Origin of the sequence: Amycolatopsis acidicola, from assembly GCF_007713735.2 — a bacterium.
Classification (GTDB): Bacteria; Actinomycetota; Actinomycetes; order Mycobacteriales; family Pseudonocardiaceae; genus Amycolatopsis_E; species Amycolatopsis_E acidicola.
The window spans coordinates 1-57281 of record NZ_VMNW02000054.1 but is presented as its reverse complement, the minus strand read 5'-3'; the positions used below and the strand labels follow the sequence as shown (position 1 = coordinate 57281).

Genomic DNA, 57281 nt, shown 5'->3' with positions numbered 1-57281 from the left:
CCGGAACGGAAGCGGCAACCGGTCGACGAGTTGCTCCATGAGGAGCTATGGCAGCTGAACCCGGAAGAGAACGAACCGCGAACCCAAGCGGGATACTGAGGAGGACACAATGGCCGCAAATGAACTCAACGGCAATCCCACGGCGCAGAGCTACGCCTCCGCCAACATCCACACGCCGGCGCAGCCGGCTTCGCTGACAAGCCGCCTTGGCTCGGGGTTGACCTCGGCCGGGATGTACGAGGGCATGATGTACGGCGCCCTGGACACGTTCGCCACCGGCGAGGTGAGCGCGTTCATGAACTACGTGGATCAGAAATCCGGCTCGCTGTCCGATGTCGCGAAAGTGGCCGGGGCGACGTACTCGGCGGCGGACGCGACCAGTGCGTTCGATCTCCTCACCGCGGGGTTCAAGCTCGCGGATCAGGTGATCGGGCTGGGGAAGAAGGCAGTCACCTCGCTGCAGTCCAGTGATTCGTCCTCCAGCAGCACGGACTCTACCTCCGGTAGCACCACGGATTCGTCCGGCAGCACGAACTCATCCGGTACCACCACCCAGTCCGACACGACCACCGCGCAGACCGAAGCCTGAGGAGACCGGCCATGGTAGTTCCCTACAACCTGTTCACCATGGAGACGCTGGACGGGATGATCGCGGCCGAGCAGGCCAACGTTCCCAAGCTCGCCGCGGCAGCCAAGATGTGGACCGACGTGCGCCAGTGGATCGGCGATGCCCAGGTCCAGGTCAAGTCCCGGATCGGCGAGCTCTCTCCACAGTGGAAGGACGACAAAGGCCATCTGTTCGAGGTGAAGGCCCAGGGCCTCGTGAACGACTTGAAGACCTGGGGCGAACGGCTCGACGCCGCGCAGATCCCGCAGCACCTGACGTCTCTGGCAAGCTCGATCGTCGACGCCGGCGCGAAGGTGGCCGAGGCTAGCGGCGCGTACTACGCCGCGCTGGGCAACCCGCTGACCGCCCCCAGCGCACTGGGCTTTTGGCAGGCGGCCGCGACGCGGATGACCGTGCTCGGCGGGCAGTACGACCAGACGATGCTCCGGGTGGCCACCGGCGTCGGGATCGAGGACCCCAGCCAGGTGCTGGCCGACTATCTGCCGCAGGCCTCCTCGGAGGGCAACTCGCCGCAGGACATCATCAAAGCGGCGACCGCGGGCGTCGGCGCGGCGTCGGCGGGGATGGATACGCTGTCTGCCTTGCAGGACCTCGGTTCCTCGCTGGACACGAGCGGGACGGACGCCAGCGGGATCGACACGAGCGGGCTCGGCACGACTGTCGGCGCGAGCGGGTCGGCGAACCTGGGTGGCTCGACGGGACTGACACTAGCAGGCCTCGCCCCGGCGACGTCGTCGATTCCCACTGTCTCCGCTGGGTTCTCTGCCGGGGCCATTCCGTCGGTCGGCACGCCGCCGGTGGCGAGTGGGTCGATGGGCTTCGTCGCCGGCGCCGCCGGGACGGCAGGCCTGATGTCGGTGGCGAAACCGGTCGCCGGCAAGCGGGCGCCCAGCCTCGCGAGTGAGCCGGAAGCGGGCTGGGCCGAGAACGCCGCGACGAAGTCGGGCACCGGCACGGTTTCGCCGATGATGCCGCACACCGGTGGTTCCTCCGGCACGCTCCAGCCGAGCTCCGCGGACGAGCCCGGTAGCCGGTCGAACGGTGTGCGGAAGTCGACGAGTGCCAACGGTGTTCCGTCCCGGCTGCGGGGCCGGGCGGGCACCGGCGAGCCCGCCGGCGACTTCACGCTCGCGCGGCGCAGGGGTGAGGACGACACGACCTCCGGTTCGGTCCAGCTCCTCGACGAGGACCTCTGGCGCCTCATCAACTGATCGCACAACGAAAACCGCGCCCGCCGGAATCCTGGCGGGCGCGGTTTTCGTTGTGCCGCTTCAGCTCTTCACGGTCTGGCTCTTGGCGGTGTCCGGGTCGAGGCCCGGGCCTTCCGGAAGCCGGGAGACCAGCGTCGCGGGCAGCTGTACGGCGTTCGTCGTCGAATAGCCGAACGTCTTCAGCACGTCTGGTGACGACAGCGAGTACCGCCGCCCCATGTCGGTGACGAGCACATACGTGCCGCTGGGGGACTGGGACGACGGCATCGACTCGACCACCGCGGCCGAACCCGGCGGCACGTACACGCGGTCCGCCAGTGGGGTGCCCTCCGCCGTGCGGCGGGACGTCACGGTCGCCGCGTCGGGCAGGGTGGGCCCGACGACCAGCCTCGGCGAGGACTTGCCGGGATCGAACGTCGCGCACACCGTCGCCTCGCCGTCGGTCAGCCGCGCGATCGCCGGCCGGGCAGGCGGGGCCGAGTTCTCAGCCGCCGCAACGGGTTCGAGCTGTTTCGCGGCGGCCGCCTGCGCGGGCGCGAGCGACATCGCCTTCGGCACGCCACCCGGATAAGCCGCCGACATCAGCTGGGAACTCGCCAGCTGCACGTCGTACTGCAGCTCGGTGATCGGCCGCAACGCGTCGTGCTCGGCGACGTAGTACTGCTGCCCGCCGCCGGAGGCCTGGACCATCAGCAGCATCCCGGTGAGGATGTCGGCCCGTCCCGGCACCGCGGTGGACGGTTCGCCCGCCTGCTCGATCGAAAGCGGCCCGATCGGCGCGCCCTCCGGCAGCACGTTCAACCAAGCCTGGTCGACCCGCGCCCACGGTTCGGTGGCCAGCGTGAGCCCGGTGCCGACCGTGTCGTAGTCGTCGATCCGGTGCCGGTAGCCGTGCCAGATCAGGTAGCGGTCCCCTGTGGACACCAGCTGGACGAGCAAACCCTGGTCTCCCAGACCCGAACCCCCCGACGGGTCGGTTCCGGCGAGCAGCACCGACTGCTCGATCTGGCTGCCGGACACGTCCGACGCCGGGGCGGAGCAGAGCGACCACGCGCCGGTCAGCAGCCGTTTCGTGTCGGGCAGCGAATCCGGGGCGTCCTCGATGCCGATCCGCGGCCCGCGAGGGACCCCGGCGAGCGAGTTGCCCGACACGACCTCCGTGGAAGCGTGCTGGCCCAGTAACAACAGCGCGGACGCGTAGTTCGCCACCGGGTACAGCTTGTCGTTCAGGTACACGTACCTCGTGCCGGTCTCCTTCTCCACGATCACCTCGGAGGCCGACTTCCAAGAGCTGTTGCCGCCCGGCACGATCATCCCGTACACCCCTACGCCCGCGAGCGACACGATGGCCAGCGCGATGCTCGCGAACGCCGCGCCCGACGGACGGCGGAACGGTGGCTGCTCCGGGTCGGTCTCCCTCGTCACCAGCGCGGAAATCGCGCGCTGCACAAGGAACTGGTACGCCTGCAGTTGGTCGCGTTTGGACGCCATCTCAGCCTCCCAGCCCGCGCACGTACGCGTAGAGCCCGAGCACCCAGCACGCCATCGGCACGACAGCGGCGAGCACGAGGATTTCGGAGTACTCGGCGAACCGGCCGAGATACGGGTTGGCAGCGCGGGTGCTGAGCAGGATCCCCGCCGCGATCACCCCGGCCGCGACGGCAGGCAGGAGCACGCCGGTGGCGGCCAGCGGCATGGTGAACGGGCCCGCGACCAGACAACCGAGCCCGAAGACTCCGATGAGCAGCAACGGAATCCGTTGCCGTGGCACCGGATACAGCCTTGCCCGCAGCAGGAAACCGACGGTCAGCACCGCGAGCAGGACCATCGAGCCCATTCCGCCGTCGGCGGTCAGCAGGGCTTCACCGGCGATCACCGCGACGGCCGCGCCGCCGAGCATCCCGGTGAGCAGGCCGTCCGCCCGCGCCACGGCCGCGTGCACGCGCACGAGGGACGGCTGCGGATCGTCCCGCACGAGATCCGCCGTCGTGCGGGGCAGTACCGGCATCGGCACCTTGCCCAGCCGCAACGCCAGTGGCGCGAACATCGTCGACAGCAGCAGCAAACCGGCCGCCAGCACCCCGGCGGCCTGATGCGCCGCGAGGTCCCAGAGCAGTGAAACCAAGCCGCCGATGAGGGTGAACAGGCCCAGTGCGGCGGCGCCCGCGAACACCGCCTGCGCGACGGCCACGCCCAAATAGCCGACGAGCGCGGCCAGCAGCAGCGCGGCTCCCGCGAGCAGCACGTGGCCCGGGGTCAGGTCGGTCACGGCGTGGCTGCCGGCCGGGATCAGCACCCCGGCGGCGAAGGCGAACGGCAACGCGGTCGCCGCCAGGACGGCTCCCGCGTCGGCGTCCGCGGCGGGCCTGGCGAGGATCACGCCCGCCACCAGCAACGCGACGGCCGTCGCGAGCGCGCACAAACCAGGCCCTGTCCAAGGTGGCCCCGCCCGCATCACCGCGACCAGGCCGAGTAGGACCACGAACGCGCCCACGGCCAGTCCTGCCCGGCGCGTGTGGCGCGGCCCCCAGGCCTTCCCGGTCCGGCCCGAACCGGTGGCGATCGCGTCGGCCAGGTCGTCGTACTCCGGCTCCGGCCAGTTCGTCCGCGCCGAGGTCAGGTGCAGAATTTCCCCGTCACGCACGCGGTATGCGCCGAGTGTCCGGTTCAGATCGAACGCGGTGCCGTCGTCGCGCCGCAGCAGCCAGCCGCCCCCGGCGACGCCTTTGTCCGCCATGCCCTCGCCCGCGCGGGCCAGCACGCCCGGCAGGAGCTCGGCCACGGACGCGTGGTCGGGCAGCGCCATGTCGATTCGCCGTCGTGGAGTGGCTATCGTGATCCTGATGAGCCCCGCAGTCTGCATGCGAGCAGCTTCGCCCTGGGCGGCCACCGAAGGGCGGGAGAGGCAGGAACCTGCCGCGGACCATCAGGATTCCATCGGCTGTGCGGGACAATGACGGTATGAGCATCGAGGCCGGGCGGCTGACGCCCCTCGCGGAGGGGCCGGTCGCCCATGTCTACGCGGGGGCCGGGGTCGCGGTCAAGGTGTTCCCCACCGGATTCGGCCGGGACACCGCGGCCGCGCTGGAACGCGAGCGGAAAGCGCTGGAGACGGTGCGCGCCGAGCGGGCGATCCTGTTCGCCGACGAGGTGCTCGAGTTCGCCGGCGGCGGGGCGGGCCTGCGGATGGAGCTGTGCCGCGGTTCGCTGGCGGGGCTGCTCGCTTCCGGCAAGCCCCTCGGCGTGCGGGAGACGCTCGCGATCGGGCAGACGGTGGCGAAAGCGCTGGCCACGGGACATCGGCTCGGTGTCGTGCACGGCGGGGTCACGCCGCACAACGTGCTGTTCCGCGTCTCCGGGGAGCTCGTGCTGTCCGATTTCGGGCTGGCGCTACGCCGCGGGTTCCCCCGCGACCCGATGTACGCGGTGGAATACGCGGCACCGGAAGCCCTGCGGGACGACGTGCTTTCCCCGGCAACGGATCTGTACGGCCTCGGCGCGGTGCTGTATGCGGCGTTGACGGGCGCGCCTCCGTTCCCGCGCCAGATCGGGCAGCAGCCGGGCGAGCGGATCCTGCAGGTACTGCGGGAACCGGTGCCCCCGCTGCAGGTTCCCGGCGTCCCGCTGGAACTCTCCGAAATGGTCGGCCGACTGCTGGCGAAGGACCCGGCGGACCGGCCCCGTGACGCGGCGAGCCTCGCCGACGCCTTCCGCAAGCTGTATCGCACCAGCGACCGGCGGCAGATCGAGTTCGACGACTTCGCCCGGCCCGGCGCCCCGCCCGTGCCTCCCGCTCCGCGCCAGGCGCCGCCCTCGGCTCCCGTTTCCTCGTCTCCCGGCCGCACGCTCGTCCACAGCATCGGGCCCGGCGAACCGTCCACAATGGAGAAAAAGCGCTTCCGCTGGCGCCCGCTCGCATTGGCGGTGCTCGGCGCCGCGGTCATCGGGCTGACCGTGGTGCCGATAGTGCTCAACTCCGGGAAACAGGCACAGCAGCAGAACGCCGCACCGGTCGTGCGGTCCGCGACCCCGCTCCCGGAGTCGACTTCCGCGAGCCCGCCGCCCGATGTGGGGCTCGTGCTCGACACGCCGGCGGACCTCGGCGACAAAGTGCAGTTGAACTGGAGCGCCAAGGGAGACCTGGATTTCGCGGTGGTCGTCGCCGGTGAGCGCATCCCGACGACGACACAGGTGGCGGGCAGGCAGCATTCCCTGACCGTCCCGGTCGACCAGGCCCGCAAGTACTGCTTCCAGATCCGGGCCACGGACGGGACACACATCTACACCACGGCCCCGGTCGCCATCCGCGGCGGCCAGTGCTCGCTTTAGCGTTTCCGCAGCAGGGTTCTCGACTCCAGAGCCGCCCGCAGGCGGTCGCGCCACGGCCGCCTCGCCAGCGCCCGGCGGATTGCGCGCACTTGCGCCCACGCGTGCGGGGCCGCCCCGTCCGGAGCCGGATGCCTTGCCCACAGCGAAAAATCGAGTACTCCGGCCAGCCCGTACATCGGCTCCTCCAGCGGTACGCCGAGCTTTGCCCCCGCCGTCGCCGCCAAGTCGCGTGGGGTCATACCGACCCGGTACGGCACCCGGTGCGCGATCAGCAGATCACGCACCTCCGCCCACGCCCCGAGGACGCCCGCCGCTCCCGCCCGCTTCCGGCGGCGCCGGGTCCGCACTGCTTTCGCCAGTGGTACACCGAAAATCCAGCACACCACCAGTGCTCCCGCTCCGATGAGGACAGCCCAGCCCATGCCCGTTCCCGCGCTGGTGGCCTGGTCCTGCGTGGTGTCCGGCGGGAGGTCCGGCTGCGGTTGCAGCTGGTTTTCCGGCGGCAGCTGGGAACGCGCCTGCGCCGCCGCCTTCGATATACCGGTCTGGGGGAGCTGGGTCTGCTGGGCAGAAGCGGTCGGATCGAGTGGCACCCAGCCCACCCCGGCGACGGCGACCTCGGGCCAGGCCTGCACGTCGCGGTTGCGCACCACGTGGTACCCGTCGGAAGTCTCGGTGGCACCGCGATAGCCGACCACCAGCCGCGCCGGGATGCCGATGATCCGCGCGAGCGCCACGTACGCCGCGGCGAACTGTTCGCTCGTCCCGACCTTGGTCTGGGTCAGGAACTGCCGCAGCTGCGGCCAGCCGTCGCCGGTCGGGAGGTTGTCGCCGGTGGCCACCCGGTAGTTCTCGGTCAGGAACCGCTCCAGCTGCAATGCCGCCTGCAGGCTCGGCTGCATTCCGTGCACGGCCGTCTGGGCGAGCTGGCCGATGTCGTCGGGGACCACGCCGAGGCCGCCGAGCCCGCCCACGGCCTGGGGGTCGAGCTGCGCCGACGACAGATCACCGGCGTCCACTTCGGACCAGCTCAAGGTGTAGTTCCTGGCGTTCGAGTCCGAGAGCAGGGCTCCCGATCCGGTGTCCACCAGCGGTTCGGTGCCGGTCACGCTCACCGGGTTCTGCTGGCTCGGCAGCCAGGGACCGGTCAGGCCGGTGATCCGCACGTCGGCGGTGTCCACCTTGCCGCCAGTGGTCCCGTCCAGCCGCACGCCCAGCCGCCGGAGATCCGTGTCGGTGGACCAGTTCGCGCCGTCGAAGGTGTCCAGGACGAGCAGCCGCCACCGGTCGACCGTCGCGTCGGTGCGGTAGCGGAACACCTCCTGGCCGGGGGCGGCCAGCCGGGCGGCGATCTCGTGCAGCGGATTGCTGAGCCCGTTCTCCGGCGGGGCCGCGGCATGGCTGTCCGCCAGCCGGTACGGCTCGCGGCCCACCGGATCGAGCGTGCCGATCACGGCCACTCCGGCCACGATCGCCACCACGGTCGGCACGACCAGCAGCACGCTCATCCCCGACAACCGCGGCCGTCCCGGCCGCGCGACGTTCAGCACCAGACCGGCCGGGGCGAGGAACGCGAGCGCGGCCAGTATCGCGGTGAGCCCGGTCAACGCCTGGTACGCCTGGGAAAGCCCGGCCACGGCCAGCCCCGGCAACAGTGCTACCACCCGTTTTCTCAAGCGCAGCAACAGTTCCAGGCCCAGTACGGTCGCCAGTAGGACCAGGATCGGCACGAACAGCAGCTGTTCGGCGTCCGGCCGGGCCGGCCACGTCGACTCCAGCGTCAGCAGCCAGCCCTGCGTCACCGCGCGCGCGAGCACGGCAGGCGTGGTGCCGGGAACCGACGCGAACAGCCCGGCGATTCCCAGCAGCAGGACGAAAACCGGGCGCCACGAAGTCAGCACGCGACGGCAGAGCTCGAAACAGCCGTAGCCGACGAGAACCACGACGAGTACGGGCGGCGCCAGCGCGCTCAGCCCGAACACGGGGGTGAACAGCAGCCCCGCGACGGCCGTCGCGGCGAGCAGTCCCGCGACCGCGAGCCTGCCCGGCGACTGCCCGAGGTCCCGGTCGGTCACGCGACCCCCACTCCGTTCCACAGGCGTACGAACCCGGCAGCGTCCGGCGCCACGAGCTCACCCGCGGTCGCCTCTCCGCCCGCCCCGAGTCGGATCACGTAGTCCGGCCGCCACCGGCTCGCGGCGCCGAGGTCGGTGCGAGCACCGGTGATCACCGCCAGCGTGCCGCCAGGCCGGGGCCGTTTGAGCGGCACCAGCGGCTCCCCGTTTGGCGCGTCCTGCGCGACCAGGCACAGCTCGTCCAGCAGCACACGCGCCACCCCGAGCCCGCTGTCCACGGCCGTGTTCACCCCGGTCGGCGTGAGCAGACGGCAGTGCTGCCCGGCCAGCGCCGACGAGTACAACAGGGACGCGGCCACTTCCACCGCCTCCTCGAAAACCTCGGGGTCCATGGATTCCGGCCGCGTGTCCAGCACCGCGGTGAACCGCAGCTGCGCCGGATCGGCGTACTCGCGAACCATGAGCTTTCCGGTGCGCGCGCTGGCCTTCCAATGCAGATGCCGAACCTCGTCGCCGAGCATGTACTCCCGCACCGCCCGCAGATCCCACGAACCACGCAACGGCGGATCGGTCACCGGCCCGTCGTAGTGGTGGCGCGGGAACCCGGCACCGGCCGCACGCACCGCATGCAGCCGCGGATAGGCCCACAGATGCGCGACGCCACCGACGGTCCGGTCGCCGCGCGCCAGCCCGAACGGGTCGAACCTGTTGAGTACCAACGGTCCCACCGGAAGCTTGCCGCGCCGGTGGGTGGGCAGCTCGTAGTGGTACGTCGCCGCCGTCCCTGGCTGCAGCGGACGCACCTGGACCTGATGGCCTTCGTCGCCGAGCCGGTCGTTCGCGGCGAACCCGCGGTGCGGGCGCGTTCCGTCGTTCGTCACCACCAGAGTCGCCAGCGCCGGTTTGCCGCGTTCGATCCGTTCCGGGTGCACCGAACGCCGGATCTCCACCTTCGGCCGCCACAACGCCACGGCCAACGACGCGACCACGGCACCGGCGGCGATGCCCGCGATCGCCCGGAACAACGGGTAACCGGCCAGTTCCCCGAACGCGTAACAGCACACGGCTCCCGCGAGCACGGCGATCCCCCGGCGGGTGAGCCGCACCGTTACCGCCCGGGAGAGGCCGCGGGCACGGCGGTGTCGGCCAGGAGCTCGTTCACCACGTCCCGGGTCTGCCGCTGGTTCAGCTCCGCGTCCGGGGTCAGCACCAGCCGGTGCTCCAGCACCGGATGCGCCACCGCTTTCACGTCGTCCGGGGTCACGAAATCCCGGCCGTAGGTGGCCGCGAGTCCTTGTGCCGCACGGATCAGCGCGATGCTGCCGCGCGGGCTCGCTCCATAGCGGACCGCCGGATGCGCTCGGCTCGCCGCGGCGAGCCGCACCGCGTAGGACACGATCTCCGTCGCCAGATGCGACCGGCGCACCTGGGCGATCACCTGCTGCAGATCGGAAATGGCGAGCACCGGCCGGACCTCGTCCGAGGTGACCCCGGCACAGTCGCCCATCACCACCATCACCTCGGCGTCGTGCCCGGGATACCCCAGTGACAGCCGCATCAGGAACCGGTCCAGCTGCGCCTCCGGCAGCCGGTAAGTGCCTTCCATTTCGATCGGGTTCTGCGTTGCCACCACGAGGAACGGCAGCGGCACCTGCTGGCTCACCGAGTCCACCGTCACCCGGCGCTCGGCCATCACCTCGAGCAGCGCCGACTGGGTTTTCGGCGTGCCGCGGTTGATTTCGTCGGCCAGCACCACGTTGGCGAAGATCCCGCCGGGGTGGAACTGGAAGCTTTCGGAGTTCTGGTGGTACACCATCACCCCGGTGATGTCGCCGGGCAACAGGTCGGGCGTGAACTGGATCCGGCTCCACCGGCCGTTGAGACTCGCCGCGATGCACCGCGCGAGCGTGGTCTTCCCGACCCCGGGCACGTCCTCGACCAGCAGGTGCCCTTCGGCGAACAACGCGGCCACTGCCAGCCGTACGGCCTCCGGGTGCCCGCGCAGTACCGTCTGCACGTTGTTGGCGATGAGGTCGTAGGCCGCGTGAGGCGTGAGGGTCACGACTTACCTTTCTGTTGGTACAAGGCGGTTCTCCGCTGTCACGGCGTGCCGTTCCAGGTGTCCTTCGCACTGCCGAGAGACGTCTTGATGGTGGCATCGATCTGCACGGAGCCGACCCAGTACACGTTCGGGATGGACAGCTCCGTGGTGCCGGAACAGGACACCGCGCTCCCGGAGGCGGTGCTCAGGAACGTCGCCTGGCAGGTTGCCGCGGCGCCGTTCCCGTTCGCGTTGACGGTCACGTAAATGGTCTGGTTCGGCTGCGAACCCCGCACGCTGAGGATCGAGATGGTCGGTGGCCCCGACGCCACGGTGGCCTTCGCCGAACCCGAGGCTCCGGTGAGCGTCGAACCCGAGCTGTAGTGCGTGATCGCGCGGACCGTGAAGCTGATCGTTCCGCTCAGCCCGGTGAACGACGTGGACGTGGCCGAAACCTGCCGCGTGCCCTGCCCGGTCGCGGTCACCTCGTAGTGGTCCAACGTCGCGCCGTGCAGGTTCGGCGCGGTCCAGGAAACCGAGACCTGGCCGCTGGAACCGGCCGTCGCGGTCACCTTCGGCGCGTCCGCCGCATGCCCGGGGACGACGGATTTCGAGCTGGCGCTCGCGCCCTGGCCCGCCGAGTTCTGCGCGACCACGGTGAATACGTACGATCTGCCGTTTTCCAGCCCGCTGATCGTGGTGCCGGCTCTCGACCCGCTCACCGTGGTGGAGCCACCGGACCAGGAGACGACGTAGGCGCTCACCTTCGCGCCGTTCGCCGTGGCGGCGGACCACGACACGGTGGCCGAACCGTCCCCGGCGGTGGCCTTCACGTTGCGCGGCGCGCCCGGGGGCGTCGGGTTCGGTTGCTGCTGCTGGTTTCCGGCCTGCTGGGTGCGCGGATTCGGCGGGTTCCCCGGCGTGGTCCCGGGGTTCGCCGGCGGGGCGCCCGCGGGCTGTTCGTTCACCGGCTGGTTGTTCACGTTGACGTCGGTGGTGCCGCCGTCCTGGCCGTCGACCACCAGCACGTGGGAACCGTCCGCGCTGTCGACGTAGATCCGATTGTCCTGACCCAGCACGGGTTTGGCCGAACCGGCCGGTCCGGCCACCGGTTTCCGGGTCTTGAGCGCGCCGTCGCTGCCGTAGCTGAGCAGTTCGTTGTGCGCCGAGTCGACCACCACGATCGCGCTCGACGCGGCGACCGGTCCGGCGAACCGGCCGCCCTGCGGCAGACTCACCGAGATCGGGCTCTGCGCCGGGTTTCCGGTCGACAGGGTCGCCGTGTCGACGAGCACCAGCTTGCCGTCGTCGGGCTCGACGGCGGCAAGCCGTCCGTCCACGGCGGCGTTGGCGACCTGCGCCGTGGCGGGAAGGTCGACGCCGAGGCCGACCCCGTCACCGAGCCCGTCCTGGCTGACTTCGCTCACGGTGTCGGCAGTGGTGTCGACGACGACCGGGCGATCGTTGACCAGAGTCACCGCCCCGCCGTGGCCTTGCGGCAGTTTGCCGGGGCAGGCGAGCACGGTGGCGTTGCGGGGGAGTTCGCACACGGAGCCGTTGTCGATCCGGTGCAGCCACAGGGTTCCGTCGGAAGTCGCGACGGGGTCGGACAACGGCCCGCCCGCCGCGATCGTCGCCGCCGGATCGCCCAGCCGCACGATCTGCCCCGCGTTGCGGTACACCAGGTACGGGCCGCCGACACCCTCCACCACGAAGGGCTCCTCGGCGGCGGGCGCGGCGGAGCTGCCCTCGACGCTCAGTGTCGATTTGTCGAATTCGGTGATCCGCGAACGCTCGACCACGTAACCGGAGTGGTCGTCCTGCGTGACCTGGCTTCCCGCCGCCGCCCCCGGCACGCTGGCGCGCGAGTCCACCTGCCCCGTCGAACCGTCGACGTGGACGGCCGACTGCGAAGCGTCGTTGTACACCCAGTGTCCGACCTGGACGAAGTCGAGCCCGGCCGGAAGTGAGGCGTGGCCGGTCACCGCGAGTCCGACGAGCGCGACACAGCTCGCGACGAGCACGGCTATCACGCCACGGCGGCGGACGGCCGCGGTGAGCCGGAGGCGGCGCTTGTGGCCGGTGGGTTCGGTCGTCACCCTGTGACCTTAGAGGTGGCGGGTACAGCACTGGTACATCGCGGACCAACCGCCGACACGGTGGTGCGCCACGGCGTCGCGTACATGACGCAGACGCTAGCGAGCCACGATGGAATCTCGATGAAAGGCCAGGTGTCACGGAATCTTCATCTTTCGCCGCGAGTCTGGGAGGCGACGACGCGAGGAGGGATTCCGGTGACCGATTTCGGTGGGACCCAGGCCGGCCGGCGTACGGCCCCGGCGCCTCAGGTGCCTCGGGCGCGGCCTGCCGCGCAGCCGGCTGTGTTCGGCGTACCGGCCCCAGCTGCCGAGGCGCCGTCCGCGATGCGTAACGCGGCCGTTGCCACGCTGAACGCGGCCCGTCCCCAGACACCTCCGGTGCCGCCGCCCGGTGTACAGCAGCAGCGGCCTTGGGCTCCGGCACCAGCTCCTGTGCTTCCGGCGCGCCCGGCCGCCCGGCGTCCGCTCGGCGGGATCGGAGTGCTCCAACTCGTCTCGTGGCAGCTCGCGGTGCTCGCGGTCGTCCTCGGCCTCGGGCAGCGCTGGGCCGTGTTCGGCACAGTCGTCGGCTGCGCGTTGCTCGTGGTCGGGTGCACCGCTGTGCGGGTCCGCGGTCGCTGGTTGTACGAATGGCTGATCCTGGCGGTGAAATACGCTTTGCGGCATTACGAAGACGATCTGCGGGACCCGAGCGGGAGCGGCCGGGCGCTGGTGAAGGTGTTGTCGCCGGAGGCGGTGAGCCTGGTGCACAACGTCGGGGACGAGCCGGTGTTCATGCTCAGTCGCATCACCGGGATCACCGCGGTGCTGCGCCCGGACGACGGCGTGCGCGAACTCGCCGTGCCCGCGCCCGAGGTGCTCCTGCCGCCACACGAGGAGTCGTTCACCGCGCAGGTGATCCATCACGCCGGGCTCGGGCAGGACCGTCCATTGCGGACTTGGATCGCCCTGCAGGCGATGCGCACCATCGACGTCTACACCGACACCGAGGTCCGGCAGACGCTGGGTAACGCGCTGCGCCGCGTCCGCCGCCGGTTGCATCGGTCGGGGCTGCCGACGGAAACGTTGCCGGAGAACGAGTTCTTCGGCACGCTGGCCTCGCTCGCGCACGTCACCGCCGACCGCGGCCGGGTGCGGGAGGATTGGCGGTTCTTCTACAGCGGGCCGGTATCCCAGGCGGTGTTCCGGCTCGGCGACTGGTCCCGCCTCTCCGCTGCCGCCTCTCCGCAGCTGCTGCGCAGGCTGCTCACCGCGACCCCGTACGCGGCCGTGACGATCGCCGTCAGTGCCTGCCGCTCCGTCGACGCGGAGCCCGAAGTGGACGCGGCTTTGCGCCTCGCCGCAGCGGATCCGGCCGCGTTGGAGCACGCGGCAACGGTGCTGACACAGGTCGCGGGCGAGTGGGCGGTGACCATGACACGCCTCGACGGCAGGCACGGCCACGGGCTGGCCATCACGCTCCCGCTCGGCCTCCAGGTTTCGGGCGACTGAGCAGCATCTCCGTCCACTTTGGTCAGATGCCCACCTGGTCAGGTTTGAAGGTGCGACGGTAGGCGTCGGGAGTGGTTTGGAGCGTGTCGCGGAAATGGCGGCGCAGCGCGTGCGCCGTGCCGAAACCGCAGTCCGTGGCGACGCGTTCGATCGGCAGATCCGTGGTCTCGAGCAGTTGCTGGGCTCGCCGCAACCGCTGGGTGTTGAGCCAGTCGAGAGGCTTGCTGCCGGTGCGGTTGACGAAGTGGCGGTGCAGGGTCCGCGGGCTCACCCGCGCTTGCCGGGCGACCTGCTCGACGGTCAACGGCTGGTCGAGGTGTTCGAGTACCCAGGCCATCGTCTCGCCGAGGCTGTCGGTGACAGCCGGACCGGGAAACGGATCGGCGTACTGCCGCTGGTGTCCTTCGCGGTGTGGCGCGGCGACGAGCCGGCGCGCCACCTGGTTCGCCACGGTCGCACCATGATCTTTGCGTACGAGGTGCAGGCACAGATCGAGGCCGGCCGTCTTGCCCGCTGAAGTGAGCACGTCGCCTTCGTCGATGTAGAGCGACGCCGAGTCGACGTGGATCTCCCGATATCGCTGGGCCAGTGTGTCGGCGTGCCGCCAGTGCGTGGCCGCGCGGCGGCCGTCGAGGAGCCCGGCGGCGGCGAGCACGAAGGCGCCGGTACAGATGGAGGCGACTCGTGCTCCTCGCGCGGCAGCCGCGCGAACCGCTTCGACGAGATCGGCCGGCGGTTCGAGCGCGGAGTCGTGACAAGCCGGGACGACGACCGTGTCCGCCACGACAAGATCGTCGTAGGTGAACGGGGTCGCGGCGGTGAACCAGTTGTCGACTCGCGCCCCTGGCGGGCTGCAGACCTGCAGCGTGTACCAGTCGGAGTCGGCGTCGGACATCGCCGGCCCGAAGATCGCGCAGGGGGCGGCGAGTTCGAAGATCGGCACGCCTTCGCTCAGCGCCAGTGCCACGGTTCCCGTCATGACCGAAACTGTACGCTAATAGTCGTTTCAGTCACTGTTCTCGCGCCACGATCTCGCGAACGCTCGAGACGTGACACAGGAGTTGATGAAGGAACCCACCGCGGCGCGAGGCGCGGCCTGGCTGCGGCCTGCGGTCGCGGTCGCGGCCATCGGGTGGGGCGCCAACCAGTTCTCCCCGTTGATCGTCTTCTACCAGCAGCACGGCGTGTCGACCACGGCGACCGGGGTCATGTTCGGCCTGTACGCGGTCGGGTTGATCCCGGCACTGCTCGTCGGCGGTCGGTGGTCGGACCAGGCGGGACGCAAGCGCGTGGTCGTCGTGGCGCTGTTGTTCTCGCTGGCCGCGACGGTGTTGCTGATCTTGGGCAAGGAAGTCCTTTTCCTCTTGTTCGTCGGGCGCTTCGTCGCGGGGATCAGCAGCGGGCTGGCGTTCGGGACTGGAGCGGCCTGGATCCGGGAAGACTCGCCTGGCGGACACCGAGGCGCCCGCCGGGCGACGATCGCGATGACGACCGGGTTCGGCCTCGGGCCGCTGGTCGCCGGGCTCCTCGGGCAATGGACGCCGGATCCTCAGGTGTGGCCTTATCTGCCGAACCTCGTGCTGTGCGTTGTCGCGTTGTGGTTGCTCGCGGGCGCCGACAGCCGACGTCCGCTCACGTCCCCGAGCGCCGAGCAGGTCGCAACGGCTGCACGAAGCGAGGTCAACCGGCACCTGCTCCGGGTGTCATTGTTGTTCGCGCCGTGGGTTTTCGGGACAGCGGCGATCGCCTTGGCGTACCTGCCGGGCCTCGTCGCGAAGGGCTCGAACCCACTCGCCTTCGCCGCGATCGCCACGGCCATCCCGGCATTCGTCGGCGTGCTCGTCCAGCCCGTGATCGCCCGCGGCGATCGGCTCGCCACCGCGCTCCTGATGCCGGCGATGGGGGTTACCGTCGTCGCCCTGGGCATCGCCGTCTGGGCCGCCGCGGCGTCGACCGTGTGGGCGGTCATCGTGGCCGAGATCGCGCTGGGCGCCGCTTACGGGATCACCCAGTTCGCCGGATTGGCCGACATCCAGCAGATCACCCCGCGGACGTTGCTCGGGTACGCCACTTCGACGTACCAGGCCTTGGCCTACCTCGGTTTCGCAGTGCCCTATCTGTTGTCACTCGCCCACGTTGCCCTTGGCTGGTCCCCGGCGCTCGGACTAGCCGCCGTCACCGCGATCGCCGTCGTCGCGACGCTCGGGTTGTTGCTCAACGTCAGGCGCACCAAGGTTCACTGAGTGACCCAGTACGCGTAGGACGTGTAGTCCGGGTAGGGGTTCATCAGCGGGCGCGGCTGGCGGAGTTCGACATGCGCCTCAGGCGAGGTGATCAGCTCCGCGGGAATCGTGAACGAGTCGGTCTGCCACGTCCCGTCCGTCTCGCCGCGGATCCACGTTCCCGCCTCCTTGCCGTCCACCACGACGGTCATGTCCGGGATCCCGCGGATGGCGGCGCGGGCGGTGATCGTGGCGGGCTTGCCCGGTTCGAGGTTCCGGAACGTGAACGTCTCCCCGCCGACGATCAGCCGCCCGGCGTCGATAACGTCCCCATCGCGCGAAACGACGCTCCACGGCTGCATCCCGGTCTGCCCCGGCACATAGCGGTAGTCGTGGTCCCGTTCGTCGTCGAGGTATGCGACGTTCAGGTAGTCGCGCACCGCGCCGGAAACCGGTGCGGCGTCGGCATTCCCGACGAGGCTCCAGTCCGCCTCGGCGACCGTGAACTGCCGGAACGGAACGGCGAGGATGCCCCCGATGTCCGGCGGGGTCTTCGTCGTGAAGGATCCCACCGGGGTGTTCGACACCAGGCCGACGTCCCGCAGCGGAGCCATGCTCGGGCCGGGACCGGTGTCGTAGGTCGCGAAATAGTCCGGACGACGCTCGGCAGGCAGGTGCCGCAGCGTTTCGTAGAGCGAGCCGATGCCGTTGCTGACCGGCTCGGCGAATCCGTTGGTGCCCAGTCCGAGCAGGTCCACGACATACCGGTCGGAGAAGTACGTGACGGCACCGACGTCCTTGACCGCGACTACCGCGTCCGCGGGCAGATGGCCGTTGATCCACACGCCGTAGGAGATGTCCGTGTCCCGGATCGCCGCGCCGTCCCGGGAAAAGCGCACGCCCCACGTCGGAAGCGCGACGAGGGAGAAGGTCAGCACGACAGCGAGCGCACCGTGTAACGCGAACCTGCGGTAGCGGGGTTTCTGCAGTGTGCGGGAAAGTCCGGCCACACCCGCGACGACGAACAGGAAGAACAGCGGGAAGAACGGCTGGAAGTAGCGCAGTTCGTGGTTGAGTGCGGTGTCCAGAGTGGACAGTGAGACGACCGCGCACGCCAGTCCGGCGGTCATGGCGATGATCAGCGGCCGGTTCGCGCGCGGCAGCAACAGGAAGCCGATCCCGACGGCGGCGATCAGCAGCGCACCGGGGAAGACGAAGTCCTGGCCCGTGAAGCCGAGGAAGATGCCGGCCAGGCCGCGCAGCGTCGCGACGGTGCGGTCGACGAACGTCCCGAGATAGAACACCGGAGTGTCGTGCAGCAACGATTTGGCCTGCACGCCGTTGGCCGACGCGGTGCCGGTGGCCAGACGGTAGAACAGCAATTGCCCGGCGCCCACCACGCCCGGCAGCAGGCTCCACAGCGCGCGTCGCAACATCGTGGGCACACCGGAAAGGCTGCGGTGCGTCCACAACGTCCAGAGCACGGCAAGGGTGATCACCCCGGCGAAGATCAGGCCTTCCGGCCGGGCGATCGCGAGCAGCGCGGCGACCGCCGGGGTGAATCGGAATCGAGCGGCGGTCTGCTCGGTGACGAACGTGAGCAGCAGGCCGGTCACCAGCAGCATGACCATGCCGACTTCCATGCCGCTGGCCGAACCCCACAGCAGTGGCCCGCTGACCGCGATGAGCAGGCCCGTCCACGTCCCGGCCGCCCGGCCGATGAGGCGCGTCGCGAGCAGTGTCGTCAGGGCGGAAGCCGCGGCGAAACAACAGATGTTGAACCCCACCGCGAAGGCGAGGAGAAGGGTGCCGTGCGCGCCGATCACGTACGCGGCGCCGAGGACGAAGGCGTACAGCATGCTGCTCGCCCCGGCGCTGACGCCGTCACCGGTGTTGAACTCGAAGAAGTGGCCGGCGCCGAGTTGGCTGCCGTACTGCAGGTGGATGTAGACGTCGTCGAGCGGGGCGAACAGTTTGCCGCTGTTCCACAGCATCGACGCCGCGACGAAACCGAAGCCGAGCACCAGCGCAACCCCGGCGATCCACCAGGCAGGGTTGCGCCGGCGGCGTCTCTCGGGTTCTTCCGGCGCTGGTTCCGGCAGACCCGCGCCCTCGCGTGAAGTGTCGACGAGCTCAGTCACCCGTTGGTTCCTTTCCTGTCCGCGACAAATCGGCTTACCGATTCGCGTAAGTGTTTCCCCAGTGCGGCAGTTGATCACGCCAGTGATCACAGTAGCGCTGGGTTTTCGCGGCGTTTACCCGGATACGAACCGGAGTTGTCCGAGCGCGAGTGGGAAATGATCTTGCCTGAAACGGCGCGAAGTGGTTGCGTATTCGCGGGTACGGAAACGAACGGGGGACGGCGCCGCGATCGTGATCGGTGGGGGGACGGGCTCGCCACCGCGCCGGGCCGCGCGGGCTTGCACCATGTGCTGCGCGAAGTCGGAAGCCGTTGGCGCGGTAAGCTTTTCCCGCAACACCGCGATGCGCCTGCTACCCCCGCTCGTCACCGCGAAAGCCGTGATGCGGCATGCGACCAGGACGCCCCCGAACCTCTAAGAGATGAAGTCGGCCGCCGCGCCGTCGCCGTGCGCCCGCTGGTCTTCGCGCACGCGGGCGCGCACGTCCTCGGGTTTGTCCTGGCTGAACTTGAAGTTGCTGCGGACTTCCCTTACGTGGACCCGGAAAGCGACCACTCCGTCGACGATCGCGCGGAACTGCTCGCGCGAAGATGTCGGGTCCCAAGCGGGATCGCGCGGCGCCTCAGCGGCGAGGACGGTCTTCTCGACCACATCGAGGGTCTCGTCCCGGTCGGTGATCACCTCGACCGGCCCGGTCACGTGCACCGCGGCGTAGTTCCACGTCGGGACCGCCGGGTTGTAGCCGTACGCGGTCGGGGAGACGTACCCGTGCGGCCCGGAGAACACCACGAGCAACTCACGCCCGAACGCACGCCAGTGCGGGTTGGCGCGCGCCATGTGCCCCAGCAACGTCGCTCCGTCGAGCGCCGGACCAGGCAAGATGACCGGCGTATGCGTCGCCACGGGCGGCTCACCCCCACTGACCACCAGCGCGAAGGGGTTGCGCCGCACCAACTCGGCCTCGTCCCCCGGCCCCGCCGGCCGGTACGGCTCGAACTCATGCATGACAGCGGTTTCCCGCGGGTTTGCTCGCTACGTCCACTGGTCGCACGTTACCGTCCGCGGTCGAGCTAGTTCATCATGCCTGGCTGGCCGGGAACTGCTCTTCCAGCCACGTCTTGACCGCGGGAACGGTCGAATACCCGTGTTGACGAAGGAGATCAGTGATGTCGCGACCGCAGACCAGAGCGACAGGGTGCTGGTCGTCTCGAATCTCGCGTTGAAGCTGGCTGTTGAAGTAGGACGTCGTTACGAGCACGCCGAAATGGCGGTGGCGGAGCCGGGAGATGAGCCGGCTCCCCTCTCGAACGCCTACCGAGTTGTCCACGCCATAGCATTTCGCTTCGAGTGCGAAGTCGATGGAAATCCGGTCGGCGACGGGTCCGAGGTGATACTGGCCGACCGCGTCGCGGCCGCCGTCGCGGCTGGGTCGGGTGACCTCGCAGCGCCCTGTATTTGGGGCAATCAAGCGCCAGAGTGCCACTGCACAGGCTTCGAAGTCGTGTTCGCGGTCCTCGAAATGCGCACGAATGGCAGACAGGATCTCTCGACCCTGTGCGTCTTGAGGTGTTTGTTCCTCCCGGCTGCGGATCAGCGTTGTCGCTGGTGCCGTCAATGGCAGATCTGCGCGTCCGCGGACCCAGGAAGCCCATTCACGGGGACAGTCGCCAGCGAGTGGGTCGAGACCGGCGGACACGCCCTGGATCCAGGTCCGCGGCACGGTGGCACAGTCCAGGACGGTGAACCGGGCCCGGTAATTCTGAAAACGCTCTCTGCCGGTCGTGCGCCAGATTGCCTGCAGTTCGTCGTCGGGGGTTAGTGCAGGTCCGCCTGGTGCGAGTAGCCCGCGAAATCGGACGCCACGGCCCTGGGTGGTGGCTTTCTCGAACAGCAGGAACGGAGGTACTTTCTTTCGTTGCTCGGGCGTGCCGTGCGAATCGCTGAAAACATCGCGGAGCAACAGATTGCCGCGGCGGCTCGTGTTGTGCAGCTCCCGACCGGCAGCGCGGTTGTCGCCGTAGTAGGTGAACAAGCCGGTCTGCAGATCGAGGCTATCCGGCCAGTCCGGCTGATCGCCGGTCGTGTAGAGGACGGCTAGGCGCACGTCGCCCTCGCGCTGGGACCCCACATACCGGAAACCGCCCTGGTTACCCACGCCGGGCAGCAATTTCGCAATCGGGTCATCGCCGGCGTGCCCGCTGGAACCGCCGGGGTAGTAACCGTCGACGAGCAGGTCCGCTGTGCGGAGAGCTGTGAATGCCACCGTCGGCGCAGGTGCTCCTGGCGTCGCTGGCTGAGACAGGTCTGGCCCCCTCTCAAACGAGCAGGTGGGCTGGTTGCCGACGCGTGCGCCCCTGCGCACGCGGTGCAAGCCTTCTGTCAGCACCTGCAACTATCAAGATGTTGACAGTTCTACCATGCAAGGACAAGGCGGCGCCGGTGCGCAGATGTAGTGAGAGGGGCGGCCGACTAGAAGTCGCGAAGCGCCGGACTCAGCCGCGCGTGCGAAGGCGGAACTTCATTGCAAACCAAAAGAGCAGGCTGTCTATGCGACAGCCTGCTCTCGTGTGCATGTGTGTCCGGAGGGGGACTTGAACCCCCACGCCCGTTAAGGGCACTAGCACCTCAAGCTAGCGCGTCTGCCATTCCGCCACCCGGACTCGGGGGTCCAGTGTATACCGTGCCGCAAACGCCCGGGACCGCGGCCGGGCGGTGTGTCGCTTCCCTTGTGGCCACCGGGTTTCCGGGGCCACAGCCGCCTCAGTCGTGGCACTCGGCTCGTGCCTGGCGGAGCGCGCCGGAGCGGGGGATGTAGGTCCACAGCGTGGCGGCCGCGCCGAAGCCGACGACGCCGCTGACGATGATCCCGGGCCCCAGCCCGGCCAGCGCCGTCACCGCGGAGAGGATCACCGGCCCGATGCCCGTGCCGATGTCGGCGAGTTCGTTCCAGATGCCGATGTGCGTCGGGCGCCCGATGGCCGGGGAGACGTCGGCGCCGAGCGTCATCACGATGCCCGAGCCGATCCCGTTGCCGAACCCCATCACCATTCCGGCGAGCGCGAGCGACACCGCGCCGCCGGTCAGCGGCATCAGCACGAACGACGCGCCCAGCACGATCGTCGACGGGACGGCGACCCACCGCCGGCCGTAGCGGTCCATCACCTTCCCCGCCGGGTAGAAGGTGAGCGCGTCGATCGCGCCCGCGACGCCGTAGATGATCGAACTGGTCGTGGGCGACAGCCCGAGATGCGCCGCCCAGAGCGGGATGACCGTCTGCCGGGCCTGCCGGATCGCCGACAGCAGCAGGACGCCGCTCCCCAGCGTGACGTACGTCCGCCAGCGGCGCTTGATCATGTCGCGCGTGGTGATGGAGGCAGCCGCGGCACGGTGTTCCGCGGTGAGTTCGAGTTCCGGCGCCCGGTACACGAGCACAGCCGCGGCGGCGATCGCCACCAAGCCCACGCAGTAAGCGCCCGGCAACCCCCACAGGTGCATCGCCCCGGCCCCCGCGAACGGCCCCGCGAACAACCCGACGCGCATCGTCCCACCGAGTGTCGAGAGCGCGCGGGCGCGCATGTGGGGTGGGACCATCTCGGTGAGGTAGGTCTGCCGGGCGAGGCTGTAGACCGAGCTCGCCATCCCGATCAGCAGCACCCCGGCGCCGTAGAGCACCAGCGCCCACGGCCCGCTGCCCGCCTGCACGAGGCAGATCACCAGCCCGGCCACCGTGACGGCCGCCGCCAGCAGCATCGACCTGCGCTCCCCGACGCGGGTCGCGAGCACGCCTGCCGGGATGTTCGTGACCAGCGATCCGATCCCGATCAGCGCCCCGACCAGCGCGGCGATCGCCGTCGTCGCGCCGCGGTCGATCGCGCTCAGCGCGATGACGGGAAGGATGGCCCCCTCGGCGAGCCCGAACAGGGTCGCCGGCCCATAGGCCACCGCGGCGACGGAGCGCAATCGGAACTCTTCGGCCACGTCGCGCCATCATGCCTCAGCGGCCGTGGCCGACCTGCGCCGATGCCGGTTGGGGACCCTCTGTGAGCGGGGGTCCTGGGGCGTGCTAATCTTTTTTCCGTCGCCGAGGGAAACCTCCGGCAGACATCCGCGCCATTAGCTCAACTGGCAGAGCAGCTGACTCTTAATCAGCGGGTTCGGGGTTCGAGTCCCTGATGGCGCACATCACCCCAGGTCAACGGCCTGGGGTTTTGTTTTTTCACCCCCAGGCGAGCCACCGATGGACTGACCGGCGAGACCGGAGACCTGGAATAGGGGCAAAGTTCGGGAGGTTCCCCGAAGTGTGAGCGATGAGAAGGTGAGTCTCAGTCCGACGGGCTGGGTCAGTGAGCAGACCGAGAAGATTCTGCAGTCGGGGACGACCGAGGGTGTCGAGGTGCTCGGTGTGCCGATCGTGCTGCTGACGTTGCGGGGCGCGAAGTCCGGCAAGCTCCGCTACACGCCGGTGATGCGCGTGGAGCATGACGGGAGCTACGCGGTGGTCGCGTCGAAGGGCGGGGCGCCGGAGAACCCGGTGTGGTACCACAACATCAAGGCTTATCCGGAGGTTTCGTTGCAGGACGGGACCGTGACCAAGACCTACGTGGCGCGCGAGGTCTCCGGCGAGGAGCGCGCGGTGTGGTGGGACCGGTCCGTGGCGGTGTTCCCGTCCTATGCCGAATACCAGACCAAAACGACCCGTCAGATCCCGGTTTTTGTCCTGGACCCCAAATAGCAGCTCCCGGTCAGGTGCCCCACTCCTGCCAGCGCAGGCTTGGGGCACCTACCGCGCCACCCCACGCCCAGCTTCGCCCCGACGCCCAGCTTCGATCCCTACACTCCGCTTCGGGGCTAGTCCCCACCCCACTCGCCCCCCGCCAGTGCCGCGGAGCACGCACCGCGGGGGCACGGGGGGCTCGGCCCCCCGACAAAACAACGAACCCCACCGATGGAAGCCGCGAACGCGGCGACCACGGTGGGGCCATGGGGTGAGTGACGGGACTTGAACCCGCGACTTCCTGGACCACAACCAGGTGCTCTACCAACTGAGCTACACCCACCATGCGAGGAGCCGGTATCCGGTCGCCCTCGGCTGACTTATCGTAGCGTGCCGATTCCGGCGCCTCGAAGCGGGTTGTTCACTGCTGTCGTTGCTGCACTTCGGCGGCGGCCGCGCGGGCTTCGTCGCTGGTCGGGCCGGGTTGGGGGACGAACGCGGTGCGCCGGTAGTAGGCCAGCTCGCTGATGGATTCGCGGATGTCGGCGAGCGCGCGGTGGGCGAGGCCCTTCTCCGGCTTGGCGTAGTAGACGCGCGGGTACCAGCGCCGCACGAGTTCCTTGACCGATGACACGTCGACCATGCGGTAGTGCAGGTGGGCGTCGAGCGCCGGCATGTCGCGGGCGATGAAGCCGCGGTCGGTGCCGATGGAGTTGCCGGCGAGCGGGGCGCTCCTGGCTTCCGGCACGAGTTCGCGCACGTAGTCGAGCACGCGGCGTTCGGCTTCGGCGAGCGTGACCGTGGAGCGGCGGACCTCTTCGGTGAGCCCGGAGCGGGCGTGCATGTCGCGGACCACGTCGGGCATGGTGGCGAGCAGCTCGTCCTCGGCGTGGATGACGAGGTCGAGACCATCGCCGATGATGTTGAGCTCGGCATCGGTCACCAGGACGGCGATTTCGATCAGTGCGTCTTTGGCGAGGTCGAGCCCCGTCATCTCGCAGTCGATCCAGACAAGACGGTCGGTCACCCGTTGACCCTAACGCGCCGCCACGCCGCCTTCCGACCGACACAGCGGAACGGGCCGCCCCGACCGCGGCCCGTTCCGTCCCCCTGCCGGCTCAGTCGTTCTCGATCTGGCTCACGATCGTCTTGGCGTCGTTGATCGGGATGGCGAAGCCGATGCCGACGGATCCGCTGGATCCGGACGGGCTGTACATCGCGGAGTTGATGCCGATGACCTCGCCCGCGGTGTTGACGAGCGCGCCGCCGGAGTTGCCCTGGTTGATCGCGGCGTCGGTCTGGATCGCGGTGTAGCTGGGCGAATCGCTGGTGCTTTCGGCTGTCTGGCCGTAGGGCGAGGAGCCTTGGTCGTCGCCGGTGCCGATGTCGGAAAGGTTGCGGTTGAGCGCGCTGATGATGCCGGAGGTGACGGTGTTCTGCAGCCCGCCCGGCGAGCCGATCGCCACGACTTCCTGGCCCACCTTCAGCTGGCTGGAGTCGCCGAGGGTGGCGGCGGTGAGTCCGCTGGCGCCCTGTGCCTGCAGTACCGCGATGTCGGCGGTGGTGTCCGAGCCGAGCACCTGCGCCTGGTATTTCGTGCCGTCGGTCAGGGTGATCGTGACGCTGCGGGCGCCGGAGACGACGTGCGCGTTGGTGAGGATTTTCCCGTCGGCGCTGAGGATTACGCCCGAGCCGATGGCCTCGCCGCTCGTGGTCGTCACGTTCACCTGGACGACGCTGGGCAGCACCTTCGCCGCCACGGCACTGACGTCCGTGCTGGTCGTGCCGGAGACCGTCGTCGCGGTGGCCGTCGACGCGGTGCTGTTGGCGGAACTGCCGTCGAAGCCGACGATGGCGGCTCCGCTCGCGCCGCCGACCACAGCGGCCGCGACGGCGGTGGCGGTGACCAGAACGGCCACCTTTCCGCCCTTGCGGCGCGGTGGCCGTGGCGGGGTGAGCACCGGCGCGGCCTGCTGGGGGTAGTACGGGTAGTGGTAGCCCTGCTGCGGCTGGTATCCACCCGTGTGGCCCGGCCGGACGTCGTTCTCGCTCATGGCACTGAGATTGGCCCCGGTAGTTGTGAGAAACCTGTGGAACAACCCCGGAATCAGCTGAGAAGAATTACCTGAGAAATCTCAGCGAAACCTCCTCGGCAACGGTGGCCAGTGCAGCGCCCGGTCGTCGGCCAGCTGGTCGGCCAGCGCCGCCCACCGTTGTGGCGCAACGGTTCCGGCGGGGCGGCCGGGCTCGATCCCGGCGGCACGGAGGTTGCCTGGTGCGAGCTTCCCGGCGCGGACCGCCGGTGTCCGGTAGGCGTTCTCCAGTAATGTCCACAGTGCACGGTCGCTGCGGGTGTGCCGCCGTTCGAGTGTCAGCAGCGCCGAATCGACCCGTGGTCGTGGTCGGAAGTACTCCGCCTGGATGCGGCGAACGAGCCGGATGTCGAACCGTGCGGCCCACCACGCCAGCCCCGGATCCCTTGGCGCGGCGGCGGTTACGCGTTTGGCGAAACCCCATTCGACGATGAGCGCGGCGCGCCGGAGCCTGGTGCGTTGTGGGTCGAGCAATCGACGGAACAGTGTTGTCGAGAGTGCGTAGGGAATGCTCGCCACCACCGCGAAGTGTCGGTCAGGCAAGGAGAAATCCCGGATATCGGCCTGGACGATCTTCAGGTTTTCGCTACCGGCGAACCGGGCGCACAGGACACGGGCGAACTCCGGATCGCGCTCGATCGCGACGATCCGCGCGCCGGTTTCCACGAGATGGGTGGTGATGGCGCCCTGTCCGGCGCCGAACTCGAGGACGAGATCGTGTGCGCCGACCGGGCAGGACTGGACGAGCTGGGCCGCGATCCCCGGCGTGGCAAGGAAATGCACACCGGAGGACCGCTGGGCACGAGGTGCCGTTGGCATGGGGACTCCACGTCATGAGATGGGAAAACGGGCTCATGACGCAGCGACTGGGCGAAGACGTGCGGGAACCGCTGACCTGTCGGGTCAGCGCGAAAGGCGGGCAGCCGCTGCGTTCAGACGGCCCGCGCCCAGGGGCGGCGGGCCGCGAAGCAGGGCTGGCACAAGGTTCCCATGCATCCGAAGCTAGCAACGGGGGCAACCGGTTTTCCGCTCGCCCGGAATTGTCGGTGGGTGCCGCTAGGGTCTTCAGCAGTCAGTCCGATCAAGGGGGAGATGCCCGATGACCAGCACGATTCACCAGCCCGCGGTGCTCGAAGCGCGCGGGGAGTTCAGCCTCACGGCGTCCGCGCGGTTCCTCGAAGGGTTCACGCCGGCCGCCCGTCCTGACGCGGCGGAGGAGTCCGGCGCGCTGCGGCTCGCGTTCCCGGTAGAGCGCAGCTGGGAGCACGCGGGTGTGCTGATAAGGCAGCGAGCGCCAGGCCAAGTCGAGGTGGAGATCGCGCACGGTTCGCCGGAAACCGCGGTGCGGCAGGTCCGGCGAATCCTTTCGCTGGATGTCGACGGGGCCGGGTTTTCCCTTGTGGCGCAAGGTGATCCGGTCGTCCGGGCGGCAAGTGCGGAGTATCCGGGTTTGCGGCCGGTGCTGTTCCACTCGCCGTACGAGGCCGCCGCCTGGACGATCATCGGCAACCGCATCCGGATGACGCAGGCGGCCCGCATCAAACAGCGCCTCGCCGAAGAGCACGGAGTCGCGATCGAGGTGGCGGGCAAGAAACTGGCCTCGTTCCCGGCGCCGGAGCAGCTGCTGGCGATGCCCCGATTACCCGGGCTGGCGGAAGTGAAGATGGACAGACTGCGCGCGGTGGCGCGCGCGGCGAGGGACGGTCTACTCGACGCGGAGAGCCTTCGCGAGCTGGAGGCGCCCGAAGCGTTGCGGCAGTTGCAGCGGCTGCCCGGCATCGGCCCGTTCTCGGCGGAGCTGATCCTCGTGCGCGGCGCGGGGCATCCGGATGTGTTCCCCGCCAACGAGCAACGCCTGCACGACCAGATGCGGCAGAGCTACGGCGTCCCGGAGGCGAGCGTGGCCGAGCTGGCGGAGATAGCGGAGGGCTGGCGGCCGTTCCGGAGCTGGGTCGCGCTGCTGCTGAGGACGAGACGGGAGGCGGAGCCGGTGCCCGAGCCGCGCAATCGCGAGCTGTGAGGGATGTGCGCACTGTGATGGCCTGTGAACCGGATGGGGGTGGTGACAGAAAGCAGACAGCCGATGTGGTGAAGTGCGCGCGTGCTTCTCGCGGACACGACTGACTCCGTCTCGCCTTCGGGGATCTTCGGCGCACAGCCCGACCCGACGGTCTGGGTGCCGTTCGTGACCGGTGGGGTCGCCCTGCTGCTGGTGCTCTCCGGATCGCCGTGGCGGTTGGCCCGCAACGTCATCACGATCGTGCACGAGGCCGGGCACGCGTTGATCGCGTTGCTGGTGGGGCGTCGGCTGCAGGGCATCCAGCTGCATTCCGACACGTCCGGCGTCACGGTGTCCCGGGGCAAGCCCACCGGGCCCGGCATGGTGCTGACGTCGCTGGCCGGGTACCCGGCGCCGGGCGTGCTGGGGCTGGCGTTCGCCGCGCTGGTGGCGGCGAACCGGGTCACCGTGCTGCTCGGGGTCGCCGCGGTGTTGCTGCTGGGCGTGCTCGTGATGGTGCGCAACGCTTATGGCGTCCTGTCCGTGGTGCTGACCGCGGTCGGGCTGGGCGTGGTGGCGTTGGTGGCCGGGCCCGAGGTGCAGTCGTGGTTCGTGTACCTCATCACGTGGTTCCTGCTGTTCGGCGGCATCCGGCCGGTGTTCGAGCTGCAGCTCAAACGACGGCGGGGCGCGGCGCGCGACTCCGATGCCGACCAGCTGGCCAGGCTCACCGGCGTGCCGGGCGCGTTGTGGCTGCTGATCCTCGGCGTGCTCGGGGTGACGTGCCTCGTGATCGGGGGAGCGTGGTTGCTCGAGCCCGCGCTACAACCCTGAGCTGCTCGTACGGCACACTGAAGGGACGCGCGATCGAGCGTGCCGGGCTGTCCCTCGCCGCAGGGTGGGCGGCCCGTCCCGAACCCGGGTGAGACGGAAGGAACGGCTGTGTCCGACGAGGTGGCCAAGGCGGTAGAGGAATGCGCACGGGCGGCCAAGCGGGCGGCCCCGTCACTGGCCACGGCGCCGGAGAGCGCGATCGACGCCGCGCTGAACGGGATGGCGGACCGGTTGCTCGAAAGCCGGGAAGCCGTGCTGGAGGCGAACAGGGCTGACGTCGCGAAGGCGCGCGAAGAGGGGATGAGCGCGGGTCTGCTGGACAGGCTCACCATCACCGAGGAGCGCCTCACCGGGATGGCCGAGCAGCTCCGGCTGCTGGCGGGCGCACCGCATCAGGAGCGGTCGGTTCCGGTGTCCACTTTGGACGGCGGGCTGCGGCTGGTGGAGCGGCGGCGGCCGGTCGGCGTGATCGGCGCGAACTACGAGGCACGGCCGAACGTGACCGTGGACGTGGCTTCGCAGCTGGTCAAGTCGCGCAACGGCGGTGTGCTGCGCACGGGTTCCGCCGCGCTCGGTTCGGCGCAGCGGCTGCTCGACGTGGTGATCGCGCCTGCGCTCGCGGAGGCCGGTATCGACGCGGACGTGATCCAGCTGGTCCCGCGCGTCGAGCGTGAAGCCGCGGCGGCGCTCGTGCAGCTGCCTTCGCTAGTACCGCTGGTGATCCTGCGCGGCAGTGGCGAAAGCACGCGCGCATTGGCGACGGAGGCGGCCACGCACGGCGTGCGGACGCTGGCGCACGCGGACGGCGGCGGAGTGCTCTACGTCGACAAGGCCGCGGACAAGGAGAAGGCCCGCTCGCTGGTGCACGACAGCCTTGACAGGCTGGGCGTTTGCAACAGGCTGAACCTCCTGCTGATCCACGCCGAGGTGTACGACGACGTGTGGCCGCTGGTCACCGAGGCGCTCGGTGAGCGAGGTGTGGCGCCGTCGCTTGCCCCGCACGAGCACGCCATCGGCTACGAGTGGGCGCTGGACTCTGACCGTGAGGCCACCGTGACGGTCGCGAAGGTCGAGTCGCTCGACGAGGCCGTGCGCATCGCCAACGAAGAGACGTCGGGCCTGGCCGCCGGCATCACGACGGAGGACAACGCAGCCGCTGAAGCCTTCTTCGACGGCTACACCGGCACCGGCGTCTTCTGGAACGCGCCGACCCGCCTGCTCGACGGGTTCAAGCTGCTGGCCGTCCCGGAGACGGGCATCAACCTGGACAAGGTGCCCGGACCCCGCGGTCCGGTCACGTACACGGACTTGTACGTCAGGCAGTACGCCGTACTGCCCGACGCGGGCTGACCGGAAGGGCTTGGACCGGCGAGGGAATCGAACCGGGCTGAGGGCGCGCGCGTGCCGGGCGCCCGGCTTGGATCGGCCTGGCGTATGCCCGCCCCTCGCGTGCCCAGCCCCGCGCCTCCCTCACAAGCCCTAGGCTCGCTAGTCGTCCACGGAGCGGAGTTTTGGTTCGTGCCGGTCGCGGCGGTAGGTCAGCAGCGCGATCAGGCCGCGTACGAAGATGAGGACTGTCCGCATAAAACTCTTCCGAAACGTTGTGGTCAGGCCCCCGCCGGATCGGGCCTACGGCCTGCCCCGGGCGTGCCGCACAAGGTACGTGTTGCCGCGCCGCGCTGGGGCATGGGGGTCATCCGATTCGGTGATCGCCGGAACTCCCGGCAGGTCGGGCGCGACTTGGAGTGCGTTCGAGAAGGACGACACCGATTCGATCGACGAAACACGAAGGGTTGTGGGTCATGGCGGAGAAGCCGGGTAACTGCTCCTGCGGCAACTGCTCCACGGAGCACTGCGTGAAGTGCGAGCGCCGCCGGCACTAGGGCCTCGTGGCTGTGGCTCCTCCTCGCCCGCAGGCGCAGAGGAGCCACAGCACGAAACGGCTCAGGCCCGGCGCAGGGCGAACGAACGAAGGCGCGCGTAGCCACGCACGCTCGCGGGGCGCCGGGGGCGCACCGAATATCCCTTGTTCTTCGCCAGCTCACCGGCCAGTTCGCGGTCGATCAAGATCGTGCCGGGGCGGGCGATCGAGGTGAGCCGCGCGGCCAGATTCACCACCGACCCATAGACGTCACCGAACCTGCTCAGAATCCGGCCCGAAGCCAGTCCGGCGCGGACCTCGGGCAGGCTTTCGTCGCTGCTGGTGCGTTCGGTCAGCGCCAAGGCGATCTCGGCGGCGTCGACGGGCTCGTCGGCGACGAAGAGCACCTCGTCCCCGATCATCTTCACGATGCGCCCATGGTGCTCGGCCACGGCTTCCGTCGCCAGCGCCTCGAAGCGCTCCAGCACCTGGCTCAGCTCGGCCTCGTTGATGCGCCGGGTGAGCCGGGTGTAGCCGACCATGTCGACGAACCCGGCCACCTCGGTCCGCGCCTCGAGATCCTCCTCCGGCGAAGCCAATGCCCGCCCCGCGAAGGCCGCCAAATGCCGCCGCCACACGAAGTCCTGGACCTTCTGCAACTCCGGCACCAGCACGTCGACGAGCCGCTCGATCTGGCCGTCATCCTGGCCGAGACCCTCGTTTTCGGTGATCAGGGTCCACAGCATGTGCACCTGCCACTCGGCCAGCCGCGAAAGGTGCTGGCCCAGCGCCCTGGTCACCGGCACCTCGAGCGTGGCGTCGAGCAGCCCGGACGAGATCAGCTGATCCGCCGTCCGCACGGCCTCGACGTCGGCATCGGTGAACACCACCGCGTCGTCGTCGACGGTGGCGAACCCGAGGGCCCGCCACAGCCGCGTCGCGCGTTCGATCGGGACGCCCGTCTTCTCCGCGACCTCGAGCCGGGTGTAGCGGCGCTCGCCGCCGAGCAGAATGCGTTCGAGCCGCTCCTGATCCACCCGCGCCTCAGGTCGTGTGCACGATCAGCACGTCGACGCCCGATTTGCGCGCGGCCTCGGACGGCACCGAGCCCAGGATCCGCCCGGTGATCGTGTTCAGCCCGCGGTTGCCGACCACCAGCAGGTCCGCCGACCGGTCCGCGACGACCTTCCGCAGCGTCTCCACCGGCTCGCCGACGATCGCCAGCGTTTCGATGTTCGACGCGCCGACCTTGGCCGCCCTGTCACGGGCCGAAAGCAGCGTGTCCTCGGCCGGGGCCGAGCCGACGACCTGGTACGCCTCGTCGCGCAGCGCGTCCTGCGCCTTCTCGACGTCCTTTTCACTGGCCGGGTAGTAGGCGCAGACGATCACGAGCCGGGCGCCCGAGTCCGCTGACACCGCCGCCGCGCGGTCGACCGCGCGGAACGACGAGTCAGAGCCATCCGTACCTACGACAACAGTGTGGTAAGCCGCCATCCGAGTCCTTCCGACAGGTACGCGTGAGCCGCGTGGTCGGTTAGGTTACTCGTCAGTCGGTTTGCTCGCAGCCCCGTTCGGGTGACTCTTTTCCACGGTCACCTTGGGGCGTGCCGGCGCTGTCGGAGCGTCCGACGGGGCCGGCTTCGGGGAGGGTTTGGGCGCGGCCTTCGGAGTGGGCTTCGGCTCCTCCGCGGACATCCCTTCACCCAGCACCGACGTGGCCTCGCTGAGCACCGCCTTGGCGGCCTTGACCTGCTCGGCGATGCCCTCACGCAGCTTGCGCAGCGACTCGACCCGGTCCGCCGCCGCGTTGATCCTTTTGTTCGACTCCTCGGTGGCTTCGCGGACCCGGCGCTGTGCCTCGGCCGTCGCCTCCGCCAGGCGCGCGTTGGCCTCGTTGATCGAGTCCTGCTTGCGGCGGTTGGCGTCCTCGAGGGATTCGCGGCGACGACGCTCGATCTCCGCCTTCGCCTTCTTCTCCTCGTCGGCGACCTTCGCGCGGATCGACGCGGCCTCGTCGGTGGCCTCGCGGACCCGGCGCTCGGCCTCCGCCTTGCTGGTGGCCTCCTGCTCGGCCAGCACGCGCATCGACTCGGTGCGCCGCGCGGCCATCGCGATCTCGAAGTCCTCCTCGACCTGGGTGCGCCGCTGCTCGGCCTCCGCGTCGAGGCGGTCGCGCTCCTCCTTGGCCGCGGTGGTGATCTTCTCGGCCTCCGCGCGCGCGGTCTCCAGGACCTTGCGGTGCTCGGCCTCCATCTCCTTGCGCCGCGCGTCGAGCTCGGAAAGCAGCTGCTCGTAGCGGGCGCGCATGGCGCTCGCGTCGGACTCCGCCTTCGCCCGGATGTGCCCGGCCTCCGCCTCGGCGCGGGCGCGCGTGTCCGCCGCTTCGTCCTGCGCCAGCCGGAGCATGCGCTGGAGCCGCTCGGAAAGCCCTTCCACGGTCGTCGGCGGCTGGCCCAGCCGCTCCACCTGGCCACGCAGGTTGTCGATCTCGCCGCGGGACGCCTCCAGCTGCCTGGCCAGATCGCCCGCCTGCGAGATCGCCGCGTCCCGGTCGGCGGCGAGCATCTTCAGGTCGCCGTCCAGCCGCTCCAGGTGTTCGTCCACCTGATGCCGGTCGTAGCCGCGCTTCGCCAGGTCGAAGCCGGCGCCCAGCGGTACAAGCTCCCGTTCGTCGCCAAGGCTCATGCGGCCAGAGTACTTAGGGTGCGCCACTACGTCGCTCAGGCGCCCCGGAACGCGTTGATTCGATCAAGGTGCCGTTCCCGCATTTCCGTGTCGCGCACACCCAGACCCTCCTCGGGGGCGAGGCAGAGCACGCCGACCTTGCCCTGATGCGCGTTGCGATGCACGTCGAGCGCGGCTTGCCCGGTTTCGGCCATGGCGTACGTCTTCGACAGCGTCGGGTGGATCAGACCTTTCGCGATCAACCGGTTGGCTTCCCACGATTCCCGGTAGTTCGCGAAATGCGAGCCGATGATCCGCTTGAGGTTCATCCACAGGTACCGGTTGTCGTACTGGTGCAGGTAGCCCGAAGTCGACGCGCAGGTGACGATCGTGCCGCCCTTGCGCGCGGCGTAGACCGAGGCGCCGAAGGTCTCACGGCCAGGGTGTTCGAACACGATGTCCGGGTCGTCGCCGCCGGTGAGCTCGCGGATCTTCGCGCCGAAGCGCTGCCACTCCTTGGGATCCTGGTTGTGCTCGTCCTTCCAGAACCGGTATCCCTCGGCGTTGCGGTCGATCACCAGTTCCGCGCCGAGCTTGCGGCAGATCTCGGCCTTTTCCGGGCTGGACACGACGCACACCGGGATGGCGCCGCCGTTGAGCGCGTACTGGGTGGCGTAGGAGCCGAGGCCGCCGGAGGCACCCCAGATCAGCACCACGTCGCCCTGTTTCATGTCGGCGCCGTTGCGCGAGACGAGCTGCCGGTAGGCCGTGGAGTTGACCAGGCCGGGGCAGGCGGCCTCCTCCCAGGTGAGGTGCTTCGGCTTCGGCATCAGCTGATTCGCTTTCACCAGCGCGATTTCCGCGAGCCCGCCGAAGTTCGTCTCGAAGCCCCAGATCCGCTGCTCGGTGTCGAGCATCGTGTCGTTGTGCCCGTCCGGGCCTTCGAGCTCGACGTTGAGGCAGTGCGCGACCACTTCGTCGCCCGCCTTCCAGCGGTGCACGCCGGGGCCGGTGCGCAGCACGACGCCGGCCGCGTCCGAGCCGACCACGTGGTAGGGCAGGTCGTGCCGTTGGGACAGCGGCGAGAGTTTTCCGTACCGCTGCAGGAACTTGAACGTCGAAAGCGGTTCGAAGATCGACGTCCAGACGGTGTTGTAGTTGATCGCGCTGGCCATCACCGCGACCAGCGCCTCACCCGGCCCGAGTTCGGGCACCGGGACTTCGTCCACGTGCAGCGATTTCCGGGGGTCCTTGTCGGCGCTCGGCATGCCGTCGAACATCGCGGCTTCGTCCGCGTGCACGGTCACGCCGCGGTACGACTCGGGGAGCCCGAGCGAACCGACCGCGCCGGAGTCACCGGTCAGCACGGCTTCCCGGATCTCGTCGATCGTCCCTTGCGTCATTGCGGCCTCCCTGCGGGGGTCTGGAGGCCATGACATTACTGGCCAGTAACCAGTTTCGCCAGCGGGCGTGACGAGGCTTCCTCCACCTGTCCGGTTCATCCCGGTGTGCCGTAATCGAACGGTAATTGACCGGGCGGCCAACCAAGGCGCACCATAGCGGTGGGACCAGCGAGTTCAACCGGTCCCAGCCGAGAGTTTTTCCGGAGGTGAACACGATGACCGAACCCTCGACGACCCGTGCCTGGATGCGTCCGCACGACTGGGCCGAGGTCGTGCTCGGGGTGGTGGCGGTGCTGTCATTCCTGTGGGTGGACACCGACAACACCGCGATGTGGACCATGATCGTGCTCGGCGCGCTGATCGCGCTGGACGGTCTGCTGTCGCTGGCGATGCCGGGGCTGGTGTACGGCGAAGGCGTGCAGATCGTGCTGGGTGCGTTGCTGTTCATCGCGCCATGGGTGCTGACCTACACCGCGATGAACGGCGCGGCGTGGTCGTCCTGGATCATCGGCGGGCTGACCTTGGTCATCGGCGCGGCCGCGCTGCCGGTGGCCAACGCCGAGCACGGCAGGATGGCGGGCCAGCACTGAGTCCGGCGCCTGCCCGCGCGTGGCCGTTTCGGTTACGTTTGAGGGCAGGCGTGGCAGGTGAAGAGGTGGACCGTGGCGGAGAAGAACGAACCTTCGGCGAAGGAACGCATCCTCGCGGCCGCTGAGGAGTTGTTCGCCGAATCGGGCTTCGACGCCACGCCCACCTCGCGCATCGCCGAACGGGCCGAAGTGCCCAAAGGCCTGGTGCACTACTACTTCCGGCGCAAGGCCGATCTGCTGACCGCGCTCATCAAACGGCTGCCCGACGAGCAGATCGACCCGGCGAGCATCGTCGTTCCCGGCGACATCGCGGAAAGTCTGCGCCGCCTGGTCTCCGAGCTCGACGACAGGCTGGCGCGGTCACGGATGCTTTCGCATTTGTTGTGGCGTGAGGCCGACACGCACCGCGCGGTGCGCGACGCGCTGAACAACCGGTTCCAGCGTCTGGTCCGCCAAGTGCGCGCGGTGATCCTCGCTGCGGGGGACAGCGGCGTGACGGTGGAGGACGTCGACAGCGCGGCGGGGTTGCTGGCGTTGGCGATGAGCTACCGGCATTCCGTGGCGCGGCACGGCGGTGGCGGCCCGCCGGACCTGATGGAACGCGAGCTGAACTTCATCGCCGACGCGCTCTCGCCCCGGCCCGCGGCGACCTAGGGGGCGTCCTCAAAGCCTCATTCGCGCTCTTGGCGCCCAGGCGGCCCCTGGCGGGCACCGGTGATTCACCCGAGTACAACCCGGTACGAGGGAGAATCCCCGGCACCGCCAGGAACCACCTGGATCACCAAGCCCATCGACCAGGCTTTGAGGACACCCCCTAGTGATCCTTGGCGGGCTCGACCAGTTCGACGAGCACGCCGCCGGCGTCCTTCGGGTGCACGAAGTTCACCCTGCTGTTCGCGGTGCCCCGCTTGGCCTTTTCGTAGAGCAGCCGCAAACCCTTGGCGCGCAACGCTTCCGCGGCCTCTTCGACATCCGTGACCCGGTAGGCGACCTGCTGGAGGCCGGGACCCTTGGTGTCCAGGAACTTCCCGATGGTGGAGTCCGGGCGCAGCGGCGCGAGCAGCTGGACGGCGGGACCGTTCTCGTCACCCTGCGCGTGCAGCATCGCCTCGCGCACGCCCTGCTCTTCGTTGACCTCGGTGTGCGTGGCCTTCATGCCGAAGGTGGTGGCGTAGAAGTCGATCGCGGCGTCGAGATCCGGCACCGCGATACCGACGTGGTCGACCGTGGTCACGAACGGCTTCAGCGCGTCATTCATGGCCCGAGCATAAGGCCTTTCACCCCGTGCGGTGGCTCACATCTACCTGGGGATTCGTCCGGGTATCGTCGTTGTGACCGCCGTCGTTCGAGTGGAGGCTGCCTTGTCCGGTTCCGTGATTCTGGGTGCGGCCCGCACCCCGATCGGTCGTTTGCTGGGTTCGCTCAAGGACTTCTCCGGGGCTCAGCTGGGTGGGGTCGCCATCAAGGCGGCGCTGGAGCGCGCCGGGGTTTCCCCGGAGGCGGTGCAGTACACGATCATGGGTCAGGTTTTGACCGCCGGAGCGGGCCAGATTCCCGCCCGGCAGGCGGCGGTGGCCGCGGGGATCCCGATGGACGTGCCGGCGCTGAGCATCAACAAGGTCTGCCTGTCCGGCCTGGACGCGATCGCGCTGGCGGACCAGCTGATCCGCGCCGGCGAGTTCGATCTCGTGGTCGCGGGTGGCCAGGAGTCGATGACCCAGGCCCCGCATCTGCTGCCGAAGTCCCGCTCGGGGTTCAAGTACGGCGACACCACGCTGGTCGACCACATGGCTTACGACGGTCTGTTCTGCGCCTTCGACCAGGTCGCGATGGGTTCCTCCACGGAGAAGTACAACTCCCGCTACGGGCTGACCCGTGAGCAGCAGGACGAGTTCTCGGCGCGTTCGCACCAGCGGGCGGCCGCCGCGATCGAGGCCGGGGCGTTCAAGGAGGAGCTCGCGCCGGTCTCGATTCCGCAGCGCAAGGGTGAGCCGATCTCCTTCGAGACCGACGAGGGCGTACGCGCGGACACGACGGCGGCGGGTTTGGCCAAGCTGCGTCCCGCTTTCGCGTCGGACGGCACGATCACGGCCGGTTCGGCGTCGCAGATTTCCGATGGCGCGGCGGCGGTTGTCGTGGCGAGCCGGGAGAAGGCCGAGGAGCTGGGCATCGCGCCGCTGGCCGAGATCGGCGCGCACGGCGTGGTCGCCGGGCCGGACGCGAGCCTGCACGAGCAGCCCTCCAACGCGATCAAGGCCGCGCTGGCCAAGGCGAAGCTGGACGTGAGCGCGCTGGACCTGGTCGAGATCAACGAGGCGTTCGCGGCGGTGGGCCTGGTGTCCACCGACAAGCTCGGGCTGAGCCCCGACGTCGTCAACGTCAACGGCGGGGCGATCGCGCTCGGTCACCCGATCGGTGCCTCCGGGGCGCGGCTGGCCGTGCACCTGGTGCACGAACTGCGCCGCCGCGGCGGTGGCCTCGGCGCGGCCGCGCTGTGCGGTGGCGGCGGCCAGGGTGACGCGCTGCTGCTGCGAGTCCCCTCGAATTGACAGGATGGCGGGATGCCGCCATTGAACGTCTCCGAGCTGGTCGACCGCGCGCGGGAAGGACAGCCGCGTGCGGTCGCCAAGCTCATCTCACTGGTCGAGGACGCCAGCCCCCGGCTGCGTGAGGTCGCCGCCGCGCTGACCCCGCACACCGGCAACGCCCGCGTGATCGGGTTGACCGGGCCGCCTGGGGTCGGCAAGTCGACATCCACCTCGATGCTGTTGTCCGCGCTGCGCAAGGAAGGCAAGCGCGTCGGCGTGCTGGCGATCGACCCGTCGTCGCCGTTCTCCGGTGGGGCGCTGCTGGGCGACCGCATCCGGATGACCGAGCACGCCACCGACCCGGGCGTGTACATCCGCTCGATGGCGACGCGCGGGCACCTCGGCGGGCTTTCCTGGGCGACGCCGCAGGCCGTGCGGGTGCTCGACGCGGCAGGGTTCGACTACGTGCTGATCGAGACGGTCGGGGTTGGACAGTCCGAAGTGGACGTTGTGAAACTGGCCGACACCACGGTGGTTCTGCTCGCCCCTGGCATGGGCGACGGGATACAGGCGGCCAAGGCCGGCGTGCTGGAGATCGCCGACGTGTTCGTGGTGAACAAGTCGGACCGCGATGGAGCCGAGGTCGTGGTCCGCGACCTGAAGCAGCTGATCTCCTTCGCCCGCCGCGAAATCCGGGGCGAGAGCTGGCGGCAGCCGATCGTGCGGACGGTGGCTTCGCGGGAGGAAGGCGCCGGGGAGCTCGTCGCGGCGCTGAACGAACACCACGACTGGCTGGCGGCGCACGGTGAGCTGGCGCGGCGTCGCGAGCATCGCGCGGCAAGCGAGGTCGAGGCCATCGCGCTGCGGCGACTGCGAGCCGAGCTGGAGGACCTGCACGGGGGCGGTCACCTGTCCGGGTTGGCCCGGCAGGTCGTGGAGCGGCAGCTCGACCCGTACGCGGCCGCTGACGCACTGCTGGACTCGCTGCGGCCTGGACAATAGAAGGCATGGTGCCCATCGAGCGCGTCGGACTCGTCGTTCACAGCGGCAAGGACGTGGCCCGTGCCGCCGCCGCTGAGGTGCGGAAATGGGCGGCCGGGCGCGGGATCCCGTGCGTCGACATCGATGTGTGGGACGACGGGCAGGGCCACCGGCTCAACGCGCGGGAAGAAGCCGAGCGGGCCGGTAATCCGGACCTGATCGTGACGGTCGGCGGCGACGGCACGTTCCTGCGCGGGGTGCGGGTGGCCGGGCCGGTCGACGCGCTGGTGCTCGGCGTGAACGTGGGCCGGGTCGGGTTCCTCACCGAGGTCAACGCGGACGACGTGGTGCGGGCGCTGGACGCGGTGCACCGCGGTGACATCCACGTCGACGCGAGGATGACGTTGACCATGCGCGCTTCGCATCCGCTGGAGATTCCGCACGGTATCGAGGAAATGCTGCGCTACGGCCGCGGTCCCGTGCTGCCGCCGCCGCATGTCCGGCCGGGGATGAAGAGTCAGGTCGGCTGGGGTGTGCCGCTGGATGTGCTGGCGCTCAACGACATCGTGGTCGAGAAGCTCGCGCGGGACCGGCAGGCGAGCCTGGCCGTGTACGTCGGCGGGAAGCTGTTCGCCTCGTACTCGGCCGACGCGCTGATCGTGGCGTCGTCCACCGGCTCCACCGCCTACAGTTTCGCCGCCGGCGGGCCGATCGTGTCGCCGCACCTGGACGCGCTCGTGTTCACGCCGGTGGCCGCGCACATGGTGTTCAACCGGAGCGTGGTGCTGGACAAGACCCAGCGGATCGGGTTGCTGGTGCTGGAACATTCCGGCGATGTCGCGGTCAGTGTCGACGGGCAGCTGCGCGGGGTGCTCGCGCCGGGCGATTGGATTTCGGTGTACGGATCGCAGCGCCGGTCGAAACTCGCGCGGCTGTCCGAGCCGGACTTCCTCGGGCGCGTGCGCGACCGGTTCGGGCTCGTCGACTCGGCCGCCGCCCTCGCCGACGGGCAACCCCCGGCCTACGCGCCGAACGAGCCGATGCCGCCGGATCTGGCGCATCCAGGACCGAATGGGGATTGACACTCTGCGAACCCCCCGCTCACCGCAGCAGGTTCGTCAGTGCCTCCACGGCCGGTCCGAACGCGTGCTCCGCCGGGGTGGCGTAGCCGAGCACGATGCCTTGCGGGTGCACACCAGGGCTGATCCAGTACCGGCCGAGCGGGTCGACGGCGATGGACGCGCGCAGCGCTTGCGCGACCACCTCCCGTTCGGAGCGGAAGCCCGGCGGGAAGCGCAGCAGTAGGTGCAACCCGGCGGAAATGCCGACTGGGGTGATGCCCGCCGGCAGGGCCGCCAGCACGCGATCCCGACGACGCCGGTACGCGAGACGGCGCTGCCGGACATGGCGGTCGTAAGCACCGGAGTTCAGCATTTCCGCCAGCACCAGGTGGTCCAGCGTCGGCGGGCGCCAGCCGAGCGAGTGCAGTTCCGCGCGCATGGGCGCCACGAGCGCGCGCGGCAGGACCAGCCAGCCGATCCGCATCGCGGGCGCCAGCGTCTTGCTCGCCGTGCCCGCGTACACGACGCGCTCCGGGGCGAGCGCTTGCAGGGCACCGATCGGCTGCCGGTCGAAGCGGAATTCTCCGTCGTAGTCGTCCTCGATCACCAGGCCGCCGGTTTTCGTGGCCCAGCGGACGAGTTCCGTCCGCCGTTCCGGGGCCAGGGTGACGCCGAGCGGGTACTGATGCGCCGGGGTCACGACCAGCGCCGGACTGTCTATTTCGGACACTCGGACGCCGCGCTCGTCCACCGGCACGCCCACGGTCGACATCCCGGCGCCCGCCGCACCTTGGCGGAACTCCGGCAGCGAAGGATCCTCGAAAGCCAACTCCCGCACACCACGCGAGTACAACACCCGCGCCAGCAGGAAAAGCGATTGGCCGAACCCACCGGTCACCACGATCCGCGCCGGATCCGCCTGCACCCCACGACTGCGCGCCAGGTAACGCGACAGCGCGTCCCGCAGCACGAGGGAACCACGCGTGTCCGAGTAGTCGAAGACGCTCGCCGGCGCGTCCTGCATCACGCGCCGCGTCGCGGAAACCCAGGCGGCGCGAGGGAAGGACGACAGATCGGGCCGCCCGGGAAACAGATCCCACCGGACGTCCGGGACCCACGGGGCCGTCCGCTGCTGGTCCGGCAGCGCCGGTGCCTCATTCGCGGCCACCCGGGTGGGCGCGCCCTGCGTCGTACGGAGGAAGCCCTCGACGGTGAGGTCCGAGTACACCCTCGTCACCGTGCCGCGCGCGATGCCGAGGTCCTTCGCTAGCGCGCGGGTGGACGGGACGGCCGTGCCCGGGGTGAGCCGCCCCTCGCGGATCGCCTTGCGGAGCGCGTCGGCGAGGCCCTGCCTGCCCGTTTCCGGATCCCAGTCCAGGTGCACGTCCCAGCCCGAACTGGACCACGAATCTGCCACGTCACTGGACCATACTCGTGGGCCAGTTCGGACTAGCGTTGATGCCATGACGAAGCGGATCTCCCTCTCCAACACGCGCCCTGCCTGGCTGAAGGGCGTCATCGCCATCAACGACGACCTCAAGACCGCGGCCGCCGACGCCGGCCTGGACCCCAAGCTGCTGGAACTGCTCAAGATCCGGACTTCGCAGCTGAACGGGTGCGCGTTCTGCCTCGACATGCACGTCAAGGACGCCCGCAAGATCGGCGAGACCGAGCAGCGCATCTACCTGCTCAACGCGTGGCGCGAGGCGGGCGTCTACACGGAGCAGGAGGAGGCCGCGCTCGCGCTGGCCGACGCGATGACGAAGCTGTCCGAAACGCAGGACGTGCCGGAGGACGTGTACCAGCGCGCCACCGCCGCGTTCACCGAGGAGCAGTACACGGTGATCGCCTGGGCGATCACGATCATGAACACCTTCAACCGCCTCAACGTCACCAGCCACACCCCGGTGCCGGCATGACTGCGGCACGGCTGCGGGAGCTGCACGTACCGGGGAAGCCGCTCGTGCTGCCGAACGCGTGGGACGCGGACACCGCGCACCTCGTCGTCGACGCAGGTTTCCCTGTCGTGGCAACGAGTTCGTTCGCGGTCGCGATGGTGCAGGGCTTCCAGGACGGGGAGCACGCGCCGGTCGAGGAAATGTTCGCCGCGGCGGCGCGCATCGCCAAAGCGGTGCCGGTCCCGGTCACGGTGGACGCCGAATCCGGCTACGGCCTGCCCGCCGCCGAGTTCGTCGAGCGGCTGCTGGAGACGGGCGCGGTCGGCTGCAACCTCGAGGACACCGACCACGGCCGCGGGCAGCTGCGCTCGATCTCGGAGCAGAGCGATTTCCTCGCCGCGGTAAGGGAAGCGGCCGGGCAGGAGCTGGTGCTCAACGCTCGCACGGACCTGTTCCTCCGGGCCGAGGACCAGGCCGCGCAGCTGCCGGGCGCCGTCGAGCGCGCGCGAGCGTACCTGGCGGCGGGCGCGGACTGCGTGTACCCGATCGCGGTCCGCTCGGCCGAGGTGCTGGGGGAGTTCGTGAAGGCGGTCAGCCCGGCCGCGGTGAACGGCAACCGAATCCCGGACACCGACCTCGCAAGCCTCGGTGTGGCCAGGATTTCGCTGGGCGCCGGGCTGTGGAAGGAGACAAGGGACTGGTTCGCGAACCGGTTGAAGGAGCTCTGACTCCACTCGGCGGTCAGGTCGCGCGCCCCCTCCAGGCGTGCGATGGTGATCGTCGGGAGGAGGAACAGATGGATATCAAAAGGGTTCTGGGTGCTTGCGCGGCCGCGGTGAGTCTGGTGGCCGTTTCGGTGGTCGGCGCGCCAGGGGCGCAGGCGGCGTCGTGCGGGCTCGACTTCGGCGGCCAGAAGTACACGAACTGCCACAACTACAAGGCCAAGGTGGGGATCAAGTACGTCTGGGGTGCCGGCCCCGGCGGCACGCCGACCGGCTCCACCGTGCAGTACTGCGTGGGTGCCAAGTCCACGAAGAGCATCGCCAGGCCGGATCTCGGGCTCGCCGAGCAGGCCATCGGCGGCGACCAGAAGTGCTGAGGTGAGAGGGGCGGGCGACGCGGCCCGCCCCTCCCCGGATCAGCACTGCTGCTTGTAGAAGTACTGCGAGTTGGCGTCCATGTTCGCCTTGGTGATCGAGTGCAGCGGTGCCGTCAGGTTCTTGGTCACCGGCTTGTTCTCCAGCGCCGCGGCGGCCTGGTCCACGCCCTGCTGCCCGATCATCGCCGGGTCCTGCGCGATCAGCGCCTGGTACTCGCCCTTGCGCAGACCGTCCACTTCGGACGGACTGGCGTCGAAGCCGACCAGGTTGACCTGACCGATCTTGCCCGCGTTGCGCAGGCCCGTCGCCGCGCCCTCACCGGTGTTGAGGTTGGTGGCGAAGATGCCGATCAGGTCCGGGGTCGAGGCCAGCGCCGCGGTCACCTTGGCCGCCGCCTGCTCCGGCTCGTTCTGCGTGAACTGCACGCCGACCGACTTCAGGTTCGGGTGGTTCTTCAGCTCGTCGGTGAAACCCTGCGCCCGCTGCGCGGTGGTCGACGTGCCCGCGATCGTGTCGAGCACCAGCACCGAACCGGATTTGCCCCCGACCAGATCGGCCAGCGTCTGCGCGGCGAGCTTGCCGCCGTCGGTGTTGTTGGAGGAGATCGACGAAACCGCGACGCTGGAGTCCTTCAGCGCCGTGTCCACCTGGACGATCTTCGTGCCGCGGTTGGCCACCTGCTGGATCGGCGCGAGCATCGCCGTGTCGTCGGTGGGGGCGATCAGCAGCGCGCCCGGCGGGTTGGAGCCCAGCGCGTTCACTTTCTCGGTCTGCATCGCCGCGTCGAACTTCTGTGGCGCGCTCGTGGTGAGCTGGTAGCCGAGCTTCTTCGCTTCGGCCTCGGCGCCGCACTGCATCGAGATGTAGAACGGCTCGGCCTGCTGGCCCGGGATCAACGCGAGCTGCTTGCTGTTCTGCACGGTGTCGTTGCCCGACCCGCCGACCTGACCCGAACCACAGGCCGCGAGCAGCGCCGCCGCGGCGACGACCGTGCCCGCGGTGAGCACCTTCTTCATCGACAAACTCCCAACTTCGTTGTGGGGACTAAGGACTGTTCAAAAGTGGTTTGCGTTGCGGTGCGGGTAGCGGAGCGAGCTGAGTCCCGCACCGCAAGCGGCTCCGCCGCTTCTGAAACACAACCTAACGAGAATTGCGCTGCCTGCGGCGGCGCTGGTCGAACCACACGGCGGCGATCAACACCGCGCCGACCGCGATCATCTGCCAGAAGTCCTGGACCTGCGTGATGTTGAAGCCCTTCTTCAGCACCGCCGGGATGAACACCCCGATCACCGTGCCCAGTACTGAACCGACCCCGCCGAACAGGCTGGTGCCACCCATCACCGTGGCGGCGATGGCGTTGAGGTTGTCCGTGGTGTGCGCGGTGATCGTGGTCGAGGCGTAGTAGGCCAGCGACATGAAACCCGCTATCCCGGCGAGGAAACCGGTCAGCGTGTACACCTTCAGCAGGTGCGCGGTGACGCCGATGCCCGAGCGCCTCGCGGCTTCGGCGTTCGACCCGACCGCGTAGGTGTAGCGGCCGAACTTGGTGGTGTGCAACAGCCACGCGCCGATCAGCGTGATCACGACGGCGACGATCACCAGGTTCGGCACCCCGCCGAGCGACGTGCCGTAGCCGAGTGTCTTGTTCAGCACCGTCGGCACGCTGCGCACGTCCGAGCCGTTGTTGAGCAGGTATGCCGCACCGAGCGCCGCGCCCATCGTGCCGAGGGTGACGATCAGCGGCGGGATCTTCGCCACCGCGATGAGGAACCCGTTGATCAGCCCCCAGACCGTGCCCGACACGACCGCGGCGACGAGCCCGATGGTGATCACGCCCCAGCCCGCGGAACCCGCGTTGCCGCCGGGAGAAAGCGCTTCCATCGTCTTGCCGCAGACCATGCCGGCGAAGATCAGCACCGAACCGACGGACAGGTCGATGCCGGAGGTGATGATCACGAACGTCATCCCGACCGAGAGCACCAGCAGGACCGAGGTCTCGATCAGCAGGGTCTGGAAGGTGAACAGGGTGGCGAACTGCTCGGGCGCGATCACCGTGAACACGATGATCAGCGCGATCAGCACCAGCGCGATCCAGAAGGTGTTGGCCGCGATCAGCCGTTGCCCGAGAGAGCGCTTTCCGAACCCACCCTCCACAGAGGACTGGATCTCCTTCGTCCCGGTACTCACGCGGCCTCCTCAACGGACGCGGCAAGCCGCGGCGGCGCCATGACGTCGGCCGACGTGGTGTTCGATGATTCGGACCTGCAAGCAGTCCTCATGCGGCCTCCTCCTGGGTCAGCGCACCCGTCATCGCCGCGACGAGGTCCTCCAGTTTCGTGTCCGCCGCCTGGAACCTGGCCACCCTGGTGCCAAGGCGCAGCACCTCGATCCGGTCCGAGACCGAAAGCACCTCGGGCATGTTGTGGCTGATCAGCACCACCGCGATGCCCTGGTCCCGGACGCGGCGGATCACGTCCAGCACGCGTTCCCGCTGCACCACGCCCAGCGCGGCGGTGGGCTCGTCCATGAACACGACCTTGCTCGCCCAGACCACCGAACGCGCCACCGCGACGCTTTGCCGCTGCCCGCCGGAAAGCGAGCCGATCGGCACGTCCGTGCTCTGCAGGGTCACGCCGAGCCGTTTGAACTCCTCGACGGCCCGCCGGCGCATCTCGCCCTTGTCCAGCATCCCGAGCTTGCCGAGGATGCCCTTGCGGTGGATCTCCCTGCCGAGGAACAGGTTCGCCGCCGGATCCAGCTCGGGCGCCACGGCGAGGTCCTGGTACACCGTCTCGATGCCGAGACGCCGCGCGGTGGTGGGCGAGTCGAGGTGGATCTCCTTGCCGTCCAGCAGGATCTTCCCCGAACTGGGCTGCTCCGCGCCGGACAGGCATTTGATCAGGGTGGACTTCCCCGCGCCGTTGTCGCCGATCAGCGACGTCACTTCGCCGGCCCGCGCCTGGAACGACGCGCCCCGCAGCGCCTCCACGGAGCCGTAGTGCTTCACGATGTTCTGGGCGTCGAGCAGGATCGTTTCACTCATAGGCGCGCTCCCGGAGCTGGTGGGCGGCAACGGATCGTGGTCAGGTCGCCGGACAGCTCGGCCTGGCCCGCCGCGAACGGTACGACCACGGTGTCGCCCTTGGCCAGGGCGAGTTCTCCGCCGTGCTCGGTGCGCAAGGTGCCCTGCCCGTCGAGGACGACGAACACGGCGAATGACGGATCGAGCGCGAGTGGTGCCAAAGGGTGCAGCCGGTCGGCCCGGAAGAAATCCGCGGAGTCCGGCACCAGAAGGTCCACAATGGACCCATCCTCGTCCCCGGTGCGCCGGATGATCGACTCCGGGTCACGCGCGGTGGTGTCCAGCGCCTGCAAGGCGGTGTCGAAACCGATGCCGAGGTGGCCCTTCTCCGGGCTCTCCAGGAAGTCCCGCCACTCGATGGTCAGTGAGAAGTCCGTCGGCTGCTGCAGCTCGACGACGAACACGCCTTCGCCGATCGCGTGCGGCAGCCCGGCGGGGATGTAGACGTTGTCGCCGGGACGCACCGGGACGCTGTTCAGCGCGCCGAGCATCGCTTCGGTGTTCTGCTCGCGCACCCATTCGTCGACCGTGGAAGCGCTTACCGTCTCCTTGAAGCCCGGGTACACCCGCGGATCTTCACCGCTCGTGCCGACCACGATCCACGCCTCGGTCTTGCCGAAATGCGAGTCGAAGTGCTTGCGCGCGAACGAGTTCGACGGATGGAAGTGCACCGGCAGGCGCTGGCCCGCGTCGAGCAGCTTCACCAGCAGCGCGGTCGAATCGGCGAAGGACTCGACGTGCTTCGCGCCGAGCCAGGATGCCGGGTCGGCGCTGACGGCTTCGCGCAGCCGGCGTCCGTCGGGCAGTCTGGTGAGGCCGTTCTCCTCCTGGCCGAACAGGGTGGTGGTGGACGCGATCCAGTCCTCGGGGCCGAACTCCTTGTCGGAGCTCGCTCCGCGCAGCGCGGCGATGGAGGCCCCGCCGCGGTAGAACTGCGGCGGCTGGTTGGCTGGCAGCTTGATCGGTGCGGTCACGGGGCGACCTCACCGGAGCCGCGGGGTACGAGGTGCACGGGCAGAACTACCTTTCTCGGCGGGGAATCCTCGCCGTGGATCCGGGCGAACAGCAGCTCGGCCGCCGCCACCCCGAGCCGGCCGACGTCGTGGCCGATCACCGTGACGGGCGGGTCGAGCAGATCGGCGAGCTCGAAGTCGTCGAAGCTCACCAAGGCGGGGCGCGGGCTGACGTGGGCCAGCGCGCGGAGCAGGTACACGGCGATGCGGTTGTTGCCCGCGATGACGGCTGTCGCGCGCTCCGGGCCGGTGAGCAGGCGCCGCACCGCGTCGGCCACGTTCTCGCGTGTCGGCGTGCGTAGCGCTGTCAGCCGCTCCTCGTAGCGCAGGCCCGCGCGCACGCAGCCTTCCCGGAAACCGCGGAGACGTTCTGACGCGGTGAAGATGTCCGGCCTGTCGCCGAGGAAGGCGATCCGCTGGTGCCCGTGCCGGGCCAGGTGCGCCACCGCTTCGATGGTGCCGCCGAGGTTGTCCACCAGCACCGTGTCGGCCACGATGTCGCCGGCCGGACGGTCGAGGAACACCACCGGCGTGCCGGCCCGCATCTCGGGCACCAGGTAACCGTGCTGCGTGCCGGCCGGGACGACGAGCAGCCCGTCCACCCGGCGCGCGCAGAACTCCAGCGCCAGTTCGCGTTCGTGGTCGGCGTTTTCGTCGGACGAGCCGGTGAGCACGTGCCGCCCGAATGAGGTCGCGACCTTCTCCACCGCGCGGTTGAGCTCCGAGTAGAAGGGGTTGCCGACGTCCTCCACGACCAGGCCGATGGTGCCGGTGCTGGAGCCGCGGCGCAGGTTCCGCGCGCCGAGATTGCGCCGGAAGCCGAGCTGGTCGATGGCGGCGAGCACCCGCTGCGCGGTCTCCGGGTGGACCGCGGGCTCGTCGTTGACCACCCGGGACACGGTCTTGATGCTCACCCCCGCCAGCCGGGCGACATCGTTCATCGTGGCCCGTCTGCCGGTGCTCCGGCGCTGACCGTCCGACAACGTTGTCATAATCTCGGGATCTCACCCGACCGCTGTCCGTTTGTCAATGGTCTGGACTACGCCGGGGACGTTTTCCTTGGTACGTCCGGAGTATCCGCTGTCCGGAACGGGACAGGTTCCACCACGATCCTTGACTGCCCGGTTACCGGGTAACCACAGTGAGTCGCGACGACAAGGTTGTCAGGGAGGCGTGAGCAATGCGGCTTTCGCGGATGGGGACAGGGCTGGCACTGGCGGCCGTCCTCGTGGTTTCCTCGGTCATGCCCGGCGTGCAGGCGGATGCCGCCCCGGCTCAGGACTTGGCGAACTGGGTCAACCCGTTCGTCGGGACGAGGCCGGGCGGCGAGGATCAGGGCACCGGCGGCGGCGCCGGCAACACGTTCCCGGGCGCGGTGGTCCCGTTCGGGATGGTGCAGTGGAGCCCGGACACGGTCACCGAACAGCACGGCGGCTACTACTACGACAGCACGGCACTCAAGGGCTTCAGTCTGACCCACCTCTCGGGCGCGGGCTGCGATACCTACGAGGACATCCCGTTCATCCCGTACGCGGGTGAAGTCACCACGTCACCGGCGACGGATCCCGGCCGGTACACGCTGCCGTTCTCGCACGCGAACGAGCAGGCGAGCGCCGGGCAGTACAGCGTCAAGCTCGACAGCGGCGTGCAGGTCGACCTGACGGCCACCCAGCGCACCGGGTCCGGCCGGTTCAGCTACCCGCAGGACGGCCCGGCCGCGCTGCTGATCAACAGCTCCGGGTCGATCATGGGCACCGACGACGCGCAGATCACGATCGGCAAGGACAGCGTGAGCGGCTGGGCGTCCAGCGGCCGGTTCTGCGGCACGGACTCGCACTACCGCGTGTACTTCTACGCGAAGTTCGACACCCCGTTCGCCTCGATCGGCACCTGGCGCAACGGCACGGTCACCCCGGGCAAGACCACGGAAAACGGTGGCGCGCAGGCGAAAGTGGCCGCGCAGGAGAAGGTGGCCCGCTCCGAGTCGGCGAAACCGACCAGTACCACGGTCAGCGGGCCGGGCAGCGGCGGTTACGTCACCTTCGCTCCAGGCGCGCAGGTGAACGTCCAAGTAGGACTGTCCTTTGTGTCCGTCGATGGGGCGCAGGGAAACCTCAAGGCGGAGAACAACCACAAGTCGTTCGACACCGTGGCGAGCGAGGCGCGCAAGGCCTGGAACGACCGCCTGAACCAGATCCAGGTGACCGGCGGTTCGGACGCGGACAAGACCACGTTCTACACCGCGCTGTACCACTCCCTGATCCAGCCCAACGTGTTCTCCGACTCCGACGGCTCGTACACCGGGTTCGACGGGCGCGTGCACAAGGCGGCCAAGGGCCATGCGGTGTATACGAACTTCTCCGGCTGGGACATCTACCGGTCCGAAATACAGCTGCTCGCGATGCTGGCCCCGGAGGAGACCTCGGACATGGCGCAGTCGATGGTCGACTACGCGCGGCAGGGTGGCAGCTGGGACCGCTGGACGGTGGCGAACGACTACACGGGCGTGATGAACGGCGACCCGTACCACATCATCGTTTCGACGGCGTATGCCTTCGGCGCCAAGGACTTCGACGCGAACTCCGCACTGTCCTCAATGGTCCGCGGCGCGACAGAGCCGACCACGCAAGGATATGTGGAGCGGCCGGGGCTGGCCGACTATCTCAGGCTCGGTTACGTGCCGGGCGCCGGAGCCGACACGCTGGAGTACACGAGCGCGGACTTCTCGATCGCGCAGCTGGCGCAACGGCTCGGTGACACGTCGACGTACCAGACGTTCACGAAACGCGCGCAGAACTGGCAGAACCTGTACAACCCCGCGAGCGGTTACCTTCAGCCGCGGCAGGCCGACGGGACCTTCGCCGAGCCGTACAACCCGGGCAGTTCGTCCGGCTGGGTCGAGGGCAACGGCGCGCAGTACACGTGGATGGTGCCCTACAACGTGGGCGGGTTGATCACCGCGCTCGGCGGGAACCAGGCCGTACAGTCCCGGTTGGACGAATTCTTCACCGAGCTGAACGCGGGAACCCAGGATCCGCACGCGTTTCTCGGCAACGAGCCGAACGCGAACTCCCCATGGCTGTACGACTTCGCCGGCGCTCCCTACAAGACGCAGGCCGTCGTGCGCAAGGCGATGACCGAGCTCTACAACCCCAACCCGGAGGGCCTCGTCGGCAACGACGACCTCGGCCAGATGTCCTCCTGGTACGTGTGGTCGGCGCTGGGCATGTACCCGGAGATCCCGGGCCGTGCCGAGCTCGTGCTCGGTTCTCCCTTGTTCAGCAAGGCGGTCATCAAGACGGGTGCCGGGAAGACCATCACCGTCAACGGTTCCGGGTCCGGCGAGTACGTGACCGGGCTGAAGGTGAACGGCGCGGACACGACGAAGACCTGGCTGCCCGAGTCGTTCGTGGCCAACGGCGGCACGCTCGACTACACGCTCTCCGGCACGCCGGACACGTCGTGGGGCAGCGCGCCTTCCGACGCGCCACCGTCCTTCCGCGACGGTGAGACACCCGCACTGTCCTATGTGGATCCCGGAAGTCTGACGATTCCCTCCGGGGGCAGTGGCACGGCGAAGATCGGCGCGCAGGACCTTTCCGGAACCACGCGGACGTGGCACTGGAGCGCCGACCCGCCGGCCGGGATCACGGTGACCCCGTCGTCCGGCGACCTCGAAGTGCCGGCCGGGGCCAAGGTGACCGCCGACGTGACGGTGAATGTCGCGGCCGGCACGGCCGACGGGCGCTACCAGGTGCCGATAACGCTGACCGCCGACGGGCAGCAGCCGCTGACCACGACGCTCGGGGTTCTCGTGGCACAGCCCGGAAGCTGGCTCGCCACGGTGAACAACGCGGGCATCTCGCCGGACGCGCAGCCCGGCGTGGCGAACTTCGACGGGGTCGGCTTCAGCTATTCGTCCGACGCTCTCGCGGCCGCGGGCGCGACACCCGGCGGCACAGTCACCGTCGACGGTTTGTCCTACACCTGGCCGAATTACCCGGCGGGAGATCCGGACAATGTGCTCGCACAAGGACAAACGGTGAACGTGTCCGGCAGCGGGCGGCTCGCGTTCCTCGGCGCGGCGGCGAACGGCAACGCCTCGGGCACGGTCACGATCACCTACACCGACGGCAGTACGAGCACCGCGCAGCTCGGGTTCTCCGACTGGACGCTCGGGGCCGGGGCGCAACAGCTCGCGTACGGGAACGTCAAGGCGGTCACGACCTCGTACCGGAACAGCACGGGCGGTGACACGCAACAGATCGGCACCTACGTGTTCGCGAGCGCACCGATCACTTTGGACAGTGGGAAGCAGGTCGCCAGTGTGACCCTGCCGTCCTCGGTTTCGGGTGGACAGCTGCACGTCTTCGCGATCGGGGTGGGCGCATGAGATGACGCGCATCGGGGGTCGTGAGAACAATCACGACCCCCGATGTTCCCGTGAGCACGGTCACGGCGCACACTGGTATCGAAACGTCCGACAGCGTGGTTGACGTCGACCGGGTGAAGTCCCGGCCGACCCCCGTTGCCGGACGATTTTTGTGTGTGTGACCTATAGGGAGGAAGTCGTGTCCAGCAAGGCCGCTCTCGTTTTCCGCGTGGCCGCAGTCGCCGAGGCGTTTTCCTGGGCGGGTTTGCTGATCGGGATGATTCTGAAGTACGGCTTCCACACCTCCCACGAGGGTGGCGTCCCGGTGCTCGGCATGGTGCACGGAGTGATCTTCGTGCTGTACGTCATCACCTCCCTGTCTGTGTTCAAGCCGCTGGGCTGGCGGCCGAAGACCCTGCTGCTGGCGCTGCTGGCGAGCATCCCGCCGTTGTTCACCTGGTGGTTCGAGACCTGGGCGCTGCGCACCGGCAAGCTGGACGGCCCCCAGCGCCAGATCTACGGTGGCACCGGTCTTTTCGCCAAGACCCCCGTCTCCGCCTGACTTCCCGCGACGACGTGCGGGCTCTCGGTTCGAGGGCCCGCACTTTCGTCGTTCCTGGGCGGCCGCCTAGTCCACGAAGTCGCCGGTGGCTTTGCGGATGCGGGTGAGCAGCTCGGTGAGCTGGGTGGTCTGGTTGCCGGTCAACCCGACGAGTCCGAAGTCGATCGCCGTCACCGCCTTGGTGGCTTCCGCGTGCCGGGCGCGTCCGTCGTCGGTGATCTCGACCAGCGTCGTGCGGCGGTCGGTCGGGTGCGGCATCCGCTTCACGAGCCCGTCACGCTCCAGCCGGTCGACGATGTTGGTGACGCTCGTCGGGTGCAGCTGCAACCGTTCGCCCATCACGCGCATCGGCAGGCTCGAGCGCCGCGCGAAAGTGAGCAACACCAACGCTTCGTACCTGGCGAAAGTCAGCCCGTGCGGTTTCAGCGCGCCGTCCACGGCCGACTGGATGATCTGCTGCACGCGCATCAACCCGGTGACCGCGGCCATCGTGTCGGACGGCCCGATCCGGTCCTCCCACAGCTGCGCGGCGCGGGCGATCGGGTCGAAGGGCAGGGGACGGCTCATGAAATGGCAAGCTACCAGCGGGTACCAGAGCGTTGGGGCAGGGTAGTGCCCGAACCCGAACGCACAACGTGAAAGGGGCAGCCATGCTCGTGGCATTCAGCGTCAGCCCGTCCGGCGGTGACCCGGAGGGCGGGGTCAGCGAAGCCGTCGCGCGCGCGGTCAAAGTGGTCCGCGACTCGGGGCTGCCGAACTCGACGAACGCGATGTTCACCAACGTCGAGGGCGAGTGGGACGAGGTCATGGACGTCGTCAAACGGGCGGTCGAAGCCGCTGGTGAGGGCTCGTCCCGGGTGGCGCTGGTGCTGAAGGCCGACATCCGGCCCGGCTACACCGGTCAGCTGACCGCGAAGGTGGAGCGCGTCGAAGACCACCTCCGGTGAATCTTCCGGGCGCGCGTGCCAGGATGGACGCGTGACGAACCCACGCGGAGCAGCAGCGAATTCAGCAGCCATGTCCGCCGCGCTCTCCGGCGCGGTCGATCTGTCCGCGCTGAAGGCACGCGCGGACGCGCAGCGCCAACAGCAGTCGTCGCCGCAGGCGCCGACCGGCGGCGGCGGCGCGCCCGCCGGTGGCGCGGTGCTCAATGTCACCGAGGCGGATTTCCAGCCCGAGGTCGTCGAGCGGTCCCTGAACCAGCTCGTGGTCGTCGAGCTGACGGCGAGCTACAGCGGGCAGGCCCAGCAACTCAGCCAGACCCTCGACAAGCTCGCCTCCCATGCGAACGGTGCCTGGGTGCTGGCCAGGGTCGACGTCGAGGCCAGCCCGCGCATCGCGCAGCTCTTCGGCGCCCAGTCCATCCCGACGGTGGTCGCGGTCGCCGGCGGGCAGCCGGTGCACGCCTTCGCCGGCGCGTTGCCCGAGGCCGAGGTCCAGAAGTGGCTCGACGAACTTCTCGACGCCCTCAAGGACAAGCTGCCCGGCGCGCAGGGCGCGCAGCAGGGCGGCGAGCCGGCCGAGGAGCCGGAAGACCCGCGCTTCACCGAGGCGGAGGACGCCTTCGCCCGGGGTGACTTCGCGGCGGCGGAGGCGGCGTACCAGCGGATCCTGGACGTGGAGCCGGCGAACGAGCAGGCGAAGGCGGCCCTGGTGCACGTCCGGTTCGAGGCCCGCGCCGCCGAGGCCGACTCGTCCGCGGTGGCCAAGGCCGACGCGGAGCCGGGCGACCTGGACGCGCAGCTCGCGGCCGCGGACTTCGAGGTCGCGCAGAACGAAGCGGAGGCGGCCTTCGACAGGCTGATCGCCGCGGTGCGGCGCACGGCAGGCGACGACCGGAACCGGGTGCGCGAGCACCTGGTGGGGTTGTTCGAGCTGTTCGACCCGGCCGACGAGCGGGTGGCCAAGGCCCGGCGGAACCTGGCATCGGCACTCTTCTGACCGACCACGAAAAACGCCGCTCACGTGCGAGGTGAGCGGCGTTTTTCGTGCTGCGGCAAGGGTTTCTAGCCGTACTGCTGGGTGCAGGGCGTCGAGCCCTGGAGGTAGCCGGTGCGCATCGCCTCGACGCGGGTGAACCCGGCGTCCACGCGTTTCCCGTTGACGTCCGCCGCCACGAGGCTGTCCGGGCGAAGCAGGTCCGAGATCGCCTCGTCCAGGTCACCCGCCGACAGCCGCAGCTTGCCGCTGGTGGACGCGACCGCCGCCCAGGCGCCGACGAGGCAAGCCGTGCGCAGGCCCGCGTTGGCGTTGTCGATGGACGCGCCGACGCCCTTCTGGATGCCGAGCGTGTACCGGGAGGCGATTTCCGAGAAGGCCGCGAAGTCGCCGTGCCCGCCGCTGTCCTCGCCGTTCCACTCGGCCTCGGTGTCGACCGGTTTGCCCAGCGCCGCCAACGACGACAGGTCGATGCTCACGCTGTTGTCCGACGCGCAGTACGACGCGGGCGGGGTGGCCGCGCCGCTCGGGCAGCTCCCGCCGCCGTCGGTGATCTCCGGGCCCGGCACGTTCGCGCCCTGGAACGCGGAGTCGAGGCTTTCCTTCAGCACGGCAACGGAATCATCGGTGATCTTGGTGTCGCCCTCGGTCTTGTCGCCCTTGTCGAAGGGGCGCTCGGTGAGCCGGGGCTTGATGTTGTCCATGTTCAGCGCCGCGCAGTCCTTCGGGCCCTTCTCGAACCCGAGCTGGAACGCGAAGATGCGGTCGAACGCCGTGCCGTGCGCCTGCTGGTCGGTGGCCGAGGTGCCCGCGCTGTCGCGGACCAGGAACAGCGACGACAGCGCCGAGTTCAGCCCCTCGCCGGTGGACACGTTGAAGTACTTGCTCTTGCCCTCCGCGACCCAGCGGTAGTAGCCGCCGGCGAAGCAGTCGGCCTGCTGCTCCTTGACGATCGTCGGGGTGGACTTGCTGATCCCGGTCTGGTCCTTGATCCGGTACTGGACCGCGTGCCCGAACTCGTGCGCCAGCACGGTGACCACCGAGAGCGGGCCGAACTGCTGGATCATCGTGGGCAGCAGCACACTGCGGTCCCAGGCGACCGAGTCGTCCGCGCCGCAGTAGAACGCGTTGACGTTCTTCTTCGTGTCGCCGCAGCCGTTCTCCTGGTTGGGGCCGTCCGACTCGTACGACAGCAGCGATTTGACCGGCTCGAACTGGACGCCGAAGTCGTTGGGCAGCTGTTCGCCCCAGTAGGCCTCGACGTCGGCGATCGTGGCCGTGGCGAGTTTGTCCGCCTCGTCGTCGCTGACGTTCTCCACCTGGAGGTCCGGGGTCGGGGCGTCCGACTTCAACCCGCTCTCGAAGTGCGTGATCGGCAGCCCGTCGACGGTGCCCGCCGCGGTGGACGACTCGCCCTTCCCGCCGCAGGCCGCCAAGCCCAGCACCAGTACCGCCGTCAAAACGGCGGCCAACGGCCGTCGTGGTCCCCCTGCGCGCATCTTCACCGTTCCTTCGTCACCTACGGACACGGGCACCTTACCGATATCGTCGGCTCTCATGAGAGCAATTCGTCGGTTCACCGTCCGCGCCAGCCTCCCGGAGCCACTGGCCGGGCTGCGGGAGTTGGCGACCAACCTGCGTTGGACGTGGCACCCGCCGACCAGGGACCTGTTCGCGTCCTTGGACGACGAACTGTTCCGCCGGGTTCGCGATCCGCTCCGGATGTTGCTCGCGGTGCCTTCGAGCAGGCTGGAGGAGCTTGCCGCGGACGAGAAGTTCCTGGCGAGGGCGAACGCGGCCACCGAGGATCTGCGCCGCTACCTGACCGAGGACAGGTGGTACCAGGAGCAGCAGGCGGGCGCGCCGCGCAGCATCGCCTACTTCTGCATGGAGTTCGGTGTGCACGAAGCGTTGCCGAACTACTCGGGCGGGCTGGGCGTGCTCGCGGGCGATCACCTCAAGGCCTCGTCGGATCTCGGTGTCCCGGTGATCGGGGTCGGGCCGCTGTACCGGGCAGGCTACTTCCGGCAGGGGCTCTCGCTCGACGGCTGGCAGCTCGAGCACTACCCGGTGATCGACCCGAACGCGCTGCCGCTGGACCTGCTCATCGGCGAGAACGGCGAGCCGGAGCTGGTGCACGTCGCGATGCCCGGCGGCCGTGACATGTACGCGCAGGTATGGCTGGCGCACGTCGGCCGGGTTCCGTTGCTGTTGCTGGACACCGATGTGGAGGCCAACGACGAGGACCTGCGCCGCGTCACCGACCGGCTCTACGGCGGGGACGCGGATCATCGCATCCGGCAGGAGATCCTCGCCGGGATCGGCGGGATGCGCGCCGTGCGGCGGTACTGCGAGCTGACCGGGCATCCGCAGCCGGAGGTCTTCCACACCAACGAAGGCCACGCCGGTTTCCTCGGCCTGGAGCGAGCGCGGGAGATCATCGACGAGAACGGTCTCGGCTTCGACGAGGTGCTGCCACCGGTGCGCGCGGGCACCGTGTTCACCACGCACACCCCGGTGCCCGCCGGCATCGATCGTTTCCCGGTGGACCTCGTGCAGCACTACTTCGGTGACGGGCGCCTGCTACCGGGCATCGAGACGCAGCGCATCCTCGCGCTCGGCGCCGAGGACAACCCCGGCATGTTCAACATGGCGCACATGGGTTTGCGGCTCGCCCAGCGGGCCAACGGCGTTTCCCAGCTGCACGGCCGGGTTTCGCGTCGCATGTTCGCGCGGCTGTGGTCCGGGTTCGACGAGGACGAGGTGCCGATCACCTCGGTGACCAACGGCGTGCACGGGCCGACGTGGGTCGCCAGGGAGCTGACGGCGTTGCTCGGCGGCAAGCACAAGGAGTGGGGCCACAAGGGACAGTTGCCCAGCGACCAGGGCGTTTCCGATGAGGAGCTGTGGGCGCTGCGCCGTGACCTGCGGCAGAAACTGGTCGTCGAGGTGCGTCGCCGGGTGCGTGACGCGTGGCTGCAGCGCGGTGCTTCGGCGCTGGAACTGGGCTGGATCAACACGGTTTTCGACCCGGACGTGCTCACGGTCGGTTTCGCCCGCCGCGTGCCCACGTACAAGCGGCTCACGCTCATGCTGCGCGATCCCGAGCGGTTGCGGGCGCTGCTGCTGGACGAGGACAGGCCGATCCAGGTCGTCGTGGCCGGGAAGTCGCATCCCGCCGACGAGGGCGGGAAGCAGCTGATCCAGCAGATCGTCCGCTTCGTCGACGATCCGGAAGTGCGGCGCCGTATGGTTTTCCTGCCGGACTACGACATGTCGATGGCCCGGTATCTGTATCGCGGTTGCGATGTGTGGCTGAACAACCCGACCCGTCCGCTGGAGGCGTGTGGCACGTCGGGCATGAAGTCCGCGCTCAACGGCGGGCTCAACCTGTCCATCCGGGACGGTTGGTGGGACGAGTGCTACGACGGCAGCAACGGCTGGGCCATCCCGACCGCCGACGGCATCCGTGACCCGCTCCGCCGTGACGAGCTGGAAGCGGCCGCGCTGTACGACCTGCTGGGCCAGCAGGTCGCGCCGTTGTTCTACGAGCGCGACGGGGACAACGTGCCGAAGGGCTGGATGTCGATGGTCTGGCACACCCTCGACACCCTCGGCCCGCGCGTGCAAGCTTCGCGGATGGTGCGCGAGTACGTCGAGTCGCACTACCAGCCCGCGGCCCGCACGGTCACCGCCGCGAGCCAGGACTCCTACGCCGGTGCGAAATCGCTTTCGGAGTACCGCAAACGCATCGAGACGGTGTGGCCGCACGTGAAGATCTTCGACACCGAGATGACCGCGGAAGCACTGGAAGTGGGCAGCGAGGTGCGGCTGCGGGCGCGCATCGACCTCGCGGGCCTCGATCCGTCCGAAGTGGACATCCAGGCCGTGGTGGGCAGGGTCGAAGACACCGACGACTTGCACGAGCCGATGACGGTGCCCATGACCCCCGGCGGCATCGGCGAGTTCGTGGCGGTCGTGCGCCTGCCGCGCGCGGGTTCGCTGGGCTACACCGTGCGCGTCCTGCCGAAACACCCGCTACTGGCAACCCCAGCAGAACTAGGAAAAGTAGCCCTGGCCTAGCAACCCCCGCCCCACGGCGTGTTTGCCATTCCCGCGGGCATGTTGGCCGCCCACGTCGACGTGTTGGCTCCCGCCGTCGGTTGGTTGGCCCCCGGCGGGGCCAACACGCCCCGCATGGGTGCGAGCACTTCCGGGGCGGCCAACACGGTGACCGGGGCGGCCAACACGCTGACCGGTGCGGCAAACACGCTGACCGGTGCGGCAAACACGGCGGCGGGAACGGCCAACACGCCGACGGGGGCGGCAAATGTGCCGGGTGGGGTTAGGG

Annotated in this window: 49 protein-coding genes, 3 tRNA genes and 1 pseudogene (1 of these 53 running past the window's edge); 24 read left to right on the top strand and 29 right to left on the bottom strand. The window is 69.3% G+C overall.

The annotated features are described in order from the left end of the window. The 3 genes and pseudogenes from FPZ12_RS46100 to FPZ12_RS29140 form a co-directional block, all read left to right on the top strand. Window positions 1–99, top strand: a pseudogene (locus FPZ12_RS46100) (hypothetical protein); its annotated part reaches 338 nt to the left of the window's first position; the annotation flags it as partial. Window positions 100–109: 10 nt separating this feature from the next. After that, complete coding sequence (locus tag FPZ12_RS29145; protein ID WP_144757474.1) at window positions 110–589, top strand: hypothetical protein; 480 nt, start codon at window positions 110–112, stop codon at window positions 587–589. Between the two features lie 11 nt (window positions 590–600). Further along, window positions 601–1839 carry a TrbL/VirB6 family protein gene (locus FPZ12_RS29140; RefSeq protein WP_144757475.1) on the top strand — a complete coding sequence of 413 codons (1239 nt, stop codon included), beginning with the start codon at window positions 601–603 and terminating at the stop codon, window positions 1837–1839. Between the two features lie 60 nt (window positions 1840–1899). Here the strand turns inward: FPZ12_RS29140 and eccB are convergent, their stop codons facing one another. Further along, window positions 1900–3330, bottom strand: coding sequence for a type VII secretion protein EccB (gene eccB, locus FPZ12_RS29135; RefSeq protein ID WP_144757476.1), 1431 nt, complete (start codon window positions 3328–3330; stop codon window positions 1900–1902). 1 nt (window position 3331) lies between these two features. Continuing rightward, window positions 3332–4702, bottom strand: coding sequence for a type VII secretion integral membrane protein EccD (gene eccD, locus FPZ12_RS29130; protein ID WP_144757477.1), 1371 nt, complete (start codon window positions 4700–4702; stop codon window positions 3332–3334). 98 nt (window positions 4703–4800) lie between these two features. On the opposite strand from eccD, the gene FPZ12_RS29125 reads away from it, so the two are divergent. Further along, window positions 4801–6168: a serine/threonine-protein kinase gene (locus FPZ12_RS29125; protein ID WP_144757478.1), complete on the top strand. Its 1368-nt coding sequence runs from the start codon at window positions 4801–4803 to the stop codon at window positions 6166–6168. Here FPZ12_RS29125 and FPZ12_RS29120 read toward each other — a convergent pair. Genes FPZ12_RS29120 through FPZ12_RS29105 form a run of 4 tightly spaced genes read right to left on the bottom strand, consistent with a single transcriptional unit; the run spans window position 6165 to window position 12383 of the window. Beyond that, window positions 6165–8243, bottom strand: a complete 2079-nt coding sequence (locus FPZ12_RS29120) for a transglutaminase-like domain-containing protein (protein ID WP_144757479.1) — start codon at window positions 8241–8243, stop codon at window positions 6165–6167. The genes FPZ12_RS29125 and FPZ12_RS29120 overlap by 4 nt on opposite strands. After that, on the bottom strand, window positions 8240–9349 hold the full coding sequence (locus tag FPZ12_RS29115; protein ID WP_144757480.1) for a DUF58 domain-containing protein: 1110 nt from the start codon (window positions 9347–9349) through the stop codon (window positions 8240–8242). Before FPZ12_RS29115 ends, FPZ12_RS29120 begins: the two co-directional genes overlap by 4 nt. Window positions 9350–9351: 2 nt before the next feature. Beyond that, a complete protein-coding gene (locus tag FPZ12_RS29110) occupies window positions 9352–10305 on the bottom strand; it encodes an AAA family ATPase (protein ID WP_144757481.1) in 954 nt (317 codons plus the stop codon). A gap of 38 nt (window positions 10306–10343) precedes the next feature. Further along, window positions 10344–12383 (bottom strand): fibronectin type III domain-containing protein, encoded by a 2040-nt coding sequence (locus FPZ12_RS29105; protein ID WP_243770088.1) that lies wholly within the window; start codon window positions 12381–12383, stop codon window positions 10344–10346. Window positions 12384–12863: 480 nt separating this feature from the next. Between FPZ12_RS29105 and FPZ12_RS29100 the strand changes: the two genes are divergently transcribed. Next, the gene (locus tag FPZ12_RS29100; RefSeq protein ID WP_243770087.1) at window positions 12864–13874 is read left to right on the top strand and encodes a hypothetical protein; all 1011 of its coding nucleotides are present in this window, start codon (window positions 12864–12866) and stop codon (window positions 13872–13874) included. Window positions 13875–13896: 22 nt separating this feature from the next. Here FPZ12_RS29100 and FPZ12_RS29095 read toward each other — a convergent pair whose 3' ends face one another. Continuing rightward, entirely contained in the window at window positions 13897–14853 is a 957-nt protein-coding gene (locus tag FPZ12_RS29095) for a GlxA family transcriptional regulator (RefSeq protein WP_144757483.1), read from the bottom strand. Between the two features lie 70 nt (window positions 14854–14923). Here FPZ12_RS29095 and FPZ12_RS29090 point away from each other — a divergent pair, with 70 nt between their 5' ends. Beyond that, a complete protein-coding gene (locus FPZ12_RS29090) occupies window positions 14924–16117 on the top strand; it encodes an MFS transporter (protein ID WP_144757484.1) in 1194 nt (397 codons plus the stop codon). Here the strand turns inward: FPZ12_RS29090 and FPZ12_RS29085 are convergent. The 5 genes from FPZ12_RS29085 to FPZ12_RS29065 all read right to left on the bottom strand — a co-directional run bounded on the left by FPZ12_RS29085 (window position 16111) and on the right by FPZ12_RS29065 (window position 22215). Further along, window positions 16111–18237 carry a hypothetical protein gene (locus tag FPZ12_RS29085; protein WP_144757485.1) on the bottom strand — a complete coding sequence of 709 codons (2127 nt, stop codon included), beginning with the start codon at window positions 18235–18237 and terminating at the stop codon, window positions 16111–16113. The two genes, FPZ12_RS29090 and FPZ12_RS29085, sit on opposite strands and share 7 nt — an antisense overlap. A 414-nt stretch (window positions 18238–18651) precedes the next feature. Further along, entirely contained in the window at window positions 18652–19242 is a 591-nt protein-coding gene (locus FPZ12_RS29080) for an FMN-binding negative transcriptional regulator (protein ID WP_144757486.1), read from the bottom strand. 73 nt (window positions 19243–19315) lie between these two features. Next, window positions 19316–20500: a restriction endonuclease gene (locus FPZ12_RS29075; RefSeq protein ID WP_208026059.1), complete on the bottom strand. Its 1185-nt coding sequence runs from the start codon at window positions 20498–20500 to the stop codon at window positions 19316–19318. Between the two features lie 313 nt (window positions 20501–20813). Continuing rightward, window positions 20814–20897: transfer RNA gene (locus FPZ12_RS29070), tRNA-Leu, on the bottom strand. A gap of 100 nt (window positions 20898–20997) precedes the next feature. Beyond that, on the bottom strand, window positions 20998–22215 hold the full coding sequence (locus FPZ12_RS29065) for an MFS transporter (RefSeq protein WP_144757487.1): 1218 nt from the start codon (window positions 22213–22215) through the stop codon (window positions 20998–21000). 129 nt (window positions 22216–22344) lie between these two features. On the opposite strand from FPZ12_RS29065, the gene FPZ12_RS29060 reads away from it, so the two are divergent. Beyond that, a tRNA-Lys gene (locus FPZ12_RS29060) sits at window positions 22345–22417 on the top strand. A 120-nt stretch (window positions 22418–22537) separates the two neighbouring features. After that, on the top strand, window positions 22538–22969 hold the full coding sequence (locus tag FPZ12_RS29055; protein ID WP_144757488.1) for a nitroreductase family deazaflavin-dependent oxidoreductase: 432 nt from the start codon (window positions 22538–22540) through the stop codon (window positions 22967–22969). 249 nt (window positions 22970–23218) lie between these two features. On the opposite strand, the gene FPZ12_RS29050 is transcribed toward FPZ12_RS29055, so the two are convergent. From FPZ12_RS29050 to FPZ12_RS29035, 4 genes are all read right to left on the bottom strand, one after another. After that, window positions 23219–23294, bottom strand: a tRNA-His gene (locus FPZ12_RS29050). A 78-nt stretch (window positions 23295–23372) separates the two neighbouring features. Beyond that, on the bottom strand, window positions 23373–23978 hold the full coding sequence (gene orn / locus FPZ12_RS29045) for an oligoribonuclease (RefSeq protein WP_144753281.1): 606 nt from the start codon (window positions 23976–23978) through the stop codon (window positions 23373–23375). A 91-nt stretch (window positions 23979–24069) separates the two neighbouring features. Continuing rightward, window positions 24070–25005: a S1C family serine protease gene (locus tag FPZ12_RS29040; RefSeq protein ID WP_144753278.1), complete on the bottom strand. Its 936-nt coding sequence runs from the start codon at window positions 25003–25005 to the stop codon at window positions 24070–24072. Window positions 25006–25086: 81 nt separating this feature from the next. Beyond that, window positions 25087–25863, bottom strand: a complete 777-nt coding sequence (locus FPZ12_RS29035; RefSeq protein ID WP_144753275.1) for a ribosomal RNA small subunit methyltransferase A — start codon at window positions 25861–25863, stop codon at window positions 25087–25089. Between the two features lie 280 nt (window positions 25864–26143). Between FPZ12_RS29035 and FPZ12_RS29030 the strand changes: the two genes are divergently transcribed. The 3 genes from FPZ12_RS29030 to FPZ12_RS29020 all read left to right on the top strand — a co-directional run bounded on the left by FPZ12_RS29030 (window position 26144) and on the right by FPZ12_RS29020 (window position 29227). Beyond that, a complete protein-coding gene (locus FPZ12_RS29030; protein ID WP_144753272.1) occupies window positions 26144–27064 on the top strand; it encodes a DNA-3-methyladenine glycosylase family protein in 921 nt (306 codons plus the stop codon). Window positions 27065–27187: 123 nt separating this feature from the next. After that, window positions 27188–27877, top strand: coding sequence for a M50 family metallopeptidase (locus tag FPZ12_RS29025; RefSeq protein ID WP_424923652.1), 690 nt, complete (start codon window positions 27188–27190; stop codon window positions 27875–27877). 108 nt (window positions 27878–27985) lie between these two features. Further along, on the top strand, window positions 27986–29227 hold the full coding sequence (locus tag FPZ12_RS29020; protein WP_144753266.1) for an aldehyde dehydrogenase family protein: 1242 nt from the start codon (window positions 27986–27988) through the stop codon (window positions 29225–29227). Window positions 29228–29821: 594 nt separating this feature from the next. Here the strand turns inward: FPZ12_RS29020 and FPZ12_RS29015 are convergent. Genes FPZ12_RS29015 through ccrA form a run of 4 tightly spaced genes read right to left on the bottom strand, consistent with a single transcriptional unit; the run spans window position 29822 to window position 33805 of the window. Next, window positions 29822–30775 (bottom strand): adenylate/guanylate cyclase domain-containing protein, encoded by a 954-nt coding sequence (locus FPZ12_RS29015; RefSeq protein WP_144753263.1) that lies wholly within the window; start codon window positions 30773–30775, stop codon window positions 29822–29824. A gap of 7 nt (window positions 30776–30782) precedes the next feature. After that, the gene (locus tag FPZ12_RS29010) at window positions 30783–31232 is read right to left on the bottom strand and encodes a universal stress protein (RefSeq protein WP_144753260.1); all 450 of its coding nucleotides are present in this window, start codon (window positions 31230–31232) and stop codon (window positions 30783–30785) included. Window positions 31233–31277: 45 nt separating this feature from the next. Then, on the bottom strand, window positions 31278–32423 hold the full coding sequence (locus FPZ12_RS29005; protein WP_144753257.1) for a coiled-coil domain-containing protein: 1146 nt from the start codon (window positions 32421–32423) through the stop codon (window positions 31278–31280). 35 nt (window positions 32424–32458) lie between these two features. Then, window positions 32459–33805 (bottom strand): crotonyl-CoA carboxylase/reductase, encoded by a 1347-nt coding sequence (gene ccrA / locus FPZ12_RS29000; RefSeq protein ID WP_144753254.1) that lies wholly within the window; start codon window positions 33803–33805, stop codon window positions 32459–32461. Window positions 33806–34020: 215 nt separating this feature from the next. On the opposite strand from ccrA, the gene FPZ12_RS28995 reads away from it, so the two are divergent. Together FPZ12_RS28995 and FPZ12_RS28990 are read left to right on the top strand one after the other, a co-directional pair. Continuing rightward, window positions 34021–34395, top strand: coding sequence for an SPW repeat protein (locus FPZ12_RS28995; protein WP_144753251.1), 375 nt, complete (start codon window positions 34021–34023; stop codon window positions 34393–34395). 57 nt (window positions 34396–34452) lie between these two features. Continuing rightward, window positions 34453–35049, top strand: a complete 597-nt coding sequence (locus FPZ12_RS28990; RefSeq protein ID WP_243770086.1) for a TetR/AcrR family transcriptional regulator — start codon at window positions 34453–34455, stop codon at window positions 35047–35049. Between the two features lie 160 nt (window positions 35050–35209). Here the strand turns inward: FPZ12_RS28990 and mce are convergent, their stop codons facing one another. After that, window positions 35210–35653, bottom strand: coding sequence for a methylmalonyl-CoA epimerase (gene mce, locus FPZ12_RS28985; RefSeq protein ID WP_144753248.1), 444 nt, complete (start codon window positions 35651–35653; stop codon window positions 35210–35212). 103 nt (window positions 35654–35756) lie between these two features. Between mce and FPZ12_RS28980 the strand changes: the two genes are divergently transcribed. From FPZ12_RS28980 to FPZ12_RS28970, 3 genes are read left to right on the top strand one after another with little or no spacing between them, the layout of a single operon-like run. Beyond that, window positions 35757–36944 (top strand): acetyl-CoA C-acetyltransferase, encoded by a 1188-nt coding sequence (locus FPZ12_RS28980; RefSeq protein ID WP_144753245.1) that lies wholly within the window; start codon window positions 35757–35759, stop codon window positions 36942–36944. Between the two features lie 12 nt (window positions 36945–36956). Continuing rightward, window positions 36957–37925, top strand: coding sequence for a methylmalonyl Co-A mutase-associated GTPase MeaB (gene meaB / locus FPZ12_RS28975; protein WP_144753242.1), 969 nt, complete (start codon window positions 36957–36959; stop codon window positions 37923–37925). A 5-nt stretch (window positions 37926–37930) separates the two neighbouring features. Then, window positions 37931–38986 (top strand): NAD(+)/NADH kinase, encoded by a 1056-nt coding sequence (locus FPZ12_RS28970; RefSeq protein ID WP_144753238.1) that lies wholly within the window; start codon window positions 37931–37933, stop codon window positions 38984–38986. A gap of 19 nt (window positions 38987–39005) precedes the next feature. On the opposite strand, the gene pdxR is transcribed toward FPZ12_RS28970, so the two are convergent. Further along, a complete protein-coding gene (gene pdxR, locus FPZ12_RS28965; RefSeq protein WP_144753235.1) occupies window positions 39006–40382 on the bottom strand; it encodes a MocR-like pyridoxine biosynthesis transcription factor PdxR in 1377 nt (458 codons plus the stop codon). Between the two features lie 46 nt (window positions 40383–40428). Here pdxR and FPZ12_RS28960 point away from each other — a divergent pair, with 46 nt between their 5' ends. The 3 genes from FPZ12_RS28960 (at window position 40429) to FPZ12_RS28950 (ending at window position 41962) form a co-directional block, all read left to right on the top strand. Further along, the gene (locus FPZ12_RS28960) at window positions 40429–40884 is read left to right on the top strand and encodes a carboxymuconolactone decarboxylase family protein (RefSeq protein ID WP_144753232.1); all 456 of its coding nucleotides are present in this window, start codon (window positions 40429–40431) and stop codon (window positions 40882–40884) included. Further along, window positions 40881–41591, top strand: coding sequence for an isocitrate lyase/PEP mutase family protein (locus FPZ12_RS28955; RefSeq protein ID WP_144753229.1), 711 nt, complete (start codon window positions 40881–40883; stop codon window positions 41589–41591). The genes FPZ12_RS28960 and FPZ12_RS28955 overlap by 4 nt, the downstream gene beginning before the upstream one ends. A gap of 68 nt (window positions 41592–41659) precedes the next feature. Beyond that, a complete protein-coding gene (locus tag FPZ12_RS28950) occupies window positions 41660–41962 on the top strand; it encodes a hypothetical protein (protein ID WP_144753227.1) in 303 nt (100 codons plus the stop codon). A 39-nt stretch (window positions 41963–42001) separates the two neighbouring features. Here the strand turns inward: FPZ12_RS28950 and FPZ12_RS28945 are convergent, their stop codons facing one another. The 5 genes from FPZ12_RS28945 to FPZ12_RS28925 all read right to left on the bottom strand — a co-directional run bounded on the left by FPZ12_RS28945 (window position 42002) and on the right by FPZ12_RS28925 (window position 46999). Beyond that, window positions 42002–42979 (bottom strand): ABC transporter substrate-binding protein, encoded by a 978-nt coding sequence (locus FPZ12_RS28945; RefSeq protein ID WP_166462939.1) that lies wholly within the window; start codon window positions 42977–42979, stop codon window positions 42002–42004. 124 nt (window positions 42980–43103) lie between these two features. Then, entirely contained in the window at window positions 43104–44150 is a 1047-nt protein-coding gene (locus FPZ12_RS28940) for an ABC transporter permease (protein WP_144753221.1), read from the bottom strand. An 88-nt stretch (window positions 44151–44238) separates the two neighbouring features. Continuing rightward, window positions 44239–45006 (bottom strand): ATP-binding cassette domain-containing protein, encoded by a 768-nt coding sequence (locus FPZ12_RS28935; RefSeq protein ID WP_144753219.1) that lies wholly within the window; start codon window positions 45004–45006, stop codon window positions 44239–44241. Continuing rightward, window positions 45003–46019 (bottom strand): class I mannose-6-phosphate isomerase, encoded by a 1017-nt coding sequence (locus FPZ12_RS28930; RefSeq protein ID WP_144753216.1) that lies wholly within the window; start codon window positions 46017–46019, stop codon window positions 45003–45005. The genes FPZ12_RS28935 and FPZ12_RS28930 overlap by 4 nt, the downstream gene beginning before the upstream one ends. Continuing rightward, complete coding sequence (locus tag FPZ12_RS28925) at window positions 46016–46999, bottom strand: LacI family DNA-binding transcriptional regulator (protein ID WP_144753213.1); 984 nt, start codon at window positions 46997–46999, stop codon at window positions 46016–46018. The genes FPZ12_RS28930 and FPZ12_RS28925 overlap by 4 nt, the downstream gene beginning before the upstream one ends. Window positions 47000–47238: 239 nt before the next feature. Between FPZ12_RS28925 and FPZ12_RS28920 the strand changes: the two genes are divergently transcribed. Both FPZ12_RS28920 and FPZ12_RS28915 read left to right on the top strand, forming a co-directional pair. After that, on the top strand, window positions 47239–50451 hold the full coding sequence (locus FPZ12_RS28920; protein ID WP_243770085.1) for a GH92 family glycosyl hydrolase: 3213 nt from the start codon (window positions 47239–47241) through the stop codon (window positions 50449–50451). A 178-nt stretch (window positions 50452–50629) separates the two neighbouring features. Then, window positions 50630–50992, top strand: coding sequence for a DUF3817 domain-containing protein (locus FPZ12_RS28915; RefSeq protein WP_144753210.1), 363 nt, complete (start codon window positions 50630–50632; stop codon window positions 50990–50992). 66 nt (window positions 50993–51058) lie between these two features. Here the strand turns inward: FPZ12_RS28915 and FPZ12_RS28910 are convergent, their stop codons facing one another. Continuing rightward, complete coding sequence (locus tag FPZ12_RS28910) at window positions 51059–51559, bottom strand: MarR family winged helix-turn-helix transcriptional regulator (protein ID WP_144753207.1); 501 nt, start codon at window positions 51557–51559, stop codon at window positions 51059–51061. An 83-nt stretch (window positions 51560–51642) separates the two neighbouring features. Between FPZ12_RS28910 and FPZ12_RS28905 the strand changes: the two genes are divergently transcribed. Continuing rightward, complete coding sequence (locus tag FPZ12_RS28905; RefSeq protein ID WP_144753203.1) at window positions 51643–51939, top strand: thiamine-binding protein; 297 nt, start codon at window positions 51643–51645, stop codon at window positions 51937–51939. Between the two features lie 70 nt (window positions 51940–52009). Next, entirely contained in the window at window positions 52010–52933 is a 924-nt protein-coding gene (locus FPZ12_RS28900; protein WP_208026058.1) for a tetratricopeptide repeat protein, read from the top strand. A gap of 65 nt (window positions 52934–52998) precedes the next feature. Here FPZ12_RS28900 and FPZ12_RS28895 read toward each other — a convergent pair whose 3' ends face one another. Continuing rightward, window positions 52999–54429 (bottom strand): neutral zinc metallopeptidase, encoded by a 1431-nt coding sequence (locus FPZ12_RS28895; RefSeq protein WP_144753198.1) that lies wholly within the window; start codon window positions 54427–54429, stop codon window positions 52999–53001. 58 nt (window positions 54430–54487) lie between these two features. Here FPZ12_RS28895 and glgP point away from each other — a divergent pair, with 58 nt between their 5' ends. Continuing rightward, window positions 54488–57013, top strand: coding sequence for an alpha-glucan family phosphorylase (gene glgP, locus FPZ12_RS28890; protein WP_144753195.1), 2526 nt, complete (start codon window positions 54488–54490; stop codon window positions 57011–57013). Window positions 57014–57281 lie beyond the last annotated feature (268 nt).

Coding starts and splice junctions, on each gene's coding strand:
- FPZ12_RS29030 (WP_144753272.1), top strand. CDS start 26,144: ATGACCAGCACGATTCACCAGCCCGCGGTGCTCGAAGCGCGCGGGGAG.
- FPZ12_RS29040 (WP_144753278.1), bottom strand. CDS start 25,005: ATGAGCGAGAACGACGTCCGGCCGGGCCACACGGGTGGATACCAGCCG.
- FPZ12_RS29005 (WP_144753257.1), bottom strand. CDS start 32,423: ATGAGCCTTGGCGACGAACGGGAGCTTGTACCGCTGGGCGCCGGCTTC.
- FPZ12_RS28960 (WP_144753232.1), top strand. CDS start 40,429: ATGACGAAGCGGATCTCCCTCTCCAACACGCGCCCTGCCTGGCTGAAG.
- FPZ12_RS29035 (WP_144753275.1), bottom strand. CDS start 25,863: ATGCCAACGGCACCTCGTGCCCAGCGGTCCTCCGGTGTGCATTTCCTT.
- FPZ12_RS28995 (WP_144753251.1), top strand. CDS start 34,021: ATGACCGAACCCTCGACGACCCGTGCCTGGATGCGTCCGCACGACTGG.
- glgP (WP_144753195.1), top strand. CDS start 54,488: ATGAGAGCAATTCGTCGGTTCACCGTCCGCGCCAGCCTCCCGGAGCCA.
- meaB (WP_144753242.1), top strand. CDS start 36,957: ATGCCGCCATTGAACGTCTCCGAGCTGGTCGACCGCGCGCGGGAAGGA.
- FPZ12_RS28905 (WP_144753203.1), top strand. CDS start 51,643: ATGCTCGTGGCATTCAGCGTCAGCCCGTCCGGCGGTGACCCGGAGGGC.
- FPZ12_RS28950 (WP_144753227.1), top strand. CDS start 41,660: ATGGATATCAAAAGGGTTCTGGGTGCTTGCGCGGCCGCGGTGAGTCTG.
- FPZ12_RS29095 (WP_144757483.1), bottom strand. CDS start 14,853: ATGACGGGAACCGTGGCACTGGCGCTGAGCGAAGGCGTGCCGATCTTC.
- FPZ12_RS28925 (WP_144753213.1), bottom strand. CDS start 46,999: ATGAACGATGTCGCCCGGCTGGCGGGGGTGAGCATCAAGACCGTGTCC.
- mce (WP_144753248.1), bottom strand. CDS start 35,653: ATGAATGACGCGCTGAAGCCGTTCGTGACCACGGTCGACCACGTCGGT.
- FPZ12_RS28900 (WP_208026058.1), top strand. CDS start 52,010: ATGTCCGCCGCGCTCTCCGGCGCGGTCGATCTGTCCGCGCTGAAGGCA.
- FPZ12_RS29080 (WP_144757486.1), bottom strand. CDS start 19,242: ATGCATGAGTTCGAGCCGTACCGGCCGGCGGGGCCGGGGGACGAGGCC.
- FPZ12_RS29125 (WP_144757478.1), top strand. CDS start 4,801: ATGAGCATCGAGGCCGGGCGGCTGACGCCCCTCGCGGAGGGGCCGGTC.
- FPZ12_RS29145 (WP_144757474.1), top strand. CDS start 110: ATGGCCGCAAATGAACTCAACGGCAATCCCACGGCGCAGAGCTACGCC.
- FPZ12_RS29140 (WP_144757475.1), top strand. CDS start 601: ATGGTAGTTCCCTACAACCTGTTCACCATGGAGACGCTGGACGGGATG.
- FPZ12_RS28935 (WP_144753219.1), bottom strand. CDS start 45,006: ATGAGTGAAACGATCCTGCTCGACGCCCAGAACATCGTGAAGCACTAC.
- FPZ12_RS28895 (WP_144753198.1), bottom strand. CDS start 54,429: ATGCGCGCAGGGGGACCACGACGGCCGTTGGCCGCCGTTTTGACGGCG.
- eccD (WP_144757477.1), bottom strand. CDS start 4,702: ATGCAGACTGCGGGGCTCATCAGGATCACGATAGCCACTCCACGACGG.
- FPZ12_RS28920 (WP_243770085.1), top strand. CDS start 47,239: ATGCGGCTTTCGCGGATGGGGACAGGGCTGGCACTGGCGGCCGTCCTC.
- ccrA (WP_144753254.1), bottom strand. CDS start 33,805: ATGACGCAAGGGACGATCGACGAGATCCGGGAAGCCGTGCTGACCGGT.
- FPZ12_RS28945 (WP_166462939.1), bottom strand. CDS start 42,979: ATGAAGAAGGTGCTCACCGCGGGCACGGTCGTCGCCGCGGCGGCGCTG.
- FPZ12_RS29010 (WP_144753260.1), bottom strand. CDS start 31,232: ATGGCGGCTTACCACACTGTTGTCGTAGGTACGGATGGCTCTGACTCG.
- FPZ12_RS28910 (WP_144753207.1), bottom strand. CDS start 51,559: ATGAGCCGTCCCCTGCCCTTCGACCCGATCGCCCGCGCCGCGCAGCTG.
- FPZ12_RS28970 (WP_144753238.1), top strand. CDS start 37,931: ATGGTGCCCATCGAGCGCGTCGGACTCGTCGTTCACAGCGGCAAGGAC.
- FPZ12_RS28955 (WP_144753229.1), top strand. CDS start 40,881: ATGACTGCGGCACGGCTGCGGGAGCTGCACGTACCGGGGAAGCCGCTC.
- eccB (WP_144757476.1), bottom strand. CDS start 3,330: ATGGCGTCCAAACGCGACCAACTGCAGGCGTACCAGTTCCTTGTGCAG.